Source organism: Microvirga soli, from assembly GCF_016734765.1.
Taxonomy (GTDB): Bacteria; Pseudomonadota; Alphaproteobacteria; order Rhizobiales; family Beijerinckiaceae; genus Microvirga; species Microvirga soli.
In genome coordinates, this window is record NZ_JAERQE010000032.1 from 1 (window position 1) to 55,543 (window position 55,543).

A 55,543-nucleotide genomic window follows, 5' to 3' on the forward strand; every position below is an offset into this window, starting at 1 on the left:
GCCGGACATATGACCGCAAGCGATCCGATCAAACTATATCCAAATCTTCTTGCGAGGCGGGGGCCGTCCACATATGGCACATCCACGGCCTCCCAGCCGTCGCCGTTGCGGCGGGTGCGGCGGATCCAGCCGAGGCGAATGCCGCCCTGTTCTCGCCGCGCCGTCACATGCACGGGGCTCAAAGGCTTCAGCGCCTCGCGACCCACAGTCGCGGCGATTTCGGCAACGGCCGCATCCGCATGATCGCGCCCCGATGGTCCGATCCTATAGCGCCAGCTCTGGCCGAGATCCTGCAAGCCAGCTGTGAGCGGCACGACCGCCTCGTCGAGTTTCACGATCAGGGCGCCTGCCGCCACGATGCGATTGGCTTCCGGCTCGCTGCCCGCAAGGCCGCGCAGGAAGCGCGACAGGCGGTAGGTGCGCTCCCCGATCAGCTCAGCACGCCCGGCCGACAGGATTTCCCAGCGGCCGTCCGCACCGCGCAGGGCGAACAGGTTGCGCCCGGCCAGCGCCGCCTCATCGTCGATGGAGCTCAATGCCCCGGTGGAGATTTCCACGTCCAGCGTCGCACCCATGTCCCAGCGCCAAAGCGGCCCTGGGGCGAACGCGGTCTTCGTGCGCCCGATCAGGGCGGGGAGATCGAGAATGCGATGGGGCGTGAAACTTGCGCTGTTCCCTGAGCGCCACACTGTCATGGCGCCGGGCCAGGGATCGGCCGCCACTGCGATGTATTGCAGCGGCGTGGGTTCACCAAAGGCAGCAGGCAGGTCGAGCACCACGGCCTGCGGCTTGCCTGGCACCGGCGGCGGGCGCTTCACCGGCCGCGGGATCGTGGAGCCCGGCCGCTCGAACACCGCAGGCTCCACCGCGCGTGTCGTAATCTTGCGGGTCGGGCCGTCTGCAATCCGCGTGATGCGATGGAGCTTTTCTCCCGCGTCGGTCGGCACCGCGATCACGTCGCCTGGCTCCAGCTCGATGCGGCGCGGCGACAGCTCGAACTCGGCGCCCTCGCGCCCCGCCCACAGATCCTGCAGCCAGGTATCGGCAAGGCGCTGCGCCTCGGCCCGTCGGGTGACGACGGCGCTGTCCGCCCTCGCCTCCCGACGACTCGAACCGGACAGGCGCCGGGACGCCACGCTGGCGCGCCGGTAATCCGTGTCGCCCTCGGTAAACCCCACCTCCACCTGCTGCGGCAGCTCGGTCTCCTGCGCGCGGGAGAGCTTCAAGGCCGGCTCGTTCTCGTTGAGCACGAGATCGTCCTTCGTGAGATGAAGAACGGCGCGCCCCCCACGCCCCTGCCAGGCGATCGTGCCGCCCCGCGCCACTGCATCGACCCCGAACAGGCGCAGCAGCGGCTCGAGCGCGCCGCGCAGGGACATCGGCCTGTCGATCACGTAGCCGTCCACAAAACCCTCGACGGGAATGGCGCCCGGATCGGGAAGGCCGAAATCGCGTAAGACTCGCGCAATCAGCCGGTCGAGGGTCGCGCCCTCGATGCGGCCGGTGATCCAGTGGCCCGTGTCCCAGTTGGCGCCGTCGGACCACACGAGATCGAAATCGGGAAAGGCCGGATAAGGCCGCGCATCCCAGGCCCAGACGAACACGTTGTCCGGATCCACCATGCGCCCATTGTAGGATGACGATGCGGGATTGTACTCGGGCGCAAAGCCCCTCTGGGCCGGATCGAAGCGCGAGAGAATGGCCTCAAGCGTGCGCGCCTGCACGAGATCGTCGCGCACGCCGCGTGAGAACGGCGGGTAGGCGGATTCCGATGATTTCGGATCAGGAAAGACATTGGGTCCGTTCGGCCCCTTGTCGACGGCAGGCACGCCGATCTCGGTGAGCCAGATCGGCTTCGATTGCGGTTGCCATGCGGTGGCCCCGACCTCGACGCCGCCGACGCGCTCCATGTGTCGGTTCGTCCACCATGACACGAGATCCTTCTGGCGAAAGACTCAGGGCTTGCCGGTGGCGCCATCGGTGATCGGGCGGCGGGTTTGCGCGGCGCGCTCCGCTGCATTGGCGTAGTACCAGTCGAAGGCTTCTCCGCTGCCGAGCCGCGCGCGCAGGTAATCCACGTCGTAGATGCTGCGCCCTGCCGTGAGATCCGCATGAGCCGGACCGTCGCGCCAGTCCGAGATCGGCGGGTAATAATCGATCCCGACCGCATCGATGGCGCTGCTCGTAAACAATGAATCGAGGGGAAAGCGCACCTCGCTCCCATTGTTCAGCACATGGGCACCGTATTCGGTCCAGTCGGCCGCATAGACGATTTTCGTCGAGGCGCGCAGGATCGCACGAACCTGCTGCGCGAGATCCCGCAGCCGCGACACCGCCGGATAGACGCCCGATGCGGAGCGCACGCGGGTGAGGCCGACAAGCTCGCTGCCCAGGATAAACCCGTGGACGCCGCCGGCCTGCTCCGCAAGCTCAGCATAGTGCAGGACCATGCGGTTGAAGCCTGCAGCCCGCGTGAACCAGAGGTTCACCTGGGTGGCGGCAGCACTCGTTCCATCGGGAGAGCCGGATTCTCCAGGCGCAGGATGACAGGTGATGCGCCCGCGCCAGGGATAGGCGGGCTGGCCGGTGCCGCCATAGGGGTCGGGCAGATCGTTGCCCGCCGGCACGTCCATCATCACGAAGGGATAGAGAACCACCTCCAGGCCGCGATCCTTCAAATTGCGGATCAGCCGGATCACGGATTCGTCGGACGGCGTGCCACCATAGGCCGGCGCGCCTTTCACGAGCGAGACCGCCTTCGCGTCCTCGCGTGTCAGCCCGGCCACAGACCAGGTGGCGCCATCCGTGGTCTTGATCTTCACGTCCACGCGCGGCTCAATGAGGCAGGAGCCGGCCCGCAGATCGTCGCCGAACCAGCTCACCACGAGGGACACGCGCTTGAGGTTGGGGCATAGGGCCTCCAGGGCATCCAGCGATGCCGCGACATCGCTTGAACGCTGCAGCTGGTGGCGGTTTTCCGGCCGGGTTTTGCCGAGGTCGAGCACCTGCATGACGGATCGCGTGTCATAGCCGAACTCGCTTGCGCCAGGGATGAGGCACACGGCGCGGACCATGCGGTTGAGCCCGTCGACGGGGCGCACCACCTCGAAGGAGAATTGCGGCACGCGGTTGCCAAAATCGGCGAGCGGCAGGCGCTCGAACACCACATAGGCCAACCCGCGATAGGCGGGCGCATGATCCGCGCCCTCCTTGGCGACGATCAGCGGATCGGCGCTTTGCGTGTCGCTGCCCTTGTGCACCCGCATGGTGAGCGTGCTGAGATCGAGCTCGCGCCCATCGGCCCAGACCCGGCGGATGAAGGCGATGCGGCCTTCGCATAGGCCCACGGCCAGATTGGCGAAGTAGGAATAAGTGGTTGTAACTGTCTTCGGACCACTCATGCCCTTGCCGCCTTGGGCACCCCGGTCGGTGTCGGTGTTCACCACCTCCTCCAGCCGCGTCGCCCAGATGAGCTGGCCGCCGATGCGCGCGCGGCCATAGACCCGCGGGATCGGCGCGCCCTCCGTCGAGGTGAGCCCGTCGATGTCCTTCAGGCGTGGGCCCTCGACATATTTGGTATTGTCTCCGGCAAAGAGCGCGTTGTCGATGGCGGCGCCCGCCAGCGCGCCGAGGGCCCGGCCCGCCATGGCGCCGATCGGCCCGCCGACCATGCCACCCACCACGGAGCCGACGGTTTGAAGAACGATGGTGGCCATCAGGGTGCATCCGGAAAACGAAAGGCATGGGAGAGGTGACGGCGCCACCAGGGACGGAACGCCACCTCGGCTACCGCCGCGCCGTCATGGGCGTGGATCATGGTGTCGACTGATGTCGCGATGGCGCAGTGCTTTGCCGGCATGGTCTCGCGCCAGCGAAAGAGCAGCACGTCGCCGGCAGTGAATTGCGCGGGGTCAATCTCGACAAGATGTTTGCGCGCGGCGGCCACCAGCGTATCCGCCCCGGCCTCGGCCCAATCCGGCGAGTATGGCGGCGGCAGCTCGGGCTCAGCCCCCATGACGCCGCGCCACACGCCGCGCAGCAGCCCGAGGCAATCGCAGCCGACGCCTTTCAGTGACGCCTGATGGCGGTAGGGCGTGCCGATCCAGGCACGGGCTTCCGCGATGATGAGATTTGATGAGGGCATGATTGGCAGCCGTGCGGCAGCACCCTCCCCTTGAGGGGGAGGGTGGCTCGAAGAGCCGGGGTGGGGTGAATGGCGCGGGTGGTTTGATGGGCTGTTTGCTGGATCCGAGTCTGCTCAGGCAAGGTCGCGTTGCCACCCCACCCCGCCGCCCTGACGGGCGTCGACCCTCCCCCTCAAGGGGAGGGTAAGAAGGGCCTCACCTGAAAAAGCTCCCTCCATCGAGCCCCGGCTCACCCTGCTGCGGCATGCGGATGATGAAGTCGTTGCCGGGCATGTGGGGGAAGCCCCGAAAGTTTGCGACGTTGTCGAACTTCCTGCGGCACGTGGCGTGTGTCTTGTCGCAGCCGGCCGTCACGCGGAACGTGTCGCCGGCCTTGATCGCTTGAGGCGCGCGCTGCCACAGGTCGAACTCGTCCGTTCCGCTGATCGCGCGATGCACCTTGATTTGGACGGAGACGCCGGCATTGTCGCTGGTGAACCAGGTGAGCCTGCCCGCATTGCACCAGCCGTCCGCAAAGCCGATGCCGGACGCCGCGATGCTCAATGCCCCGTCCGTGCGGGTGACCGTGCCCGTGTCGGAATAGGCCGACGCGGAGAGATTGACGCCGCATTGCGTGTCGCCGAGGTCGGCCGAGCAGGTGGCGCGAAAGAGCCGACCGCGTTCCTCGTCGAAGCGGTGCATGAGCCCCCTCACCTCCGCGACGAAACCGCCGTCGGCGCGCCGGATCTCGCCGATGGAGCCGATGTCGAGCAGCACGCGCTCGTCCACGTTGCTCCAGTTCACGAGCCAGGTTTCCACGCTCGCGTCGTCGTAGAGGCCGGACGAGATATCATCCTCCGTCAGCCCGGCGGAAACGAGCGCACCGGCCACCTCGCCGCCGCCGACTGCGAAGCCGAGTTCGGCCGTGGCCTCCGCAGCCTCCAGGCCAGAGCGGGCCGCATAGTTGACGCCGCCGAAGCTGATGTCGCGGTCGTGATCGGTGAAGCCGAAAGCGGTGCCGTCGCGCCGGATGAGCCGCCAGCAATGGCAAAGCGTCGTTGCTCCCGCGGTCAGATGAGCGGCGAGGTTTTCAGGAATGGTGCGCATCGGTGGCCTCGAATGGAGTTATGTGTCGGCTGTCCCACCCGCCGCGTCATGGCCGGGCTTGTCCCGGCCATCCACGTCTTGAGAACCGCAGCGTTGCAGAGACGTGGATCCCCGGAACAAGTCCGGGGATGACGCTGTGGAGAACATGGTGGGTGTCATTCCCGGCCGGAGCGTAGCGGAGGGGAAGGGAATCCATCGCGCTGAGCGTGATCGTGGATCCCCTTCCCTCGCCTGCGGCTCGCCGGGGATGACAAAGGTGAACGTCAAGGAATGATCTCGATCAACGGGATCTGCGGGATGCCGCCAGCGTCGAAGGTGGAGAGGTCGATGTCGAGCTCGTCCGTGTCGAAGCGCACCGGCACGTCGAAGGCAAAGCCCGCTGTGATGATCGCACCGGCTGGCGGCGCGGCCGCGAAGGTCACGAGGCCCGTTGCGGGATCGCAGTTGAACCCCGACCCTACTGCCTGCTCGACCCCGTTCACCGCCACCCGCACCGTGCCGCCGACCGGCTTGGCGATGCTCCGGCTATAGGGCGCGAAGCTGGAGCCGTAGGCTTTCACGAGCTGGAAAGTCCGCTCCGCACCGCTGCCGGTGCCGATCCGCTGGTCCAGCGGCGTCGGCTCGCGGGAGGGCGGGCCGGAGCGCCAGTCGGTGCGGTCGCGGAAGCGGAAGCCGAAGAGCCTGCCGCGCCGCTCCTCGAAGAAGGCGATTACCATGTGCAGGGCATCGACGGTCCTGACCCCGAGGCCCGCATCGTAGCGGCGGCGCGACCCGGCCCAGCGGCTGTTGCGGTGTTCGCGGCCGGACGCGAGCGTGACGATATCGGTCCGCCGCACGGGCCCGCCCCGGCTGCCGAGGCTGACGTCGAGCGGAAAGCGGACCTCGTGGAAGTCTGAGGCCATGGGCACATCCTGAAGGTTGAAACGAAAGAACCGGGGTGGCGTTGACGAGGCGCAAGCCATTCAACACGGAGGCGGTCGGCGATGAGCAATGCTCCCAACGACCTGGCGCAGGATTTCCCGGACAAGGTCGACCGGATCCATCAGCTGAAGACGAGCAACGGCCGCTTCGCCCGGCTCTACGACGAATACGACGAGCTGAACCGCACCATCCACCGGATCGAGACCCGGGTGGAGCCCACGTCCGAGGCGGCCGAGGAGGAGCTGAAGCGCCGCCGCCTGCAGATCAAGGACGAGATCATGGCCATGCTCGACGGCACGGACGCCTGATCGAGATTCCGGGAAACGACACTAGCCCTCATCCTGAGGAGGTCGCGCAGCGCCCGTCTCGAAGGACGATCCAGTGATCTATGGACAATCCTTCGAGCCGCCGCTTTCAGCGGCTCCTCAGGATGAGGTGATTTTGGGAGTCTAGGGCTTTACATCCCGCGCTGACCCCGCGCGACGGCGCGGGCGAGCGCGGCGGAAACCTGCGCCTCGGAGCGCCGGAAGCTATCGGCATCCGGGGTCGTGACGTTCACGGTCACCGAGACCGGCCGCCCTCCTCCGCCGCCTCGCACGCCGAGCCGCCCGTCCGGCCCGCGCGCCAGCGGCATCACGGCCTCCGCACCCTGCTCACCCATGAGGCCGAGCCCGCGTCCGAGCGGAAAGTAAGTCGGCGCGCCGACCACCCCGCCCTTGGCGAAGGGCATCACCATGCCGCGTGAGAAGACGCCACCTCGTGCATAAGACCCTCCAGCACCGACCAGGGAGCCGAGGAGAGACGACAGCCCACCGCCCAGACTTTGACCTGCGCCGGACAGATCAGGCCCGATTGGCAATGCGTTGCCGAACAGGCCCACCATCAGTGTTTGCAGACCACGACTGAGTGCCATCTGCAGTGGAGCCATCGCCGAGCGGAGCGCGAATTCTGTGAATGACTTGCGCACGTCTTTCAGAACGTTATCAAATTTCTTGACTTCCGAGATGTTCTTCGCGAAAGCAGTAGACAGGGATTCCCCGAACCGTTCGGAGAGGCCGATGAGTGTGTTGAGCTGGCGCTTGCGATCTTCCTCCAAGCTATTGGTCGGCGATACTGGGCTTTTGGCTGGTTTGTCGCTCAAACATATCTCCTTTGCGTTTTTCTGTTGTTTTTCGATGCTCCCCATGTCGGCCTGCGCACCAAGTCGTGCACCCGATGACGTTTTTGACATCGGGAATATCAGCAAACCCCAATGGCAGAGGATGCAGAATGAGTGCGATTACGAAGCGCAAAAAGCCGTTTCATCACAAAGGCCAGGTCCAGTTCGACACTTGGATTGGCGTAACCTTTACTTGAAATGCTTAGCTCTGAAGGGTGCAAGACATATTGGAACAACTGACGATTTTCCGGACGTATGACAATAAAGAAGTTTTTCGGAGAGGCCGATGGGCGTGTTGAGTTGGCGTTGTCTATCTTCGTTACCCTTATCCCCTGCACCTGGATTCAATCTCAATGGTTCGGCCATCGCTAAATCTCCTAGAGTAAAACTGGGCCTGGCGGCGCTTATCTTGTTTTCACAGGGCGCTTGTGTCAGCGCTCCGGCGACTACGTCCCGAATGATCTACAGGACCCCTGGCACGGTCTCCGCCCAATGGAGCCGAATTCAGGATGAGTGCAATTATGAAGCCGAGAAGGCGACGGCATCGGCAAGCCTCAAGACTCCAACTGAGTACAGGCGGTTCCGGCTGTTCAACATGTGTGCGAAGCTGAATGGCGCAACATTCGTCGGTAAGGTCACAATGCCAGATGCCGAGTGGGAGCGTATTTCGATGCAATGCAAAGCAGAGGCCCGAACAGCCGTTGCCAAGCAAGCCGCCTCACAGAGCCGAGACGAGTTGCAGGAGGACCTCGAGATTGATTGCGCCAAGCGGAATGGTGCGGTGTTTCGCCAAGACTACTATCCTTGAATTTGAACGATCATCGCCAAGATTCAGGCTTACTCGTCCGGAGATACCTCCATCAACCGCCTGAGATCGCCGCTCAGTGCCGGCTCCATTTTTCGCCCGCCATGCAGTCCCTCCCAGGCCGCGAGCAGCTCACGCGGCGTCGCGCGCCAGAATATTTCCGGATTCCACCGCAGGATGCTCAAGCCCAGCGTCAACGCGTCATCCCAGGGGAAGGCGCATGACTCGCGCTCGCCTCCTGGGATGACGGAGGGTTTGGCGATGCCTCGCCTCCGCCGAAGGTCATGACGAGAAGGTCGGCCAGCGCTGAGGCTACGGGCTCGACACCCTCATGCAGCGGCAGGCTCGCCACCTCCGCATCGGTCATTGGATGACCGCCGCCGCGCAACGAGACGGCGAGGAGCGTCAGCAGGTCGCGGCTCGACAGGCGCCCGGTGCCGAAGCGCTCCGTGAGCGCCATGAGATCCTGCACGCCGAAGGCATCCTCCAGCTCTGCAAGCGCGCCGAGCGTGAGGCAGAGGGTATAGCGCGTGTCGCCGAGCTGCAGCGCCACCTCACCCCGTCGTCTGTTGGGCATGTGTTTCTTCTTTCTCTTTGTGAAACCCTCCGCCGTCATGGCCGGACTTGTTCCGGCCATCCACGTCTTCAACCGCGGCAAAGACGCGGATACTCGGAACAAGCCCGAGGATGACAGCGAGAATGCGTTTTCAGAATGAGTGCAGCGAAGGCCCGCTTATATTGCTACGAACACCAATGCGCCGGCGGATTCGAACGCCATCTCGAAGGTCACCTCACCCGCATGGTCGCCGCGATATTCCAGGCTCGTGATCTGGAAAGGGCCCTCGATACGTCCGAAATCCGGAATAACGATCTGGTAGGTGAGGATGTCGCCGTCGAAGAAGACCTGGCGCATGCGCGCGTCCGAGGCCTCGTCCTTGAACACACCGGAGCCGGAGATCGAGGCTCGGCGCACGCCGACGCCGGCGAGCAGCTCGCGCCAGCGTCCGGCGGATTCCGCGTGCGTCACGTCGACGGTCTCGGCATTGAAGGCGATCTGGCGCGTGCGCAGGCCCGCCACGGTCACGAAGGCGCTGCCGCCGTCACCGATCTTGATGAGCAGATCCTTGCCCTTTTGAGCAGGCATGGGTTGTCCTTATGTTGATTGGAGTAAAAGCTGTTTCCACTGTCATTCCGGGGCGCCGGAGGCGAGCCCGGAATCCATAAACATGCCGTGTCAGGGAAGAGCGGACCGCGTCACGCTTCGTTCTGCGCCGTCAGAGTTTATGGATTCCGGGCTCTCGCTAAGGCTCGCCCCGGAATGACAGCGTGGAGCACGACCTCACACCACCTCCGTCACCGCGCGCAGGCTCAATGTCACGCGGGCGAGGCCGGAATCCTTGTCGCGGATGGACGCGAGTTCGGTGACGCGAAGATTCACGAGGCGGTGGCCCTCAACGGTGAGCGACGCATCGTCGAGGATCGCGAAGAAGCGGTCTGCGACCATGAGCGCCGTGCGCGCTCCTCCCTTCTCCGACCAGATCACCAGATCGACGCTCTGCGCGTGGCCACGGTCGGCATCGGTGGACCAGTCCTCGGCCTTCACGTCGCCGAAGAGCGCATAGACCGGCTCCGCTCCGCGCGGCGGCTCGTCGTAGAGGCGAAGCGCGCCGCCCATGAGCGCGCGCAGCTCGGCGTCGCCTGAGGCCGCATCGATGATCGCGCGGCGTAAGGCAAGCACCGGGCTCGTCATGCCCTCACCTCCTCGACGAGGCAGACGAGATCGCGCTTCGATCCGTCGGGATCGGAGGCCGCACGAATGGCGAAGCGGCGCAGGCCCGAGGTGAGCCGCATGGCGCCGGTCACACCCTCGCGATAGCGCAGGGTGATGCGGTGCGTCAGGCTCTGCTCGGGCCGGTCGGCGCGCACGCGCTCGTGGCCCGAGAGCATCTCGATGGCCCCCCATAGTTGAGGCCCCGGCGCATATGAGCGAATGACGCCGCCGAAGCCGTCGGACCGCTCCAGCGGCAGCTCGAGCACGAACCGGCGCGAGCGCGCGCCGATGGAAATGGATTTGGTTTTCATGGCAATGTCTTTGAAAGGGAATGACGATCGACGTGCGAACTCTCGACCTCATCCTGAGGAGGTCGAGCCAAGAAAGACGTGGATGGCCGGAACAAGTCCGGCCATGACGCCGAGGGTCTCATTTCGGGGCTGCGCAGCGGCGTCTGCAATGACAGTGGGAACGTTTTTACAGACGCGCCCTCTGAAACGGCGCCACGAGGGCCAGCGCCTCGGGCGGCAGGATCTGCTCGCCTGCCACATCGCCGCGGTTCTCGAACCAATGCGCCACGAGAATGCGGATGGCGAGCTTCAGGGTCGCGGGCACCGCCTCCGCATGCGTGCCGAAGCCGGCACGCAGCGCGACCGAGATGCCGTTGCGGGGCCTGCCCGGCTCAGGCGCCCCGGAAACGGTGATGTGCGGCGGTTCGCTCAACGCGTCCACCTCGAACGCATTGGCCGGCAACTCGGTGACGGCACCCGTGGCGTCCGTGATCCTGATCGCATCGACCGCAATCAGGGGTGAGAGCGGCAGCAGGATCACGCCATCGCAGGGCCAGCGGTCGAGCACCACGCGCCAGCTTTGCTCGATGAGGATCCTGCGCGAGGCCGCCTCGACCGTGAGCCTGGCTGCCTTGATGAGGCCTGAAATCAGGTCATCCTGCGCGGTCTCGTCCTCGTCGACGCGCAGATAGGCCTTCATCTCGGCGAGCGTGATGGGCTCGACGGCAGGGCCGCTGACGAATATGGGAATCATCGGAAACAAGGATCCTTGTGCTGTCATGAAACGTTCGATCACGCTTTGTCTCGCGCTGGCGCTGCCTGTTGCAGGCGCCCACGCCATTGTCGGCGGCCAGCCCGATGAGGGCCCGCTGTCGCGCCAGAGCGTGATGGTGTTGAGCTCGAACGGCGGCGTCTGCACCGCCGTGGTGCTGGCTCCCGACGTGGTGCTCACCGCCGCCCATTGCGTCACGGGCGCGGCCGAGCACCGGGTGCATTTCCGCGACGAGTCGGGCGAGCCCGTGCTGATCGTGCCGGCCGCGAAGACCGTGCATCCCGGCTACAATGCGAAGGCCGTGGAGACGCGCCAGCGCTCCATCGACCTTGCGCTCGTTCGCACACCCGAGCCCCTGCCCGCGCGCTTCGAGCGGGCGACACTCGGCGCCGCGAAGGTGCCTGAGAACACCTTCGTCACCGTGGGCGGCTATGGCCTTGCGCGCGAAGGCGATGCCAAGAGCACCGGCACCTTCCGCGCCGCGTCTCTGACCGCCGTCGAACCCTATGGCCCGAGCAAGATCCTGCTCTGGGCGGAGGGCTCCGGTTCGGCCAGCGCCTGCCAAGGCGATTCCGGCGGGCCGATGGCATCCGGAGCCACCGTCGCGGCGATCACGAGTTGGGCAGCGCCGGCTAAGGGCCGAAGCTGCGGAGGCCTGACACAGGGCATCCTCGTCGGCCCGCAACGGGACTGGATCGACCGGGTTCTCAAGGGCTGGAACCGCGCGGCGTTGTGGAGCGGCAACGGGTAGAGCATTGTGCGGAAAAGTGGTCCCGGCTTTCCGGCCCACACGATGCTCTCTTTCAAAAAAGCATCGGATTCGATCCCAAAAGCGGGGTCCACTTTTGGGTCCGATGCTCTAGACTTTTAGTAAAGGGCCGGAACTATCCTTGTTGCCCAATTCTTGCCCTATCACACGCTCCTCCCCTCATGGCATGATCCCCGATGCGCGCGCTGCCCCTCCTCGCCCTTGCTGTCTTCACCCTCGTTGCGAGCCCGGCCTGGGCCATCCTGCAGGGCTCCACCTCGAGGGATCCGAACGGGCTGCGCCGCTCGGTGGTGTCCATCGAGAACTCGCTGGGCGAGCTCTGCTCGGGCGTGATCGTCGGGCCCGATCTGGTGCTGACGGCGGCCCATTGCGTGATCGACCGGGCCGCCTACCGTGTGACCGCGCTCACGCGCGCCTTCCGGCCGCAGCGCTTCAACGTCGCCGCGCTGGCCATCCACCCGACCTTCGTGGCCGGCACGACGCCGCGCACGCAGCCCGGCATCGATCTCGCGGTGGTCAAACTCGACCGCCCCCTCGGCTCTGATTTCCTGGCCCTTAACCCGACCCAGGCCGGGCGGATCGACGTAGGCGACGGCGTCACCATCGCCGGCTACGGCGTGCTCTCGGAGCGCGCCCGCGGCACGGCCCGAACCCTGCGTCAGACCAATCTCGTCTCGCTCGGCCCCATCGAGGTCGCGAACCGCGTCCTCATCGTGGCCGACCGCAACCGGCTTGCCGAAACATCGGGCGCCGGAGCCTGCCGGGGCGATTCCGGCGGCCCGATCCTCGCCGCGACCCAGAGCGGCTATCAGCTCTACGGCATCACAAGCTGGTCGAGCGGCGCCCTGCGCTCGCCCCGACCCACCGCCTGCGGCGGCCTCACGGCCGTGACGCCAGTGGTGGAGCACCTTCGCTGGATCGTGGGCAGCATGCAAAGCCTCAACGCCGCGTGGGCGGGGAATTGAATTATTCCTCACCATGTCATTCCCGGCCGGAGCGCAGCGAAGGGGAAGGGAATCCACCCGTACGCTCAGCGCTATGGATCCCCTTCCCTCGCCTTCGGCTCGCCGGGGATGACACTGCGGATTAAGCCGCGAACTTCAGCAGCTTGATCGCCGCGTAATCCTGCACGCCGCCGCCCACGCGCTTGGTGGTGTAGAACAGCACGTAGGGCTTGGCGGAATACGGATCGCGCAGCACGCGCATGCCGGCGCGGTCCACGATGAGGTAACCGCGCTTGAAGCCGCCGAACGCGATGGCGCAGGCGTTCAGCGCAATGTCGGGCATGTCCTCGGCTTCGACGACGGGAAAGCCCATCAGGGTTGCGGCCTGGCCGATGCTCGCGGGCGGTGACCAGAGATACGCGCCGTTGTCGTCCTTGAAGCGGCGGATCGCGCTCTGCGTCTTGCGGTTCATCACGAAGGAGGCGTTCTGGCGGTAGCCGGATTTCAGCGTGTAGATCAGGTCCACCAGCACGTCGGACGGGTTCGACGCCGGGAAACTTGCGCCGCCCGTGTTCACCGTGCCGAGGCGGCCCCATTCCCAGATCTCCTCCTCGACCGTATCGGTGGTGAGAAAGCCCTTGGGCTTGTTCACGCCATCGCCGTTGACGAAGGCGGCGCTCTCCTGCTCGGCGAAGGCGGATTCGACTTCCTCCGCGATCCAGCTCTCGATATCGACCACCGCGTCGTCGAGCAGGGTCTGGGTCGCGGCCGGCATGGCATAGAGCTCCATGGCCGGGAAGCTCATCTCGGACAGCGTGGGGCTCGCCGTCTGCGGTCGCGCCGCCGTCTCGCCGACCCAGCCGGTGGCCGGGCCCGTGGTCGAGAAGGCGCGCTTGTACTGACCGCCCGAAATCACCCGCACCGACGAGATCGCGCGGATCGGCGAGACATTGGCAAGACGACGCAGCACCTCGCGCTCGACATTGTCAGGCACCAGATAGCCGCCGTCAGGCCCGGAGCCTGCAGAGAGCGCCTTTTCCTCCAGCCGCTTGAGACCGGTAGCCTCGCCGCTGCGGACATAAGCATGGAACGCCGCCTTGTGCTCGGCTTGGGCCGGGTCGCGCGGGGCATCGGTGCCGCCGAGAGGCGGGCGGGAGCGGTCGAGGCTCAGACGGTCGAGACGGCGCTTGGCATCGTCGAGGGCGGTGTCGATGCGGGCGAGCTTCTCGTCCGTCACTACGTCGCTCGTGAGCCTGGTCTCGATCTCGGACAGGCGAGTGTCATTGGCGTCCTTGAACGCCTCGAAGGCGCGGGCGAAATCATCGAAGGCCGAGGCGACATCGTCGGACACGGCTTTGGTTTCAACAACGGGAATCATCACAATCCATAGGTTTGAAAGGAACAGCTTAGGAAATGAGCATCGGGTCGATCCGAATAGTGGGATCCACTTTTCGGCCCGATGCCCCAATAAAAAAGGCCCGCCGATTGGCGGGCCCGTTATTTCCCTGTGAGGGGAATGCTTACATGCGGCGGGCTGCGCGGCGGGTTGTTCTTGCGACGGTCGGTCCCGTCACAGCACCAACGGCGCCGCCGGCAACTGCGCCAACCGGACCGGCCACGGCACCGACACCGGCGCCGACGGCCGCACCGCCAACCCGCTCTTCCGTGGTCGTGCAGCCAGCCGCCGCAAGGCCGAGGAGTGCAACGAAAGCAAGCTTCTTCATCAAAACCTCCCGAGACAAGCGGACATCAGACACCTTTCGAGAGGAAAGGGCCCGCAGCTTCCGCGCTCTTGCGGGCTTTCAGCTAACGCGCTCCCACGGACAAGGTTCAGGAAAACAGCCTTACGGCTGCGCTGCGAATATGCGTCGCGAGTTTCGGCGGGGCCTGCTTCACGGTCTCGACCCGGGCGCCGGGCAGCATCGGAAAGGTCACCACCGAGATCTCCCACAGGTCGAGCCGCTCCAGGCGGCGCAACCCGGTGGGCCGCTCGGCCCTTGCGCGCTCGACGCGAAAGCCGATGGACAGACCGTCGACAGCGCCGTCGCGCATGAGCGCATGGATGTCCCGCGCCCGTTCGACCGCAAGGTTGAGCCGGCCCCGCACGCGCAATCCGCGCAGGTCCTCCGCGATGGAGAGCCAGCGCCCAATGGGCTGCGCCGGATCGTGCTGCCACAGAAGGCGCACCTGCGCGGCGGCGCGTTTCTTGAGGCTGTCGCGGAAGGCGCCGGGCATGACCACATCCTTGCCGAGATCGGCCTCGCCGAACAGGCTGGCATAGCCTTCGAACACCCCCTCGGCATCGACCCCGCTCAGGGGCTCGGGCAGGAACTTGCGCTCACGAACGGTTGTTGCGGCCGCCATCATCGCGCGGCCCCGCGCGCCGGTTTGGGCGGCTTGGCATCGAGCTTTTCGAGTTGGCGCACGAAGTCGCGAAAGACGCTCGTGGCGCGGGTCTGGTTCTCCCGCGCCGCCTTCGGCTTGCGGGGCGTACGGGTTGAAAGGCGGGTCACGAGGGATCTCCCGAATGGCGGCGGTTGAACAGGGACAGCTCGCGCACGAACGCATCGAACCGGCGGTTGGCCGCGAACAGGTCGCGCAGGGTCATGGCAAGCAAGGCGGACGCCCCGCTGGCCCAGACGAACAGGGCCAGATGGGCAAGATCCCCGCGCCGGATGACGGCCTCGGTGATCTGGTCAAATGAGTTCATGATTTGTTCTCGTGAAAGGCTCCGTTGGAGTTGCGAAGAAAGCAATGTCTTTCGCGAAATGGTGGGTGGGCATCGTCATCTCGGACGGCGGAGCCGATCAGGGATCGCGTGCAGGATAGAACACGTGTTCCCCCTCCCCCTTGTGGGGAAGGGTGGCCGCGCAGCGGCCGGGGTGGGGGTGCCAGCGCCACGTTCTGAGATGAAGACGCTTACACCCCCACCTCCAACTCCTCCCCACAAGGGGGAGGAGGGCTCCAGCACCATACTCGTCCCACGATCCCGGGTTCTGCGCCGCAGCCCCGGGATGACACCCGACGTGATGGTCGGCTCGTGCTGCCCATCTCCGATCCTGAAAGCACTGCGTTTCACACGTGCGGGATCACCGGCACAACGCCGGTGATCCCGAGGGAGAAGGCTTTGCGTTCGCGATTACCTTCGCCTCCCCTTCCCCTCCTCCACGCGCCCATACCCGACCGCCTCGCGCTTCTCGTCGTCGCTGAGAAACGCCGCAGCCGACACGCGGCGCCAGAGGCTCTCGCGCTCGTCTGCGAGAGCCTCGATAGCATCAAGGTCAGGTTCGAGGGACAACGTCTCGCGATAGGCCGGCGCGAGCCAGTGGGCAAGCGCCTCGAATGTGCGCTTGACCAGCGGGATTACGGTCTGGCGGTAGAACGCGCGGTTCGCCTCCGCATAGTTGGCATGCGTGCTGTCGCCAGGCAGGCCCAGCAGCAGCGGCGGCACGCCGAAGGCGAGCGCGATCTCGCGCGCGGCCGCTGCCTTGGCTTCCACGAAGTCCATGTCCTTGGGCGAGAGCGAGAGCGGCTTCCAGTCGAGGCCGCCTTCCAGCAGCAGCGGGCGGCCTGCGTTGCCGGCGCCCTGGTAATTGGTTTCCAGCTCGCTCTTCAGCCTGTCGAACTGCGCGTCGGTCAGCGTCGCGCCGCCGACCACGAGCGCGCCGGAGGGCCGCGCCGCGTTGTCGAGGAGCGCCTTGTTCCAAGCGCCCGCGGCATTGTGGATGTCGAGCGCGGTGGCGGCGGCTTCCATCGGCGACAATCCGTAATGATCGTCCGCCGGATGAAACAGGGTCAGGTGCAGGATCGGCGCCAACACCTCGTCGCGGATGGGGAAGCGCACGGCCTGCGTGCCGACTGTATATTCGTAAGCGGCGGGCCAGCCGTCCGCATCCGGCACCACGCGCATGCGGTCAGGCCGTAACGCGTGCAACTCGTGCGGTGCGCCGTCGAGGCTCACTGCCTCCACATAGGCGTTGCCGGACACCATCAGGTGCCCGTAAAGGCTCTCGAGGAAGCGCTGCCCGCCCTCCCGTGCGTTGGGCCGCGCCAGCAGCATCAGCAGCGGATGCGAGGGAAGCTCCCTGCCCTCGCTCATGAGCACCAGCGGCAGCGACGCCGCCGCCTCGCTCACAAGACGCACGGCGCGGTGCACGATGGCGTTCTTCTGGAATCCCTCGCGGGCCAGCGCCCCATAATCGCGCGGCGTCCACACGGGGCGACCGGCGACGTAGAGCGCGATCGCGCCCTGCGCACGCGAGGCCTTGGCCTCAGGCGGCGCCTGGAGCCAACGGGTCAATCGGTTCAGCATGAAAAGCTCCTGCCCGTCGGGGCATGAAGGATGAATAATGTCGCGGTGCGTGAGCAGCACGCTCCGTTGTCATGGCCGGCCTTGTGCCGGCCATCCCGGTGCAAAAAAGCGAGACGCTCCACGCAATCGAGATCACCGGCACAAGGCCGGTGATGACGCGAGAGGGTGTCATTCCCGGCCTGCGGCCGCCGGGGATGACACGCGGTGCCTCCTGTGGCTTCAAAATGCCGACAACTTCCGCAGCCGATGACTGCAAAGAATGCAGATCCGGCACACGCGTCATTGGCCCGTCATAGACCCCAGGGTAATCTCAAGATGTTGCGGGGCCATCCGGCGACATTCACGCGCCAGCCGGGCTGATTTCCCCCGGACCGGCTGGCGCGACCATCGGTTTCTCGAGCTCTGTCGTCGACGCCGGCGACATGAGGCAGATGGCGGGGCGGATCGGCACGGATGGACTGCCATCCGCCCCGGCCCTGCAGCATGATCCTCTAAGACTATAATCAAGAACGATGCCGATGGCGCAAGCCGCTATCTCTTCCGAGACAAGCCTGCGCAAAAGGCTCACCCCATCAGAAGTCTTGAGGATTCTTTTGAACGGCTTAGCTTATGGCGAGTGGCTTCACATGTTGCCCCTACGGTAGCCACGGCGCCCCGGCTGGAGATGTGCGTGAACACCACCCTTCGGCTGGGGCGTTCTTTTTCTACAACACCCGCACCCGCGGCTCGCGGCGTTCGCGCAGCATCACCTCGGTGAGCGCCCAGACCAGCGCATCCATGCGGTCGGGCGAGCGGCCGGACGTGAGGCCGCCGGGACCGAAATCGCAGAGCTCATCCTCCAACTCCGGCAGCGCGCCCACGTGGCGCACACGGCCCTGCGCATAGAGAACCGACACGGGTTCCGCGCGCAGATACTTGCCCCGCGTGGCGCGCACGCTCACCACGGGCACGGACGGATCGACCTCGCGGATCACGCTGCCTGCCATCTCGCCGCCCTGGTTCGTCTCGACGACCAGCGCATCGGCCTGCAGCCTTCTGTACAACGCCACCGCCTTGGCGGCCCATTCGGGCGGCTTCAATCCTGACGCTGTCGCATCCTCCAGCACATAGGCCATGCCGCCCTCGTCCATGCCGGCGGCCACGATCCCGCAGGCATCGGCGCGTTTCGACGACGAGGCCGGCGGATCGACCGCCACGACGATGCGCATGAGCGATGGCGCTGCGTCGATGCGATTGCTCTCGATCACGTCACGCGTCCACAGCGCATCGGGACGATCCTCGATGATGTCGCCGTCGAGTTCCTGCCGCCCGAGGCGGGTGCCCGCATAGCGACGCACCACCGTGTCGAGAAAGGAAGGCGCCAGGTTCTCTGCGTTCTCTGCCGTGCGCATTCGCGACACCGCCACAGAAGGGTCGCTGAGGAAGCGTTTCAGGATCGGGATCGGACGCGGCGTCGTCGTCACCATCTGGCGCGGGTGGGCGCCGAGACGCAGGCCGAACTGCAGCATGTCCCAGGTCTCCTCTACGTGCCGCCACTTGGCGAGCTCGTCCGCCCAGGCGGCTTCGAATTGCGGGCCGCGCAACGAGTCCGGATCTTCCGCCGAAAACACCTGCGCGACCGCGCCGTTTGCCCATTCGAGCTTGCGCAAAGACGGCGACCATGTGGGGCGCTCATGCCGCGCATGAGCTGCCAGAATTCCGGCCGGTCCCTCCACCATCACGTTGCGCGCATCCGCAAAGGTCTCGCCCACAAGGGCGATGCGCCGCGAGGCACCTGGTCCGAAATCGGGATCGCCGAGCGCGATGCCGCGCACCCATTCGGCGCCGGTGCGGGTCTTGCCCGCGCCGCGTCCGCCGAGGATGAGCCAGATCGTCCAGGGGTCGTGGTGCCGGGCCAGGCCCGGCAGGCGCTGCTCGGGCCGGCAGCGCATCGGCCAGAAACGGAAAACGGTCTCGAAATCGCGCTCAGACCAGGAGGCCGTCGCGTCCGCGAGACTCCTCCTCCGCGATAACCCGGTCAAGGTGGCGAGCAAGCTCCTCGCGGAGTTCGTGCAGGCTGCGCCGGGGTCTGTTGTCATGGGGCTCGCTGTCATCGAGCGGTGAACTTTCCTGTTCCAGAAGCGCCCGCGCAGCTGCCAGCGTCTTGGCGTAAGACGCGAGCCGGCGGGCCGTCTTGTCGTGATCCTTGGCTTGGCCTCTGCGCTGCTCGTCCATGAGCGTGTCGATCTGCACCCGCGTGGCCTGCGCCAGGGCGCGGGCCGCATCGTTCACCGACGCGGCCGCCGCCTTGGCGATGCCTGCGACGCCGCCTTCGTCCCTGGGGGCTTTGCTGAGGGCATTCTCGTTGAGAGCCGCATGGCGCGGGGGCCAGCCCCAACGCTGTCGCAGCCGTACGAAGGTGCTGGAGCTGACATTGAGAAGCACATGAATGTCTTCGAGAGTGCGCTTCGGCTCGCAGGCATAGACCTCCCAGGCCTGCTGCCTCTGCTCATCGGTGATCTCTTTTCTGGGAAACATGCGACAAGCCAACAAAAAACCGCCCAAGCGGGGACGCTGGGCGGTGGAGGTTGACTGATGCGGTGAATGCGGCGGGGGCGTTTCATTCACACTTCGTCAGTGTTCTTGTTTTGTACTCTAAGAGCGTGACGGTGTCAAGGTGAATCTGCTGACGGTCCGCATATGCTCCCCTGTCGGTTTACCGGGACGAAGCTTGGCAGGCCAACAAGCCTCTTGCTTGCCTGTAAACGCTTTAACATGGCGCCCTATTGAATATTGACCTATACACCGAATGAAATCGAACGCTCTCAGCACCTCGGCCGGCATAGGCATGCCATTGTGATTCGCTGAACGGGCACAACGCTCAAGAGGGGCACCATGGCGGCAACGATCATCCAGCTCGGCAGCGAGCAGCAGGTCAACATCTTCACTCCACAGCTTCAACACCAGCAAAGCGTCACGGGGCTTGCGGATGGCGGCTGGCTCATCACCTGGGTTTCCGACAGCCCGGATAGTTCCATCGTCGACATTTTCCAGCAACGCTACGACAGGGACGGCAAGGCCCTCTGGAATATGGAGCGGCGGGTCAACGTCGAAACGGCAGGAGGCCAATTCGAGCCGAGCGTGACGGCACTGAATGATGGCGGATGGGTCGTCACCTGGACGTCCATGGATCAGGACGGCGAATACGGCGGCATCTACCAGCAACACTTCGACAAGGATGGCATTGCTCGCTGGGAAGAGGACCAGCCGGTGAACACCGAGACGCACCATCATCAAGGCGAATCCAGCATCACGGCGCTGTCCAACGGCGGCTGGGTCGTCACCTGGAGTTCGTTCGGCCAGGATGGCTCTCTCGATGGCATTTTCCTGCAGGCCTACGACCGGGACGGCAACCCCGTCAACAGCGAGCAGCCGGTCAACACATACGTGTCAAACAGCCAATACGAGCCGAGCGTGACGGCCCTGGCTGGCGGCGAGTGGCTCGTCACCTGGACGTCGACCGATCAGGACGGCTCCGGTTATGGCATCTACCAGCAGCGCTACAATGCCGATGGCACCCCCAAGGCCGGTGAGCAGAAGGTCAACGCCCTGGTGGCCGGCAATCAGGTCCAGCCCAGCGTCACGACCCTGGAGGACGGCGGCTGGATCGTCACCTGGGCTTCCAATGATCAGGATGGCTCCGGCTATGGCATTTACCAGCAGCGCTACAACGCGGACGGCACGTCCAGAGGAGGCGAACGGCTGGTCAATACCGAGACGACCGGCCATCAAAGCCGGCCGAGCGTGACGGCTCTGGAGGACGGCGGCTGGGTCGTCACCTGGCAATCGGAGCAGGACGGCTCCGGCACTGGCATCTACCAGCAGCGCTACGACAAGGACGGCAATCCTCTCCGGGGCGAGCAGCAGATCAACGTCTACGAAAGCGACGGGCAGTTCGACCCGAGCGTCGCGGGACTGGCCGGAGGGGGATGGATCACAACCTGGACCTCGCAGGGCCAGGATGGGTCCGATACAGGGGTGTTTCAGCGCCACGCCAAATCCGTCGCGGCATTCGGCGCAGGCAAGGAGTACGGGAGCGGGACGTCGGAGAACGATGTCTTTCAGGTACGCAACGGCGGCTTGACCGCAGGCGACAGCCTCGAGGCCGGACAGGGAATCGACGTCCTGCACATGATCGAGGCCGGCACACTCGACCTCAACGCGGCGACGGTGCTCACCGGCATCGAGATCGTTCGCGGCTCCAGCGGCAACGACATCATCCTCGCCGATGGCGCCCGCCTTGATGCTGTGATCGGCTTCCAGGGCGGCAGCGGAAACGACGCGCTGCATCTGAAGGCAGGAACCTACGACTTCACGACCAAGCTCGTATCCGGCCTCGAGGCCATCACGCTGCTCGGCACCGGCTCCATCACGTTCGCCGATAAGGCTACGGCGCTCGTCGCCAACAGCCGGACGCAAGATGGCGCCGTCACCGTCACCAGCGACAGCTTCACGCTCGCCGAGCGCCAGCAGCTCTACAACCAGGGCATCCGCAAGGTGACGGATGCGGGCGGCGTCCACATTCTGCAGCAGGCGCAGGCCTCCTTGAGCACGCAGGCCGTCACGGAGAATGCCGGCGCAGGCACCCCCGTCGGCACGCTCTCGGCCATCGATCCCAATCCCGGCGACGGGCTGCGCTTCGAGCTCGTCGACAATGCCGGCGGTCGCTTCGCGCTGTCCGGCAACCAGCTCATCGTCGCCGATGGCAGCCTGCTCGATTACGAGAGCGGCACCTCGCACCGCATTGTTGTGCGGGTTGTCGACGAAGGTGGGATCGCCACCGACGCGGCATTCACGATCGCGCTCGGCGACGTGGCCGTGGAGACGATCAATGGCACCACTCGAGCCGACAGCCTCACGGGTGGGACGGGCCAGGACGTTCTCTTCGGCGGATTGGGCAAGGACACGCTGACGGGCAACGCAGGCAGCGACATCTTCGTGTTCGACGCCAAGCCGAACACGAAGACCAACCGCGACAAGATCACCGACTTCAACGTGAAGGATGACACGATCTGGCTCGACAACAAGGTCTTCACCAAACTCGGCAAGGCCGGCTCCGAATCCAATCCGGCGCAGCTGAAGAAGGACTTCTTCGTCAAGGGCTCGAAGGCCAAGGACAAGAACGACTACGTGATCTATGACAGCAAGAAAGGCGTGCTCTCGTACGATGCCGATGGTTCAGGCACGAAATATGCCGCCGTGGAGATCGCTACACTCTCCAAGAAGCTCGGCCTCACCTATAAGGACTTCTTCGTCATCTGACAGGCTTACAGGGTGTTCGGGCCACGATCATCTCGCTGCCCGAACACCTAATCGGCTCGTCCACAGCTCGGATCACCTAGTTCGTTGCTGTATGCATGGCGCAAGCTCGTCCACAGATGTTCCGGAACGCTCAGGAAAGAATGGACAATGTCTCAGTTTCAGGAGGCCAGACATAGAACAATTGGGCGATAAACAGGAAACTTTTCTTGGGTTCCATGACGTGCGCCGGCCGTAGACATTCCTTCGGAGCATGTGCGTGCGGAGTGCCGAACTTCATCGAGCCCTCATCTCGCTGTCACCCGCTACACTCGCTGATGAACGCTTCGATGACTGGAACGCTTCCGGTTAGGGTCTGAGCGGAGAGGCAAGGCTCATGATCCGGGAGACCAGCTCGGCCTGTCGGTTGGTCTGCGTCTTGCGGTAGATCGCGTCGAGATGCGTCTTCACCGTCGAGCGGGCGAGACCGAGAAGATCAGCAATCTCCGCCAGGGCATGTCCCTGCAGAACCTGCCCGAGCACTTGGATCTCGGCCGTCGTGAGCTGATACAGGGTGGCGGCGCTCGCCAGGGGCGTCATGAGCGCGGTTTCAGGCTCGCGCAGCAGCAGCAGGATCGGGCTGCCGATCTCCTCTTCCGCCTGGTCCAACCTGGCCCAGGTGGCATGCAGGGTTCGCCCTGCCGTGTCGCTCAGAAAGGCATCGAATCCTTTCCGCATTCGGTGATCGCCTGAGAGCGATAACCCGGCCAGCAGCTTCGCCGCATCGGGCGTCACCGCCCTGAGAGCGCCATTGTGCTCGCGCAACGCCCGCTGGGAGGCCAGTTCCTCATCGGCGGCCCGGTTGCGGAACCGGATGGCACCGTCGCGATCGATGATCAGGGCGGGCGTCGCCAGCGCTTCGAGAGCCGCGCGCAGGGTGCCGGCCTCCACCCTCTGATGCCGGATGACTCCGGAGATCTGGACCGCACGCTTGATGTGCGGCGAGAGCAGGCGGGCGAGTTCCAGGTCCTGATCCGTGAAGGGCCCTTTGGCTTCGCTGCCCACGACGCCCCAGGAGGAGAAGCTGGTCACGGTTCGCGTCAACGGTGCGAGGACATAGTCGTATAGCCCGCGTTCCGCAAAGCAAATGCGCCAGTAGCGGCTCTGGTGGAGCTCGGGATAATCCCGGGTGGTGCAGAGCGGCTCACACAGAGGAGCCGTCAGGCCAATGGAAAGGGTGGGGTTGATGGGGGCGCTGGCTGCAACACGCTCAACAAGTTCGTCAGGCCAGTTGTATACGGCCGCCACGGCGAATTTCGGCTCAAGCGGGTGAACGACTGTCAGGTCCCCCATGATGCCGCCAAGGGCTCCGGCGATTTCCCCCAGGACCGTCGGCCACAAATGCGTGTCGAGCGCACAGTCGTAGATGCGGCCGATCAGGTCGGAGAAGGCTTCGTCCGGCTTCATGGTTTCCCCGGAGCAGGCCGCGCCAACAGGCGCGCAAGCACTTGATCTGAAGCCTACTCCGAGACCGAATTCGCGTCCCTCCCCCAAATGGAGGAGGACGTGCAGAACCCCACGCAGCATCATGATCGACGAGCGCTCACCGATTGATTCGAAACTTGGCCCAGGATGGGAGCAGCCTTACGGCCGCCCTCCGATCCAACGATGCGGGCTGCCAAGGAGCAAGCTCATGAACCGTGCGCTCATCATCATGTTCGGCATTGCCATGACGGCAACGACAGCGAGTGCCGCCGAGACGACGCTCGACGTCGAGGGCGAATGCAGGTCCATCGCCGACTCCGACCTGTCCGGCTGTCGGTGCCAGGGCTTGTACTACGCGAGCAAGTTCGGCTCCGAAGAAGGCGCCGCCGCACTGCATCTCGTGGGCCGCAGCTATGTGACCGAGCCTCGCATCGCCGCAGCCTCCCTGTATGATCGCTTCGGGGCCGACACGCTCAACAGGGTCGCGCAGAGGATCATGACGAACCAGGACGAGGTCATGTCCTACTGCCCCTTCAGCGCGCATGCCGCGGATTGATCATGCCGGTCACACCTGCCGAGGCGGCCCTGGTCGTGTTTACCGTCTGCAACACGGCCCGGGTCTTCGCCTATCTGCCGCAGATCGTGAAGATCAGCCGAGATACGCAAGGGGCCGTGGCCATCTCCTACGCGACCTGGACTCTGTTCGGCGTGTCACACCTGTCCACGGTCGCCTATGCGATCTTGGTGGTGGATGACTGGCGCATGGCGGCAGTCTTTGTCGCGAACACGTTGTGTTGTGTCGTCATCGTGAGCCTGACGGCCTGGAAGCGTGCGATGTTCGGACAGCACCGCCACAACCCGACGGCGGCGGGTGCGCGCCCGGGGATCGGCGCGCTGCCGGATCATCGTTGAGGCCGATCGCCAATTTGCAGTTGGTCTAAATCGCTTCTGATCCCTACCGCGTCCCTGTTCAAGTGAACCTCAGATCGACCGCAATCATCTCGTGGTCCGACACCGCCCTGCCCTGCTCGTCCACCGCATGGATGACCTGCGGATAGAGGGCTTCGAGCCCGCGCACCACGAGCCAATCGAGCTTGCCGAAGGGCGGCTCGTGCTTGTTCGTAGGGCCGGGCGTCTGCGTCGGCAGTGGGAGGTTCGCGTGCTGCCACGCGAAGCCGGCATCGCGCAGATCGGCAAAGAGCGGCTCGGTGCGTTCGGGAGCATCGAGCAGGAGATGGCGCTCGGCCTCGCCACGCGGCAGGGCCTTGGTGTTGAAGTCGCCACCGATCACGCAGGCCTCGTTAGGGGCAATCTCGTCGAGGGCACGCAGCAACGCCCTGATCTGTGCCTGGCGGTCGGCAGAATCGGTCTTGCTCTCCAGATGCGTGCTTACGATCCAAAGCGGCCGAGGCGCCTGAGCCACCCGGGCCGCGAGCGCCATTCGTCCGCCGATACGCCTTTGAAGCCCGTCGATGCCGGGAAACCACAGGCCGTTCTCCTCGAGCGGGATCAGGCACGAGCGCTCCAGGGCAAGGCCTGTCACGATGGCATTGCCGTGCAGGCCTCGGCTGTTGCTGTGGCCGGCGCATTGCGCAATCTCGTCGGCACCGCCGAGGTCGAGCTCCACGAACTCGACCCCATAGAGATAGCCCTCCCCCGATCCGGCGAGCAGATCACGGATGTTGTGCGTGTTGCCCGATCGCGCCATGCCGAGATCGACCTCGCTGAACAGCGTCACCTGCGCGCCAGCCTGTTCCATGAGACGCCGGGTTGCCCGCCGGTCCTTGAGGCGCTGGGCGTTGAACGCCGCGATCCTGATCGATCCGGGCCACGGCAGCGGATGAGCGGGTGGACGCTGCTCGATGGCGTTCAGGGCTGGCACGCGCTCGACCAAGCTCCCGTGAGCAGCCTGCTGCCCGGATGCCAGCCTCGCCTCCTCCAGCAGGGTGCTGTCCGGTGCCGGCAGATCCGGCACGATGCGGTCGATCAGGGAGCGCATGGGCAGGCCTTCAAAAAACCGTCATGGGCCGTCTTCATGATGAGACAACGCCGAATCCCGGAAAACCGACGGCTGGCAAATTTTTTAGCTTGGCCTTAGGAACTTTTGGGCTAATTGGCCGTTGTGTAGCCGCATCAAGCTAAGCCGGGGAGAGGGCCCATGATGTTTTGGGCTGTCGTTGTCGCGCTCGTTTCGGGCGCCTTCGCCTATGTGGGCGATCTGTCTTCCACGCTTGTCAGCTTCGCCGAGATCGTCGGCGTCGTCGCCCTGTTCACCCTGATCTGCGCCGCGGAGGCCTTCAGCATTCCGAAGGCACCCTCCTTCGACAAGAACTCCGTTCAGACCGAATCCTGATCGTCCTGGACCGTTTCGGCGTGCGGATTCGCACCATGGGCCCGAAAACCTGATCCTGCGCCACGTTGGGCAGATTGCTCAGGCCGTGAAACCGTGATTATGTTTCACATCATGAGCATGCCCAACCTGGCCTCGGCTGCCTCCATCGACATGGAGCAGCTCACTAGCGATCTTGTGGCTTCGATCTCCGCTTCTCCGCGGGGAGCGTTGAACGACGCCCTGCAGCAGGCCCTGGCCCGTACCGTCGAGGCGAAGGTCAATGCCCAGCTCAGCGTGGTCCTTGAAGGCATCGGGGATGCTTTCTACTCCCTCGATGCGCATTGGCGCTTCGCCTACATCAACCGGGCGGCGGAAACCTATTTCGGCCTTCCCCGGCAGGCGATGCTGCACAAGGTCATCTGGGACATGTTCCCCGAATCCGAGGGCACCGACCTGCGTGGCCGCTACGAGGAGGTTTTCCTGTCTGGCGCGCCCATGTCATTCGAGGCCGAAGCGGTCGGGCGTCCCGGGCGCCACCTGGAATTCCACGTCTTCCCCTATAACGGCGGCGTCGGCGTCAGCTTCCGCGACTGGACGGAGCGCCGGCGGGCCGAGGAGGAGCTGCGCGCCAGCGAGGCCCGCCTGAGCGCGCTGGCCAACAACGCGCCCACCTGCATGTTCTACCAGACGAGCCATTCCCCGGCCTACAGCGAGCGGAAGGTGCTCTACGTCTCGCGGACCTGCGAGAGGCTCACGGGGGTTTCCGCCGAGGAGGCGCAGGCCAATCCCGACATGCTCTACAGCCTCGTGCTGCCGCAGCACCGGGAGCGCATGCTCGCGCGGCGCCTGGAAAGCCTTCGCACCCTCACCGAGTGCGAGGAAGAGTTCGAGATGCGCCATGCGAAGACCGGCGAGATCCGCTGGCATCGCATCATCACCACGCCGCGGCGGCTGGAGACCGGCGGCATCGTCTGGGACGGGATCCAGATCGACATCACCGACCACAAGCGGTCGGAAGAGCACCTGCGGCTCCTGCTCAACGAGCTGAACCATCGGGTGAAGAACACGCTCGCCACCGTCCAGTCCCTGGCGTCCCAGAGCTTCCGGGTGCGGGGCGCCGGCGGCGCGCGGGATCTGCCTGCTCTCTACGCCACTTTTGAAGCCCGCCTCCATGCCCTCGCCCGGGGCCACGACATCCTGACCCGCGAGAACTGGGAGGGCGCAGGCCTCGTCGAGATCGTCGCCCAGGCCTTCGCGCCGTACCGGGACCTGTCGGAGGATGGCAGCCGGATCCGGCTCGAGGGGCCGGACCTGCGCGTGAGCCCCTCCATGGCGCTCAGCCTCTCGATGGCCATGCACGAGCTGTGCACCAATGCGGCCAAGTACGGTGCCCTGGGGGCTTCCGAGGGCCGGGTTCGGGTGGGCTGGTCGAGCCAGGAAACCGCATCCGGGCCGCGCCTCACCATGCTCTGGGAGGAGAACGGCGGGCCGCCCGTTTCCCAGCCGTCGCGCAAGGGGTTCGGCTCGCGCCTGATCCAGGACGGGCTGGCGCGCGAGCTCAACGGTGAGGTTCGCCTCGTTTACCGGCCGGAAGGCGTGGTCTGCACGATCGACGTGCCGCTTTCCTGAGGAGATCCGTTTTCAAGAGGCGCCTAGAACATTAGTCGATAAGGCCGTCACGCTTCTTGCGAAGGACAGGCCAGTTGGTGTCAATAGGGCGCAAGTGACAGAAGTCACGATCCAGAGAGGAAGAATACGATGAAACGTCGTCAGTTTTTGCAGGCCACGGCGGTCGGCGCCGCCTCGACAGCGGTCGCCGCTCCGGCGATCGCCCAGTCGATGCCGGAAATTAAGTGGCGCCTGCAATCCGGCTTCCCGAAGTCGCTCGACACCATCTACGGCGCGGCCGAGACCATCGCCAAGTTCGTGTCGGAATCGACCGACGGCAAGTTCCAGATTCAGCCCTTCGCGGCCGGTGAAATCGTCGGCACGCCCCAGATCGCCGATGCGGTGGGCGGCGGCACCGTCGAGTTGGGCCACACCTGCTCCTATTACTACTTCGGCAAGGATCCGACCTTCTCGCTCGGTACTGCCGCCCCCTTCGGCTTCAACGCCCGTCAGCAGAACGCATGGCTCTACCATGGCGGCGGCAACGAGATGCTGAACGAGTTCTATGCCAAGCATAACCTGTACGGCATGCCGGCCGGCAACACCGGCGTGCAGATGGGCGGCTGGTTCCGCAAGGAGATCAAGACCGTTCAGGACCTGCAGGGCCTGAAGATGCGCATCGCCGGCATTGCCGGCCTGGTGATGCAGAAGCTCGGCGCCGTGCCGCAGCAGATCCCCGGCGGCGACATCTACCCGGCTCTCGAGCGCGGCACCATCGACGCGGCCGAGTGGGTCGGCCCCTACGACGACGAGAAGCTCGGCTTCTCGAAGGTCGCGCCGTACTACTACTATCCCGGCTTCTGGGAAGGCGGCCCGTCCATCCACCTGTTCGTCAACCAGGCAAAGTGGAAAGAACTTCCCAAGGCGTATCAGACCATCCTGACCGCAGCCTCCGGCTATGCGAACCAGGACATGCTGGCCAAGTACGACGCCAAGAACCCGGCGGCCCTGCGTCGCCTGCTCGGCGCCGGCACGCAGCTGCGTCCGTTCTCGCAGGAAATCCTCGAAGCGGCCTTCAAGGCGACCAACGAAGTCTATGATGAGACCTCGGCCAAGAATGCCGAGTTCAAGAAGGTCATCGACTCGATCAAGGGCTTCCGCAACGAGGAATATCTCTGGTTCCAAGTGGCAGAATACGCCTACGACACCTTCATGATCCGCGCCCGCGCCCGCGGCTGATCTTCAGTCTAGCCACTATGAAGAAAGGGCGATCATGCGGTCGCCCTTTTTTATTGCCGGAAGCATGATTACCTGAGGTTGCTCACCGGTCGCCGTGCTGGCGATCCTCGTACCCTGTCTGATCCGAGTCACGATGCGCTGGACCCTTCGTATCAGCTTCCTGCTTCTCTTAGGCTGGGCCATCTTCATGGTCTCGCCCTTCGTTGCGCTCTACGACCTCTCCAAGGCGGTCCGGACCAGGGACATTGCGCGCATTACTGAGCGGGTCAACTTCAACGCCCTGCGCTTTTCCCTCGCTCGTCAGGTCCTTGGAGAATACCTGAAGACCCAGGATCTCAGCGAGCGGGACCGGCAGATGGCCGCCCAGGCAGGAGCCGCCGCCCTCAATCCGGTTCTGGAGGAACTCCTCACGCCTCAAGCCGTGATCGATCTCCTCGAAGACGGGCAGTTGCAGCAGATCCAGGCCGAGGGCACAGGCGGTCCCGCGGTCAGCTTCGATCCCAGCTCTCTGAGCCAAGCCTGGCGGATCTTCATCCTGTCGGAATCGCAGGGCTTCAGGGTCGTCACGATCCCGCTTAACCCGGACGTGCCCCGGGATCGGCAATTCAGGATCACCTTGCGCCTGAGCGGCACGACCTGGCGCGTGACAGGGATCGACCTGCCCACGCGACTCCAGGAAGAGCTGACGAAGCGCGCGTCGGCCGCTTCGAAGTAGACGCATAGGTCTCTCCTGTTCATATCAGGAACCTTGAGGCTAAGCTCAACGTTCTTCATCAGATGTATTCTGATGAAGGATCGAGTTATGCGTAAACTTCCTATCGGTCTCTGTGCATCCGCCCTCTTTATCACGCCTCATCTTGCCTTTGCTCAGGATGGTACCGCCGCAGGCGTTGCGACCGGTGCCGTTACTGGGGCAATCGTGGGCGGACCCGTAGGTGCGGTGATCGGCGCGGGCGTCGGCGGCATTGCGGGTGGTGTGGCCGAGCAGAATGCCAGACCCCAGTCAGTGCCTGACGTGGTGGTGGTCACGGATCCTGCGACGACCGGTTCCATCTCCATTCGCCAGCGGACCTGCAGCGTGGATATGCGAGGCAATCAATCCTGCACGGAAGTCATTCGCTAGGTACGATTAGCCAGTCGAGCCATGAAAAACCCGCCTGATCGTTTCAAGCGGGTTTTTCATGCGACATCGATTGGAAATTAGAGCACGGAGTGTTTCCGCGAGAGAAATGGGCCGCCTTTCACCTAGTGAGCGAAAAGCCAGCCTACCGTAGCAAGCGGAAATACCGTTCCGAGAATAAAGCAGATGACGTTTGAGGTCATTCGACTTCCCTCCATGACAGAACAACCATGAATGTCCTATAACGTTCCGTCACATTGGGAATACATTTCGATGTATACAGTCAAGATAACGGGAACTAGTCCGTAATTTCTTGCTTCTTACGATCGATACAGCTCAGGGAACCGAGCTTCGCCGTTTCCATTGTCAATGCGCAAGTCGAGAGGGCGTAAACGATGGATGACCGGGACCGTTCCCGACTGGGGCTCATGGGAGATGCGGAATTCATCCGCAAGTTCCTCATTGCACTCGGCCTGCTGGTGCTCGCCCTGATGCTCTGGAAGCTTTCGGACGTTCTGCTGCTCGCCTTCGGGGCTGTTCTCGTGGCCATCATCCTGCACACCGCCGCCGATGCTCTGGTGCGTTACCTGCGCGTTCCAGACCGGTGGGGCCTGATGGTGGCCGCCCTGGTGATCTTCGTGATCTTCGTCGGCTTGGCCGCATTGTTTGGAACGCAAGTGCGGGCGCAGTTCTCGAACGTGGTCGAGCGCCTGCCCTTCGCCATCGACAATTTCTCCAAGAATCTCGGCCTCGGCTCCGTGAGCGACGACATCTCGGAGATGATGACCAACGCCCCGACAGGCGGGCTTGCCGCGCGGCTCGCCGGGATAGGCGGGGCCATTCTCAATGGGCTGGCCAATTTTCTCCTGGTGGTGATCGCGGGCCTTTACATCGCGGCCGACCCGCGGCTCTACACCCGCGGCCTCGTCAAGCTTTTCCCTAAGCACCAACACGAGCGGGTGGAGTCTTCGCTTGATGCCTCGGGCCAGGTCCTGCGGCTCTGGCTGATGTCGCAGCTGTTCGCCATGACCTGCGTGGCCATCCTCTCGACAACAGCCTACTGGCTGATCGGCCTGCCCTCGCCCATCGGCCTAGGTGTCATCGCCGGAATCATGGATTTCATCCCCTTCCTCGGTCCAATTCTTGGAGCCCTGCCGGCGGTTCTGATCGCCTTCAGCGTGAGCGGAGAAGCGGCGCTCTGGACGATGCTGGCCGTCCTGGTGATCCAGCAGATCGAAGGCAATGTCATCCAGCCCCTCGTAGCGCGCAGCATGATCAGCGTTCCACCGGCGATGGCGCTGTTCGCCATCCTGGTCGGCAGCATCCTGTTCGGAACGCTCGGCCTGATCTTCGGCTTCCCTCTCGCGATCGTCACCTATGTGCTGGTGAAGAAGCTCTATGTGCGGGAGACCCTCGGCGAGAAAACCGAGGTCCCGGGCGAAGACAATGGCGGCCAGCAGCAAGAAGCCAAATCCTAGCCTGGGTCCCAGAGCTGCCCCGCCCAGCAGCGCGTCCTGGAACCCTCGATCCGATTACACATTAGACCGCTGTGCTTTCATGGCCGTCCGATCATGCGCTGCGCCGGTGATCGTCAGAGCGGCTGCGCTCAGGTTCGAGGAGATCCCATGTCCGACATCGTCGTCAAAACGCCCCTGCAATATCTCGATAAGGCAACATCCGCCCTGCGGGAGCTTGGGATCGTCCCTCCGCAGGCAATGGACGCCCCCATCAATGGCCTTCTCGAGAAGATCTCGGATCTGGATCACGACAGGATCGTGATCATCGCCCGCACCTTGGGCCAGACCAGCGTGTTCAACGAGGTGGTGCGCGAGCAGACGCAGGCCATGGAGATCGGCGAGCGCTACCGCGAGATCACCGAGTCCTTCAACTCCATCCGCGACGATACGAAGAAGATGGTCGACCAACTGGACGACCAGAAGATCGACTTCTTCGAGCGCATCAACAACGTCTGGATGAAGGTGTCCCGGGGCGATGTTGCGGATCGCTTCGACAGGATCAAGGAAGTCTATCTCGACGTGACCCGCTCGACGAAAGACCAGATCGAGCGCGAGCAGATCATCCTCGATGCCTACCGCGATTTCCGCGGCGCCCTCAAGCACGCCGAGGTCATGGCTCTCGAGGTGCTGCGAACCGCCGAGCAGAAGCTCGAGGCCGCCAAGACGGATCTGCAACGGGCTTCCGACACGGTGGTCAACTTCAAGGGCACGGAAGTGGCTGAGCGTGCCCGTCTCGAACTCACCCGTGACGAACAGCTCCGCCGCACGCAAGACGAGGAGAAGCGCTACCAGATCGCCAAGGATCTCTCCGACAACCTGACGGTGAGCTACAACACCTCCGAGGTGATCATGGCGCGCCTGATGCAGATGACGAACGCCAAGGAGCGCGTCTATGCCCAGGCCGTCACGTTCTTCTCCACCAACGATTCCGTGTTCACGGCGCTGAAAGCGTCGTTCACCGGCATGTTCGGCTTGAACGAGTCGACTCAGACCTTGAACGAGATGAAGGAGGGCGTCTCCCGAAGCCTAGAGGTGCTGGCCGAGATCGGCGATCAGGTTGGCGAGGCCGCCGTGAAGGCGGGCTATGGGCCGACGATCCGGGCCGATGCGGTGAAGAAGCTCGTGGATTCGGTGATCACGTTCCAGGAACGCTCCCAGGAGATCATCGGCGAGATGCGCCGGCTCGCAACGCAGAACTCGGCCGAGATCCGCGATGCCGTTGAGGACGGCAAGCGGCGCATCGCGCGCCTCGTGGCGGAAGGACAGGCGCTGCCGGCCAATGGCTGAGATGGTCGCCACACCGACCGCGAGCCCTGCTGCCGGCAAGCCCCGTGACCTTGATGAGGTGATGCTCGCGATGGACGTGGTGGACACGCTCCGCCACCAGGAGAACCTCGTCAGCCGCGAGCTCAGTGAGGGGGATCGCGACGCCGAGCTGCTTCAGCGCCTGCGCGAAATCTATCGGGGACAGGGGATCGAGGTCCCCGATAGGATCCTGCAGGAGGGCGTGCAGGCCCTGAAAGAACAGCGCTTCGTCTATACGCCGCCCGGCCCCAGCTTCGCCCGCACGGTAGCGAGGGCATGGGTCAACCGGGGGCGGGTCGGACGGCGCCTGCTGACGCTTTTGGCGCTGCTGGCTTTCGGCTGGGGCGCCTACCATTTCGGTGTGGTCGAGCCGGCCCATCAGCGCACCGCCGAGGTGCAGGCGCAGGCCGAGAGGAACCGCATCGAGTTGGCCGAGCGACTACCGGCCGCCCTGACGCAGGGCCACGAGGACGTGCTGCGGGAAACCCAGGTGCCGGCGGCGAAGGAAAGGGCCGATCGGCTGCTCGCGAATGGGCAAAGTGCCGTTGCTCGCGGAGATGCCGAGGGCGCCCGGCAGGCCCTGAACGACTTGGAGGTGCTGCGTGCGGAGCTGCGGCGCGAATACGTGCTGCGCATCGTCTCCCGCCCCGGCGAACCCACGGGCGTGTGGCGCGTGCCGGAGCGCAATCCGGCCGGCCGGAATTATTATCTGATCGTGGAGCCGGTTGCCCCCGACGGGCGGATCCTCAGTCTACCGGTCACGAGCGAGGAGGATGGACGAACGGTCACCGCATCCAAGTGGGGCGTGCGCGTGAGCGAGGCGACGGCCATGCAGGTGCAGCGGGACAAGAGCGACGACGGCATCGTTCAGCGCAACCGTCTGGGCGAGAAGCGCCGCGGCCAGCTCGACGTGGATTATCAGATGCCGGTTCTCAATGGTGCGATCACACAATGGTAGAACGATGATTTCTGGACGTCAGGCAATCGCGCAGATCGAGCAGGTCATCGAGAAGGCTCGCGAACAGGAGGCCAAATGCGAGCTCGCCTATACCCGTGCCACCGAGGAGGTCGGCCGCCTGCGGATCCAGCGCACCGAAGCCTTCCGCGAGCTGGCGCGGATGAAGCTCGACGCGATCAGACAGGATCAGGTCGTCGGCCAATTGGATGCCGCCGAGCGGCAGGCGCTGAGCGTACTCAACAGCCGCCAGGAGGCCCTGCGCCAACTCACCGAGCGGCGGCGCCAAGCCGAGGAGCGTGTGAGGCAGGCCGAGGCGCGACGGCAGGCTGCCGTGGATGCCCTGGAGCAGGCCGTGGCCCAGGTCGAATCCCTGCGCCGCGACGTGGAGGCCCGAGTCAGCACCAACCCTGAATGGGTCGCGTCCCGCGCCAGAGTGGCCGAGATCACCGGACAGGCCCAGCAGGCCGAGAAGAAGGCCGTGCAGGCCGAGACCGACCGGGACGAGAAGCGCCGCCCCTATGAGGCCGACCCGCTGTTCATGTACCTGTGGAAGCGCAAGTTCGGCACGGCCGCCTACCGGGCCACTTCCTTCACCCGGTACATGGACCGCCTCGTGGCGCGGGTCGTCGGCTACGACAAGGCGCGGGCCAATTATGCCCTACTCAACGAAATCCCGGAGAGACTGCGGGAGCACGCCCGCCGCATCATCGATGACCTCAGAACCGTCAGGAGCCGGCTGACCGCCCTCGAACGTCAGGCGCTGGTGACTGCCGGCATCCCGCCCCTGGAGGACAAGGCCGCGCAGAGCAAGGAAGCCGTCGAAGAAGCCGACCGGGGGCTCGCCGAGGCCCGCTCGGCACTTGCCGATCTGGACCGCACCCACGATGCCTCGGTGCTCGAGGGAGATGCACCATACCGCGAAGCCATCGCGGTGCTGGCGGCAGCCGACGAGCGCGAGGACCTCAACCAGCTCTATGAGGAAGCCCTGCGCACTCCCACGCCGCAGGACGAGGCGCTTGTGCGGCGCATCCAAGCCACCGACGTGATGATCAACCGGTCGCTGCGCCAGGCCGTGGATGCTCACCGCCAGCTCAAGGAGACGGCTCAGCGGCGGGCGATGATCGAACAGGAATGGGAAGAACTGCGCAGCCAGGGATACGACACCCCCTATGGCACCTTCGGCAACGAGGCTGCACTGAGCAACGTGCTTGGGGGCGTTCTCACCGGAGCGATCGGCGGCGCGATCCTGGGACAGGTCCTGCGCGGCGGCTTCCACCATGGCCCGAGCCCGTGGGATTCCGGCTTTGGGGGAGGAATCCCCTTCCCTCAGCCGGGCGGCTTCGGAACGGGCGGGTCGTTCGGAGGAGGCGGTTTCAGAACCGGCGGGTCCTTCTGACCGGGAGAACCGGCCTTACTCCTCGGGATGCTCCATCGGCCAATCGGTGATGCGCTCCAGGAGTTCGGCGATGGTGAAATTCTCTTCAGGGCCCGCCACCCGGTCGCGCACGGAGATGCCTGCTGCATGTACCGTCTCCGGGTCGCCGGAGACGAGCGGGTGCCACCAGTAGAGGTCCTGCCCCTCGGCCAGCAGACGATAGGCACAGGTCTGGGGCAGCCAGGAGAGACTCCGGACCGCATCCGGCGTCAGGCGCACGCAATCGGCTACCTTGGCCTGACGGTTAGGATAGTCGCGGCAGCGGCAGGTCTGATCGTCCAGGAGGGTGCAACCCACATTGGTGTACATCACCTCGGCCGTGTCCTCGTCCTCCAGCTTGACGAGGCAGCAGCGGCCACAGCCGTCGCACAGGCTCTCCCATTCCTCGAGGCTCATGGCTTCGAGGGACTTCAGGCGCCAGAAGGGTTGTTCCTCCGGCTGAGGATGAAAGGCGGGTGCGGCATTTGGCATGTGGGCGCTTTGACGTCTCTTTGAGGCGGTTTGAAGGAAGGTGCTAAACCGCACGTGTCGCAGCCTTTTAGCCCCTAAGAGGTAAATCTCCGTGAACCTACAAACAAGGTTCGGAGTTATATATATCAGCCTCGCCGCGCTTCAGCGTTGCCGCTAGGACACCGAACGACCATAATATATCTGAGGTCAGGACACCTGACCCGCCCCGAAGGACCGCCGTGAGCCAGCCTCCTCCTCTCCCTTTCACGACACGGGTCAAGCGTGCCGCGCTCGCGTTCGACGCCTGGCTCAACTCGGCCCTGTTCCAGGGCCGCAACGGCCTCGGGCGCGTTTGGGAATGGTATTCGGAGAAGATGAAGGGCCTGCGGTTTCGCGGCGCCTCCCGGGTTCTTCTCGACCTGACGAGCGAGGCGACCACCCTCGGCGCCGCTGGCGCCGTGGTCATGCTAGCGCTCGCCCTCCCGGCTTTCCGTGAAACCGAAAGCGATTGGCTGAAAACACAGGACCTCGCCGTCACCTTCCTCGACCGCTACGGCCAGGAGGTCGGACGCCGCGGCTTGAACCTTGACGATTCCTACAAGCTTGAGGATTTCCCGGATCACCTCATCAAGGCGGCGCTCGCGACCGAAGACAGGCGCTTCTACGATCACTGGGGCATCGACCCTTTCGGCACCCTGCGCGCCCTCATAGTCAATGCTCAGGGCGGCGGCGTGGTCCAGGGCGGCTCCTCCATCACCCAGCAGCTGGCCAAGAACCTCTTTTTGACGAACGAGCGCTCGCTTGAGCGAAAGATCAAGGAAGCCTTCCTGGCGATCTGGCTCGAATTCCACCTCACCAAGGATGAGATCCTCAAGCATTATCTCGACAGGGCCTACATGGGCGGTGGCGCTCATGGTGCGGTGGCGGCGGCGGAATACTACTTCGGCAAGCCGGCCAAGGACCTGACCCTGGCGGAATCCGCCATGCTGGCCGGCCTGTTCAAGGCACCGACCAAATATGCCCCGCACATCAACCTGCCGGCCGCCCGCGCCCGGGCGAACGAGGTGCTGCGCAACATGGTCGAGGCCGGCTTCCTCACCGAAGGCCAGATCCAGATCGCCCGGCGCAATCCGGCCACCCCGGTCAACCGCGCACGCGAGACAACGCCGGACTTCTATCTCGACTGGGCTTACGAGCAGGTGAAGCTCCAGGCCTCGCAGAAGAAGTTCGGCAACGAGCGCGTGCTGATCGTGAAGACGCCCCTCGACACGAATCTGCAGCGCCATGCGGAGCAGACCATCGAGAACATGCTTCGTCAGCACGGACGTCAGTATAAGGCGGGCCAGGGTGCCGTCGTGGTCATGGATGTGGACGGTGCCGTGCGCGCCATCGTGGGCGGGCGCGACTACGGCCAGAGCCAGTTCAACCGCGCGACCGGCGGCCTGCGCCAGCCGGGCTCGTCCTTCAAACCGTTCGTCTATGCGGCGGCCCTGACCACCAACCCGAAGCTGCGGCCGACCTCGAACGTGGTCGACCAGCCGATATGCCTGGGCAACTGGTGCCCACAGAACTACAACCGCTCCTTCTCCGGCTCCATGTCGCTGACCTCCGCCCTGGCCCGTTCGATCAATTCGATTCCCGTTCGCATGTCGCTGGAGATCGGCAAGGGCAACGCCAAGGCCGGTCGCGCCGTGATCGTCGATACGGCCAAGCGCATGGGCCTTACCCACCCGCTCACGGATTCCAGCTCCCTGCCCATCGGCGCGGCGGAGGTGACCGTCATCGACATGGCGGCCGCCTATGCGGTCTTTGCCAATGGCGGCAAGCGCGCCGATCCTTATGCAGCCTGGGAGGTGCGCAACTCCTCCGGCGAGGTCATCTTCAGCCGTGACCGGGACATCCAGCCCAAGCAGGTGCTCGACACCCGCGTGGTGCAGGACATGAACTTCATGCTGAACAAGGTGGTCGAGGAAGGCACCGGCAAGCGCGCCATCCTCGAAGGCATCCCGGTCGCCGGCAAGACCGGCACCACGAACGGCTACAAGGACGCCTGGTTCGTGGGCTACACGGGCAACCTCGTGGCCAGCGTCTGGTACGGCAACGACGATTCCACCTCCATGAACGACATGACCGGTGGTACGCTTCCTGCCATGACCTGGCACGATGTGATGAATGTGGCCCACCAGAACCTGGAGATCCGCCCGATCCCCGGAGCGAGCCCGGCCAATGCCAACCGCGTCGCTTCCGCGAACCGTCCGGCAACGGATCAGGCGCAGGCGGCCTCGCAGGCATTCCTCGCCGGCACCCTGTCGCGCAAGTCCTATGAGGTCCTCGGCGGAATCGGCACCCTGTTCCAGTCGGTCGACCGCTCCATCACGACAGGCAAGGCTCCGGAGGCGCCGCGCAACTCGGCGGCTGCGAACACCTCTCGCCAAGTCGCCATGCCCTGACCATGCAGAATGAGGCTCTTTTGACGAACGCCCCTGCGGCCGCTTCGATGCGCGCGCCATCGAGGCCATCCCTGTCCGTATCCATCCGCCGGGTCCCCACGGCCATCCTGGTCGTCTATACGCTTCTCCTGGCGCTGGGGCTCGGCCTCGGCTCGGCCTATTGGGCCATCAATGGGAGCCCTCCATTCGGCAGCCTCCGGCTCGGCCCGTGGCAGGCCTGGCCTACACTCGGTTCTCCTCAGGCCGATCCCTACATGCGCGCCATCATCGCACGCCGGGGCGACGTTCCCCTCGCCACAGGGGAAGGCATGGGCTTTAGGGCGAGCGCGGACAACGATGGCAGGCCCCTCAACTCGGCCTGCTCCTATAGCATCGGCCCGGTCGCTCCCGTCGCCCGTGTCTGGACCCTCACCCTGTATGACCCGGCCGGCCGTCTGCCGACCACGGAACTCGGACGCACGAGCTTCACGTCGGCGGAAGTGCTTCGTGACGCGCAGGACCGTTTCTCCATCGCCCTGTCCCGAACCGTGCAGCCGGGCAACTGGCTTCAACTCCCAGCAGGAGGCCCCTTCACGGTCGCGTTGCGCCTCTACGATCCGCCGGGCGCGGCCGGGGCCAATCTCGAGCTGAGTGAGATGCCCGTCATCCAGCGGCTGGAGTGCGGCGCATGAGAGGATTCGGACGTTTCGTCATCGCCACCCTCTGCGGCCTCGTCATCGCTGTCGGGATCCATATCGCGGCTATCCTGACCAGTCCCTACCTGGCCGATCAGGATGCCTTCTCCAAGGTCCAGGCGACTCTGACCGCCGAAAAGGCCCAGGTCATCAGCGCGCCGGGCGGCGCGGACACATGGCTGCCCAACCCGGATCCTGCCGCGGCTGTCGCCACCTGCGCCTTCGACCTGCGCAACGGCCCTATGCGGGTGACGACCCGCACGGGCTCGCTCCCGCTGTCCTTCTCCTTTCACAAGGAAACGGGCGGCGTGTTCTTCGCCGTGACGGATCGCGCCGCCGTGCGCGGCGAGCTCGAAATTGTCGCCATGACGGCACGCCAGCTCGACGAGGCCAGGGCCGCCGAGGACGAGAACGACCCGTCCCGCGACGTGCGGATCGTCGCCCCCGAGGTGCAGGGCTTCGTGATCGTGCGCGTCATCGCGCCTGCCCCTAGCCTGCGGCCCCAGGCTGAGGAGATGGCGAAAGCGGTTTCCTGCACGGCCGAGCAGGACGTCTGAGATACATGCCCTGGCGACCGATGATTCCGGAGGACTTAGGCCAAGTCCAAGTTCTGGCGGACGCGATCCATGTTGGTCACCCGGAGGATCCTGAGGTCTTGGCCGAGCGGCAGAGCCTCTATCCGCAGGGCTGCTTCATGCTGGTCGAGGACACGCGCGCCATCGGCTATGCGCTCACCCATCCCTGGCGCTTTGCGGAGCCGCCGCGCCTGAACCGGCTTCTCGGCGCGATCCCGTCCCCAGCGGCAACCTATTACATTCACGACGTTGCTCTGCTGCCCGAGGCGCGGGGCAAGGGCTATGCGGCGCAGATCACGAGCCTGCTGGTGGCTCATGCGCGCAAAGCAGGCTTCGACAACCTGTCGCTGGTCGCCGTCAACAAGTCGCAAATCTTCTGGGAGAAGGCAGGCTTTCGCGTAATCGCGGTTCCGGGCCTGGACGCAAAGCTCGCGAGCTATGGACCGGATGCAGCGCTGATGGTGCGCGACGTGGCCAGCCTATGAACGGCGCCTAACGGCGCCACTTCGGCAATGAAAAAATCAATCAGGAACGGCGACGCCCGCGGCCACTTGATGCGACGGGACGGGAAGGCTCGGGATTTGGCGCTGGTCTCTCGTAGCGAACGCCCATGAAGAGAAGGATCTCGCCCTTGGGTTCGCTGGCTGACAGATGCGGACGCGGCGGCCGCTCAGAAATATCCGGGAATGCGATCACCACTCCGGGCGATCTCGTCCAGACGTCTTGCATCTTGTCCTCCTCTGCTATGGTGCCACTGGCTGCCTCGACGACTGACTCACAAAAAGAGACCTATGGTTAACAGATGGTTTCCATGGGGCTGGGGCCTGCAGAAAATTGCCCAGCCTGACATGAAAACAACAGTCACGGCCGCGCTTATGTTCCGGCTTAGGTTGCTCATCTTCAGTGCAGCGGACGCCCGTTAAAGATGCGCTAACATGCACGCCCTAGCCTCCGCCTCATTGCGTTGAAGCGAGTTGCGTATGGCGTCCTCTTCGAACCCGGATCTGTGGTCGGGCCTGTCGGGCTTCGGGTCATCCGAGAGCGCAACGCCGGACATGCGCGCCGCTCTCCTGAAAGTGAACGCGGAGATGTTCGTCGCCGCACCCGCCCGCGACCGGGAGAGTATCGAAACCTTCGAGACGCTCATGCTCGGCTCCCTGCCCCGGGCGGATGCAGCCACCCTGCTTGCCCTCGCCCGCATCCTGGCGCCCTGTGCCGATGCGCCGGCATCCGTTCTCGATTACCTCGTGCAGCACGCGCCCGAGGCACGAGCCATTGTGCTCCAGCACGCCTCGCATCTGCCCGAGACGGTGAACCGCCGCCAGCTCGCAACACCATCGGGGCGCTTGCGGCTCGCAGCAAGACCCGACCTCGATCCCGCAACCACCCACAGGCTGCTGCTCCTCGGCGAGGAGGCAGTCGCGCAGGCGCTTGCGGCCAATCCTGCGATTGCGCCCGACACCGCATCGTTCAAGCTCCTGGTGCAGCGCGCACGCCACCAATCTGCTCTCGCCCGCATCCTGCTCGAACGCGACGATCTCGCCATTGGCGACGAAGCGCCCCTCTATCTCATGGCCGATGCCGGAAGACGCGCGGCGATCCGCCAGCACGTCGCCGCCATGCTGTCCCGGCGGCGCATTACGCTGTCCTGCGCCCTCACCGAGGAGGATGTCGCAGAAATCCTTGCGGTCAGCCACAGGGGCGATGTGGAGCGCCTGGAGTCTCTTCTCTCCACCCTCCTCGACTTTCCCCTGTCGACAGAGTGGCATGTACTCGAACTCGGGCGCCATCGTCTGCTTGCGCTTGCATTGAAATCGCTCGGCATGGACTGGAGGAATGCCACAAGGATCTTCCTCTCCCTGCACCCCGCCCTGTCCTATCCGCTCTCGACAATCAGGGAGCTGGTGCGCGAAGTGCGGGACGTTCCCGGCCCGGTTGCTCTTGCGCTCGTCGAGGCGATCCTGGGCGCGAAGGTGCTATCGCGAGAGCATCAGGAATAGCTCGCGGATCCATTGGCTGCGAAGTCACTGCCTCCATTTGGGGAAGGATGCTCCCCGGTCCGAAATTCTGATAGGATTTCTTGATCTGTCGGATGGATCGGAGGGTCGGATGTTCCTGGAAACGATCGCGGAAGACCAAGCAACGGGTCGGGTCGCAGAGATCTACGAGCGGCAGAGAGAGCAGCTCGGCTTCGTGATGGACGCGGCAAAGTGCTTCACCGCCCGTCCGGACCTGCTGCCTATATACACGGACTTCTCGGACAGGATCCGGGCCGGCTTTTCCCTTGGCCTGCGCGAATGGCGTCTGATCACGTTCATTGCGGCCAAGTACATCCCGTCGACCTATTGCTCCCAGGTCTACAGCAAGCAGCTCATCGCGGATCTGGGATCGAAGGACGCGGTCCTTGTGGTTCAGAAGGACTTTCGATCGGCCGGGTTGTCGGAGAAGGACGTCGCGATGCTGTCCTATGCGGAGAAGATCGCAAAGGACGCATCGCATATCTCGGAAACGGACATCGAAAGCCTGCGGTCAGCTGGCTTTTCGGACCGGCAGATCTGCGACATCGCTCTCTGCGCAGCCTTTCGGTGCTTCGTCAGCCGGTTCTTCGACGCGGTTGGGGCCGACACGGAAGCGGCGTTCATCGACAGCGACGAAGAGTTCCGGTCACAGATGACCGTTGGCAAAGCCCTTTGAAACCGGCCACCGACGAGACTAGTCGCCGGGCGCCAGATCGAGGAGGTGGCGGCCCTGCCGGTCGTCGACCTCGACGAGCCAGAGGTCGGGATCGAAGCGCAGCTCGCGGGTCATGCGTTCCTCCACGTCGAGGGGCATCACGCCTTGCATGATAGGAGCGAAGAGCCTCTCACCGCTGTCGTCGAGGAAGAGCTGCGGCGCCGGACCGTATAGGCTTGCGGTGCCGTCGAGATGATCGACCTTGATGAAGATCGCTCCGGCCTCGGCGGCCCCGCGCTTGCGCAGGGCGGCATCGAGACCTTCCACGGAGCAGCGGCGGAGATAGGCCGAAACCCAGAAGTCGGAGCGTAGGCGCGCCACTATTGAACCGCGATGCCGGATGCGCCGGACAATTCACGCACGGTGCGCGCGTTGAACTCGCCCGTTACCGGCAGGCGCTTGTCCTGCTCGAAGCGCTCGATGGCCTGCCGCGTTCCGGATCCCATCATGCCATCCACCTTCACGCTGTATCCGAGCCGCGCCAGCGCGCGCTGGCCCGCAAGAACGGTGTCGCCGGGATCCGGCCGGCCCACATTGCCGGGCGGCACCGGCACGGGCCCTCCCATGCGGATCATGTCCGCAATCGGATCGCGCGCGGCGGTGCGTGCAGCGGGTGCCCCTGCGGGCGCAGGCTGCTGGACGCGGGCGGGAGGTGTGGCTGCCGGCGCAGGCTGGCCGCCATTGCGGATCATGTCCGTGATCGGGCTGCGAACTACGGGCTTTGTCGCCGCGCCGGCCGCATTGGTTTCAGGTGCGGCCGCCGGCGGAGCGAAAGCATGCGGGTTCGGTCCCGTTGCCGGCTGCTCGGCAAGCTGCGTCCCAGGACGCGCGGGCGGCAGGAGGCGGTCGGTTTCGGCTTCGGGAGCCGGCTCCGGTGCAAGCACGATTTCACGCGTGTTGAAAAGAGGCGCGGGATGGCGGCTGCTCTGCAGCGCCAGCGCGTTCCAGGCAATTGCCCCGCCGCATCCGGTCAGGAACAGCGCAGCGAGAATCTGCCGAGGATGCCCGAACACGAAAGCGGTTGCCCGCTCGGCCACGCCCGGCCTGCGCTGAGGCTTCGCGACGCGCCGCTGCGGCGGTCGGGCCGGCGCCTTGCGCCGCACCACGGCGGGAAGGTCCAGATCGTCATCGGGCTGATCGACAAAAGCTTCGCGCAAGGGATCGTTCCGTTCTCAAGGGATGAGGTCGTTTTGGACCACGCGGCCGAAAGGACAAGCCCGCGGACGAATCCGCCTGCTATCCCCTGGCAAAGAGCCTGACAGAGGGCGCTTAAGCGAAACCTAATTGCCGCAGCCGTTTCGTTGGAGTGATCGGCACAGGCAGCGCCTCGGTCTTTCCCAGGATGCGGAGCAGCGACGACCGCACCGGTTTCCCATTACTGTACAATGACTTGGCTCCACCAGGGAGCGGCAAGGTTTCGTTCATCCTGTTTGCAGGTTTCCGACAACATGCCTACGCCGGATGCGCAGGGTCCGGTATGGTGCTGCATCATTGTTCGCTTCAGGCCATAGCGTCACCACCCATGTTGTCCATTCTCCGTTTCATCCTGATCGTCGGGGCCATTTTCTACTACTCGCCGGTCCGCCATAAAGGCGAAGGCACCGCCGCCATCGAGGCATTTTTCACGCCCAAGGCCAGCGCACCAACCGCCCCCTCCCTGCCGCCCGCGACGGAGGGGCCGGGCCACCTGGAGACCGTCTGGAAGGCCCTTCCCGACAGCGCCAAGCAGGCCGTGGTCGACAAGATCATGACGACGTCAGGCTTTCCCCTGGCGGATGCCTCAAAACCCGCCGACACCCTGCGGCCGGAGGACCGCGCTTTGGCCGCCTCGAAGCCGCGCACGTAAAATCCACTGCACCCGTCGCCAAAGGGCGGCTCGATAGCTATATGTCCGGCAGACATCACAGGTTTTCCATGCTGCCGACAATCGACGAAATCGTTTCCAACTTCGAACTGCTCGACGAGTGGGAGGAGCGCTATCGCTACATTATCGAGCTCGGCCGTCTGATGGAGCCGCTGCCGGACGAGGCGCATAGCGACATCAACAAGGTTCAGGGCTGCGCCAGCCAGGTCTGGCTCCAGATGGATGTGAAATCCTCAGGCGGCAAGCCGGTTCTGCATCTGCTCGGCGACAGCGACGCCCATATCGTGCGCGGCCTCGTGGCGCTCCTGGTCTCCCTCTACGACGGTAAGACCGCGTCCGAGGCGCTTTCCACGGACGCACTGGCTCTGTTCAAGGAACTCGGCCTGTCCGAGCATCTGACGCCGCAGCGATCAAACGGCGTCAGATCCATGGTCGAGCGCATCCGCCGCGATGCGCAGATGGCGCTGGCTGCTTCCTAGATTCGTCCGCCCTCGATCACCACCGCCTGCCAGGCCCGGATGCCGCGTGAGGCGGCCGGTCCGCGCGCTTCCGACTCGATGCCGTAATGCTCCGCGAGGCGCCCCAGCGCGAGGCGCACCACGACCTTGGCAGAACGCGCAGGCCATTGCCGCTCCCGCTCAATCTGCTCCAGCCCTTTGAGGAAGCCGCAGAGATCGAGGAGCAGGTCGCTGAAGTCGCTACCAACTGCATCGAAGGCGTGGCGGAGCCTCTGGCGCGCCGCGACCATCCGGTCGGTGGCCTCGCCCGGAGAGGCAGGGCCGCCGGTCTTCGGCATCGCGTCCCACCGCGCCGTCACGCCGGGCAAAAGGCCTGCGAGCATGATGTCGGTGCGAAGCCGCTCTCCCGCTTGGTAGGATGCTTCATCGATCATCGGTCCGCCGTTGCGATCCCGGCGCCGGCGCAGCCAGTCGAGGGGGCTTTCCTCCGTGTCGATCCGCACGCGCGTCGTGCCCGTGGCGGTCTCGACATTCGCCAACTCCGTCTCGCGATGCTGATGGAAAAAAGTGAGGTCCGCCTCGGGCGAGGAGATGCGGCGCAGATGGGCTTGCCCGGCTGCGGTCAGCTGCAGGGTCCGGCGGCTCGAGTCTCCCTGTTGCCAGCCCGCGAGATCCGCGCGCACGAGGGCATCCGCTGACGCGGTCGCAAAGCGCCCTGCCCCGACCGAGACGCCGCCCCGGCGCCTGTGGATAAGGACGCTCGACGGGTCGGTCGGATCGATGAGCGCCCAGGTTTCCGGCTGGCCGAGCGCTGCAAGCAGGCGCCTCGCCTCCTGGGTCAGGGAATCGGCTTCCGGTTGTCCGGTGGCCGGGACAGCTCTCTTCTGCGCGCGCGCCTTACACTTCTTCGAACCAGCCTTCCTAACCGCTGAAAAGTCTGTCGCGGCAATACTCTGATGAACCGCATCGCCGTCTTCAATGTTCATGTTTTGTTCCCATAAATAAAGTAAGGAAGGGCTGCCCCTTCCTCCTCCGATAGTGGGGGCATATTCCTAGTTGTCAACGCGATTCAAAACTGTTGATAAGACTGAGGATAACTCGGACAGCGCGGGATACGCCCGCACAAAGGCCGCAATGATCCCCCGCCTTTTCAGCAGGGGATCGCACGAGATTTACGCTGCGGACATGACGATCAAGGATCCGGGTTCCGCGCCTTGCGCGAAGGGGAACCCCTCGTCGGCCCAGCCCGTCATGCCGCCGAGCATCAGCTTCACCGGACGTCCGAGTTGCGCCAGCCGCAGCGCGCCCCTGTCGGCCCCGTTGCAATGCGGGCCGGCGCAATAGACCACGAACAATGTCTGCTCGGGCCAGGCCGACATCCGCTCCGCCGTGATCTCCCCGTGCGGAAGGTTGAGGGCACGCGGCACATGGCTGCGGGCATAAGCCTTGGGCCCGCGCACGTCGAGGAGCACGAAGTCGGCATGGCCGCTTGCGAACGCGGCATGCACATCGGCGCAATCGGTCTCCAGCGAGAGGCGGGCGGCGAAATGGGCTTGGGCGATGGCGGATGCGGCAGCGGGAACGGACGCGACGGAACTGGCCAGCATGGGAACCTCCTTGTGGAAAAGCCGTGGCCAGAGTTCCGCATAGGCGCCATGGTGGAAAGTGGCGCTTCCGCCAACAGACGTACATATCATGCCAAACCATCTCGTCGTCGCCCTCGCCTATGACCGCCTGAGCACCTTCGAATTCGGCATCGCCGTCGAGATCTTCGGGCTGCCGCGTCCCGAGATGGGACCGGACTGGTACCGCTTCACCGTCTGCGCCATAGAGCCCGGCCCCTTGCGCGCCACTGGCGGCTTCCAGATCATGGCCGATGGCGGACTCGAACTCCTGGAGCGGGCGGACACCATCGTGATTCCCGGCTGGCGCGGAGCCTCCACTGAGCCGGTCCCGCCAGCCCTCGTCGAGGCTCTGAAGCGTGCGCATGGGCGCGGCGCGCGATTGATGTCGATCTGCTCCGGCGTCTTCGCGCTTGCCGCCACAGGGCTTCTGTCGGGACGCCGCGCGACCACCCACTGGCATTACGCGCAGCAGCTCTCGGACGCCTACCCTGATATCAAGGTCGAGCCGGATGTTCTGTATGTGGATGAGGGCCGGCTGCTCACCTCCGCCGGCAGCGCTGCAGGGATCGACCTCTGCCTGCATGTGGTGCGCAATGACTTCGGCCCCGAGATTGCCAACCGGCTGGCCCGCCGCCTCGTGGTCCCGCCTCATCGCGAGGGCGGGCAGGCGCAATTCATCGAGCGCCCCGTTCCGCCGGCGCGCGAAGGGGCGAGGTTCGCGCCGCTGTTCGACCGGATGCGGCAACAGCTCAGCGAAGACCAACCCATCGAAATGCTGGCCGCGGAGGCGGGCATGAGCACGCGAACGTTCCTGCGCCGTTTCAAAGCCGCAACAGGCTTGCCGCCTGGCGAATGGCTGCTTGGCGAGCGCCTGATCCGTGCTCGCGAATTGCTGGAGACGACCCGCAACTCGATCGAGGACATTGCCGGCGCAACGGGCTTCGGCTCCGCGGCAACCTTGCGCCATCATTTCCGCTCGCGCCTCGGCACCAGTCCGGCGGCCTATCGCGGCCGTTTCGCTCAGGAAGCTAGAGCTTCGGAATGAAAAAAGCCGCCCTGAGGGCGGCTGATTTCAGCGAATGATGGTCGGTTCAGCTAGAGCTGCGCGAAGAACGGCGCTTCCGGCGCTGCTGGCCGAGGCCCATTTCCTTGGCAAGCTCGGAGCGGGCCTTCGCGTAGTTGGGAGCAACCATCGGGTAATCGACGGGCAGGCCCCACTTCTCGCGGTACTGCTCGGGAGTCATGTTGTACTGCGTGCGCAGATGGCGCTTCAGCGACTTGAACTTCTTTCCGTCCTCAAGGCAGACGATGTAATCGGGGGTCACGGACTTCTTGACCGGGATCGCCGGCTTGGGCGCCTCGACCGGAACTTCCACGGTGCCGCCCCCGACACGAAGAAGAGCCGAGTGGACGTCATTGATCAGAGTCCCAAGATCGGACGAAGGAACAGAATTGTTGCTGACATAGGCGGAAACGATGTCGGCAGCCAGCTCAATGTAGTTCGAAGCAGCGATATTGTCGCTCATTTTGATTTTCTTCCTTTCCGGCTCTTTGGAACGGCTCAAAAAAGCTTTTCAACCTATCTTTGAGCATTCTCGTCTGAGGCAATGCTTGCCTCTTTCTAGAACCGCAACGTACTTGCACAGAAATCGTGCTTGTTTGTCCAAGTATGGCAAATTCAGCCCCAATGCAAGATGTTCAAAAGGAAAACTTTGGAAAACTTCGTAACATCTTTCACTGTGCAATAAACTCAGGCACAAAAGTTAATGCCTGCATCCATAGGTTAGGGCTCTGATCACATGAATTTCATCCTTTGGAGCCGAAGAAGTAACTAAAAAGGCACTTGAGGAGAACATTCGGGCGCCTGCCTTATCCGGTTGGGACCTGCCATGGGAAATCAGAGTTGTCTGTGCATAATCCCTGCCGACGTTTCTCACCGGAAGATTTCATGAAAACTGAGCGCCTCCCCTTTCAGCCCTTGCCTGCTGCGCCTTCGATTCCCGCAAGACCTCACGTCTTCGAGATGCACGGAGTTCAAGTCCACGACGACTACGCCTGGCTGAAGGCGGAGAACTGGAAAGACGTTCTCAAGGATCCGGCCGTCCTCGATCCGGAGATCCGGGCTTGCCTGGAACAGGAGAACGCCTACGCGGCCGCAGCTTTCACCGGCACCGAAGAGTTCCAGGCCCGCCTCGTGGCCGAAATGCGCGGCCGTATCAAGGAGGACGATTCCAGCGTTCCCGAGCCGGACGGTCCTTATGCTTACTTCACCCGCTATCGCGAAGGCGGCCAGCATCCCCTCGTCTGCCGCCAGCCCCGTGATGGGGGCCTTGAGACCATCATGCTCGACGGCGACAGGGAGGCCGAGGGCCATCCCTTTTTCGATCTCGGCGGAGCGGATCACTCGCCCGATCACAAGCTCCTGGCCTGGGGTGCGGACATCAAGGGTTCCGAATACTTCACGATCCGCGTGCGTGACTTAGGCAGCGGCACCGATCTGCCCGACGCGGTGCCCCAGACCTCCGGCGGCGCCGTGTGGCTCAACGACTCGTCGAGCTTCTATTATGTGGAACTCGACGAGAACCATCGTCCGGTCCGGGTCAAACTCCACCGCCTCGGCACGAGCCCTGATCAGGATCAGGTCGTCTATGAGGAGAAGGATCCGGGCTTCTTCGTGAAGCTCGGCACCACCCAGTCGGACGCTTTCGTGCTCATCGAGGCGAGCGACCACGAAACCTCCGAAATCTGGCTCCTCGACCGGGCCGATCCGTCGGCCGCGCCACGGGTCGTCGAGCCGCGCACGCCGCAGCTCAAATACGACGTGGAGCATCACGGGGACAATCTCATCATCCTGACCAACGCGGACGGGTCAGAGGACTTCAAGATCGTCGCGGCTCCCGTGGCAAACCCGGGGCGTGATCACTGGCGCGATCTGGTGCCATACCGTGCGGGCACGATGATCCTCTCCCACGTGGCGCTTGCCCGCTATCTCGTGCGCCTCGAGCGCGAGAACGCGAACCCACGCATCGTGCTGCGGGAGTTTGCGACAGGCCGCGAGGAGAGCGTCGCTTTCGCTGAGGAAGCCTATTCGCTGGGCTTCTCGGCGGGCTATGAATTCGACACGGACGTGATCCGCTATCACTACTCGTCGATGACAACCCCGAGCGAGGTGATCGACTACAACCTCCGCACCGGGGAACGCAGCTTGCGCAAGCGGCAGGAGGTGCCGAGCGGGCACAACCCGGCCGATTACGTCACCCGTCGCCTGTTCGCCACGGCTCCCGACGGAGAGCAGGTGCCGGTCTCCATCGTTCATCGGCGCGAGGTCGCCCTCGACGGATCCGCGCCCTGCCTGCTCTACGGCTATGGCTCCTACGGCATGTCCATGCCGGCGGCCTTCCGCACCGGGATCCTGTCCCTGGTCGACCGCGGCCTCGTCTATGCCATCGCGCATATTCGTGGCGGCACCGAAAAGGGCTGGCGCTGGTACATGGACGGCAAGCGCGAGAAGAAGCCCAACAGCTTCACGGATTTCATCGCCTGCGGCGAAGCCTTGGTTCAGGCGGGCTACACCTCACGCGGCCGCATCGTCGCCCATGGCGGCAGCGCCGGCGGCATGCTCATGGGGGCAGTGGCGAACTTGGCGCCGGACCTCTTTGCCGGCATCATCGCCGAGGTGCCTTTCGTCGACGTGCTCAATACGATGCTCGACAGCGAGCTGCCCCTCACCCCGCCCGAATGGCCGGAATGGGGCGCCCCGGCTGCGGATGAGACCGCCTTCAGCACCATCTTGTCCTATTCGCCCTACGACAACGTGAAGCCTCAGGCCTATCCGGCAATTCTGGCCCTGGCAGGCCTCACCGACCCGCGGGTTACCTATTGGGAGCCGGCGAAGTGGGTGGCGCGGCTCCGGGCCACCATGACGGGGGGCGGCCCAATCCTGTTCAAGCTCAACATGGAGGCCGGGCACGCAGGCGCCGCCGGCCGCTTCGACCGCCTCGAGGAGGTCGCCCTCGCCTATACCTTCGCTCTTAAATGCGTCGGGGGCTTTCAGACTTGACGAGAAGCCCTATGTCTCGTTGTACCGTATCTAACCGCATAGGTTGAGATAGCAGCGAGCTACCAGGGACTTCCGAAAGTACGTGTCAATGACTGAAAGGGGCCACTCCAAAACGGCCACCGGCGCCTCTTCCCATAGGGAAAGCGATAAGCAGCGCCTTGCCGAACTGGAGAAGCGTGTTCGCGCGCTGGAAACCGCGCTTCATGTGGCCAACGGCAAGTTGCAGATTGCTCTCGAGATGGGCAAGCTGAGTGCGTGGGAGCGTGATCTCGAAACCGACAAGATGAGTGGCACTCCCACCCTCCTGGCGACTCTCGGTCTGCCCTCGGGGGCTGAGCCGACATTTGAAGATCTTGAGCGGATTTTCCATCCTGCCGACGTGGAGCGGGTCAGGCAGGCCATCTCATATGCCGAGCGGACAAATACCCGGATCAACATCGAGCACCGGATCGTCAAGCCTGACGGGCGCATCACGCGGATCCTGGTGCAGGGCGGGCATGTCTACGAGAATGGAAAGCCCGTTCGCCATTTCGGCATCGTTCAGGACGTTACCGAGCGGGAACAGATCAAGGAAGAGATCCAGCACACACAGCGTCGTCAGGAATTCCTTCTGGACCTCAATGACCAGCTGCGCAGCCTCGATGATCCGGATGCGATCATGGAAACCACGGCTCAAAGCCTGGGACGGCTTCTGAGGGTCGATTGCGCCGGCTACGGTGAGGTTGATGAGAGCCGAGGGGTTATCCTGGTCGAACGGGAATGGTCGAAGGGTGTCATCAGCAACGAGGGTCGGGCCTACCGCCTTTATGACTTTCTCCCCACCCTGATGGCCGAGCTCAAGAATGGGCGCCCCATCTTTGTCGAGGACATCAGAAACGACCCCCGTGCGAGCAACCCGGCCGTCCAGACGGCCTACAGTACCATCAATGCGCGATCTGCCCTGGCTGTGCCCCTGCTCAAGGACCAGAAGCTGACCGCCATTCTCTACATGCATTCAGCCGAACCACGAGCCTGGACCACGGATGATCTCACCCTGGCGGAGGATGTGGCCGAACGCACCTGGACGGCCGTGGAGAAGGCGCGTGCCGAGATGGATCTCACGGAGACGGACGCCAAGCTCCGCCTGATCGCCGAGTCTCTTCCGGCCCTGGTCTGGATTCTCAATCCGCAGACGGAGCTTCTCTACACCAACCAGCGGTGGGTGACCTATTCGGGCCTTCCCCGGGAAGAGGCGCTCGGCCACAGCTGGACGCGGGCCATTCATCCCGACGACATGGCCAGAATGAGTGAGGAACTGGTCCCGGTCGTCACCCTCCACACCCCCTATACGACGGAAGCAAGATACAGATCGCACGAGGGTCACTATCGCTGGCATCTAATCCAGGGCGCTCCCATCCACTCCTCAACCGGAGAGTTCAAGGGTTGGGTCGGCACCAGCGTCGACATCCACGATCTCAAGGTCACGGAAGATGCCCTGCGCAAAAGCGAGGAGCAGCTTCGCATCGCTCTTCAGGCGGCCAAGATGGGGGACTGGAGCTGGGATTCAGCCACGAACCTGGTGAGCCATTCTGATCGTGCGGCCGAGATTATCGGTGCGCCCCTCGGGTCGAGCGTGAGGCCGGAAGAGATCCGTGAGAGAATCCATCCGGCCGATCTGCCTCAGATGATCAAGGCCAAAGAAAAAGCACGCGAGACAGGGCAACCCTACAGCGTCCAATACCGCATGAGGCGCTTCAACGACGGGGCCGAGATCTGGATTGCCATCCAGGCACAGACGACCCTGAACGAGGATGGGACCCTTGTCACCAGCGGCATCATCCAGGACATTACCGAAAGCAAGCACGCTGAGGAACGCCAGCAGTTGCTGATCCGTGAGCTGCACCACCGGGTCAAGAACACGCTCGCCACCGTCCAGGCCATCGTAGGATCCACCGCCCGCACCGCATCCAGCATCGACGAGTTCTACCAGGGCTTCGTCGGCCGCATCGTGTCGCTTGCCCGCACCCACAACCTGCTCACCGAGGACCTGTGGCAGAAGGCTGCCCTCGAGGACCTGATCCAGACCGAACTCGGCCCCTACGAGGACGGCGCCCGCAACCGCATCACCGTCGAAGGCCCGCACGTGGAGCTGCCCTCGGAGGCCGCGGTGCCCATCGGCATGGCCATTCACGAGCTCACCACGAATGCGGCCAAGCACGGGGCGCTCTCCACCTTCGGTGGTCAGGTGGAGGTGCGCTGGCGGGTGGAGCCGGGCGAGGAGCGGCCGGTGCTGCATTTCACCTGGACGGAGCATGGCGGGCCGCGGGTGAGCACGCCCACCCGCCAAGGCTTCGGCTCGCGCCTGCTGCAACGGGTCCTGGCAACCCAGCTCCAAGCCCAGGTGCAGATGAGCTTTCCGCAGGACGGCCTGCGCTTCGCCATGACCATGGAAATTCCCGGCGAACCAGCCATCTTCAACCCGGATCGTCCGGGGAGTTAACCTTTTCCTGGATATACTGCCGTTTCCTGAATTATTGCCACCTTCTCAGCATGAGTTTACGGCATGAGGTGACGTAGCCTCCGGAAATGCTTAGAAAGCAGCAGACGCAGCTCAAGAGCATTCTTTATGATCAACAGGGTCGACGTTCCTCCCTTTCCAAGAGCCGCACCGCAGGGCGAGCGGCAGCCGGATGTCCAGGAAAAAGGCCGAGACATGAGCGGGACGCAGTCGCGCGAAAACAGCGCCATGCTGCGTCTGGCGCTCGAGATCGGCCGCCTGGGTTCATGGGAGCGGGATCTCGTGACGAACGAGATGACGGCTAGTCCGATCTGCAGGACCCACCTCGGACTGCCTGCCGATGAGCCTTTGAGCTTCGAAAAGCTGAAGAAGCTGCAGCATCCGGGCGATGTCGAGCGCATCAACCAGGCCGTCACCTACGCGCTGGCAACGCGCTCCGACTTCAGCATAGAACACCGCATCGTCCGCCCCGACGGCTATATCGGGCGCCTCCTCGTGAGGGGCACACCGATCTTTGAGAACGGCAGCCCTGTTCGTCTGGTGGGCGTCACGCAGGACGTGACTGAGCGGGAGCGAGCCAAGGAAGAGATCAAGGATGCCCAGCGCCGGCAGGAATATCTCCTGAAGCTCAATGAGCAGCTCCGGGACGCCAAGGACCCTTTTGCGATCATGGAGGCGACAGCCCAAAGCATCGGCCAACTCTTGAAGGTAGATTGTGTCGGCTACGGCGAAGTCGACGATAATCGTGACATTGTGCTCGTCGAAAGAGAGTGGTCCAAAGGCGCCATCAGCAACGAAGGCCGCGCCTACCGCCTGCGGGAGTTCCTGCATGGCATGATCGACGATTCTAAAGATGGCAAGGTCCTTGCCATCGCAGACACCGCGACCGATCCGCGGACGAGCGACGCCACGCTCCAAAGCTTCTACAGCACCATCAATGCCAGGGCCGTTCTCACTGTCCCGCTGCTCAAGGACGGCCAGATCACAGCGATTCTCTATGTTACCTCGTCCATGCCCCGGTCCTGGACGAAGGAAGATCTGTCCCTCGTTGAGGACGTCGCCGAGCGCACCTGGATTGCGGTCGAGAAGGTGCGGGCTGAACATGATCTCCGCGAGACCGAAGATCGGATGAGGATGTTCACGGAGGCGCTTCCCGGTTTCGCCTATATCACGACAACGGAACTGGAGCTGCTTTACGTCAATGATCGCAGCTGGTCCGCATTCACCGGTCTGAGCTTAGAGCAAGCTCTTGGTCATGGCTGGCTCTCTGCCGTTCACCCCGACGACGTAGCACGATTGGCGCAGGAAGCCCGCAGCGACGACCGTGACCTCCAAGCCGTGGAATTGCGGTATCGGGCAGCGGATGGCACCTATCGTTGGTATCTGGCCCGTGTTGTTGCCTACTACGATCGGAACGGCGAGTTCAAAGGCCGGATCGGGACGAGCATCGACATCCATAGCCTCAAGGAGACGGAAGCGGCTCTGCGCGAGAGCGAGGAGCGTCTGGCGCTGGCACAGCGCGCCGCGCGGATCGGCGTCTTCGATTGGGATGTATCCAGCGGAGTTATCACCTGGACTCCCGAGCAGGAGCAGATGTTCGGGATCGAAGTCGGCAGTTTCGAAGAAAATTACGAAGGCTGGAGCTCCCGCGTTCACCCGGCCGATGTTGCCGCGTTCGAGAAGAACTTCCGCGAGGCTGTTCCCCGGGGCGATCAGGAGCTGGCCTTCGCTTACCGAATTGTCCTGCCGGATGGCTCCTTCCGCCACATCGAGGGCCGAATGGTGATCTTCTATGCGCCGGACGGCGCTCCGAAGAGGATCATCGGTGTCAACATCGATGTCACCAAGCACAAGCAGGCGGAGCATCGTCAGCAGTTGCTGATCCGTGAGCTGCACCACCGGGTCAAGAACACGCTCGCCACCGTCCAGGCCATCGTAGGATCCACCGCCCGCACCGCATCCAGCATCGACGAGTTCTACCAGGGCTTCGTCGGCCGCATCGTGTCGCTTGCCCGCACCCACAACCTGCTCACCGAGGACCTGTGGCAGAAGGCTGCCCTCGAGGACCTGATCCAGACCGAACTCGGCCCCTACGAGGACGGCGCCCGCAACCGCATCACCGTCGAAGGCCCGCACGTGGAGCTGCCCTCGGAGGCCGCGGTGCCCATCGGCATGGCCATTCACGAGCTCACCACGAATGCGGCCAAGCACGGGGCGCTCTCCACCTTCGGTGGTCAGGTGGAGGTGCGCTGGCGGGTGGAGCCGGGCGAGGAGCGGCCGGTGCTGCATTTCACCTGGACGGAGCATGGCGGGCCGCGGGTGAGCACGCCCACCCGCCAAGGCTTCGGCTCCCGCCTGCTGCAACGGGTCCTGGCAACCCAGCTCCAGGCGGACGTCTCCATGGACTTCCCCGAGGAAGGGCTTCGTTTCGCCATGACCCTGCCGATCCCCGGTGCACCGCCGATCTTCAACCCGGATCAATGATGCCATGCTCATGAACGCAAGCCGCTCGCACCTTGTCGTGGTCGATGTTCAGGCCCGCCTGATGCCCGCGATCCACGAGGGTGAGAGCCTTGTCCGCAACCTGGCGATCCTGCTGGAAGCCGCCACCCGGCTTAAGGTCCCTGTGACGGTTACGGAGCAGTATCCCAAAGGGCTGGGAGCCACCCTGCCCTCAGTGGCGGAGGCGCTCCCCGCCGATGCGGTCACCCTGTCGAAGACCACCTTTTCGGCCGCCCGGGAGCCTTCGATTGCGGAGCGGATTGCGACCCTGCGAGGCAGCGGCCGGGATCACCTCGTGATCTGCGGGGCCGAGGCGCATATCTGCGTGCTGCAGACCGCCCTGGAGTTCAGGACGTCAGGCTACGAGGTCTTCGTGGTGGCCGATGCGGTGTCGAGCCGCTCGCC

Annotated in this window: 55 protein-coding genes and 1 pseudogene (1 of these 56 cut by a window edge); 29 read left to right on the forward strand and 27 right to left on the reverse strand. The window is 64.3% G+C overall.

Annotated features, from left to right (window positions below):
• The 4 genes and pseudogenes from JKL45_RS30850 to JKL45_RS21280 form a co-directional block, all read right to left on the reverse strand.
• Window positions 1-3,716 (reverse strand): annotated as a pseudogene (locus JKL45_RS30850) (baseplate multidomain protein megatron); the annotation flags it as partial.
• Window positions 3,716-4,144: an NlpC/P60 family protein gene (locus JKL45_RS21270; RefSeq protein WP_201863583.1), complete on the reverse strand. Its 429-nt coding sequence runs from the start codon at window positions 4,142-4,144 to the stop codon at window positions 3,716-3,718. The gene JKL45_RS21270 and the pseudogene JKL45_RS30850, both read right to left, overlap by 1 nt.
• A gap of 196 nt (window positions 4,145-4,340) precedes the next feature.
• Window positions 4,341-5,231, reverse strand: coding sequence for a phage/gene transfer agent baseplate hub protein (locus JKL45_RS21275; RefSeq protein ID WP_201863584.1), 891 nt, complete (start codon window positions 5,229-5,231; stop codon window positions 4,341-4,343).
• Window positions 5,232-5,494: 263 nt separating this feature from the next.
• The gene (locus JKL45_RS21280; RefSeq protein WP_201863585.1) at window positions 5,495-6,133 is read right to left on the reverse strand and encodes a DUF2460 domain-containing protein; all 639 of its coding nucleotides are present in this window, start codon (window positions 6,131-6,133) and stop codon (window positions 5,495-5,497) included.
• A gap of 81 nt (window positions 6,134-6,214) precedes the next feature.
• Between JKL45_RS21280 and JKL45_RS21285 the strand changes: the two genes are divergently transcribed.
• Entirely contained in the window at window positions 6,215-6,460 is a 246-nt protein-coding gene (locus JKL45_RS21285; protein WP_201863586.1) for an HP1242/YdcH family protein, read from the forward strand.
• A 149-nt stretch (window positions 6,461-6,609) separates the two neighbouring features.
• Here JKL45_RS21285 and JKL45_RS21290 read toward each other — a convergent pair whose 3' ends face one another.
• Window positions 6,610-7,293, reverse strand: coding sequence for a phage tail tape measure protein (locus JKL45_RS21290; RefSeq protein ID WP_246498756.1), 684 nt, complete (start codon window positions 7,291-7,293; stop codon window positions 6,610-6,612).
• 304 nt (window positions 7,294-7,597) lie between these two features.
• On the opposite strand from JKL45_RS21290, the gene JKL45_RS21295 reads away from it, so the two are divergent.
• Window positions 7,598-8,119, forward strand: a complete 522-nt coding sequence (locus tag JKL45_RS21295; protein ID WP_201863587.1) for a hypothetical protein — start codon at window positions 7,598-7,600, stop codon at window positions 8,117-8,119.
• 29 nt (window positions 8,120-8,148) lie between these two features.
• Here JKL45_RS21295 and JKL45_RS21300 read toward each other — a convergent pair whose 3' ends face one another.
• The 6 genes from JKL45_RS21300 to JKL45_RS21325 all read right to left on the reverse strand — a co-directional run bounded on the left by JKL45_RS21300 (window position 8,149) and on the right by JKL45_RS21325 (window position 10,931).
• On the reverse strand, window positions 8,149-8,313 hold the full coding sequence (locus tag JKL45_RS21300; protein WP_210345859.1) for a phage tail assembly chaperone: 165 nt from the start codon (window positions 8,311-8,313) through the stop codon (window positions 8,149-8,151).
• The gene (locus JKL45_RS21305; protein WP_201863588.1) at window positions 8,310-8,693 is read right to left on the reverse strand and encodes a gene transfer agent family protein; all 384 of its coding nucleotides are present in this window, start codon (window positions 8,691-8,693) and stop codon (window positions 8,310-8,312) included. Before JKL45_RS21305 ends, JKL45_RS21300 begins: the two co-directional genes overlap by 4 nt.
• A 156-nt stretch (window positions 8,694-8,849) precedes the next feature.
• The gene (locus JKL45_RS21310) at window positions 8,850-9,260 is read right to left on the reverse strand and encodes a phage major tail protein, TP901-1 family (RefSeq protein WP_201863589.1); all 411 of its coding nucleotides are present in this window, start codon (window positions 9,258-9,260) and stop codon (window positions 8,850-8,852) included.
• Window positions 9,261-9,455: 195 nt separating this feature from the next.
• Window positions 9,456-9,866, reverse strand: coding sequence for a DUF3168 domain-containing protein (locus JKL45_RS21315; RefSeq protein WP_201863590.1), 411 nt, complete (start codon window positions 9,864-9,866; stop codon window positions 9,456-9,458).
• On the reverse strand, window positions 9,863-10,198 hold the full coding sequence (locus tag JKL45_RS21320) for a phage head closure protein (protein ID WP_201863591.1): 336 nt from the start codon (window positions 10,196-10,198) through the stop codon (window positions 9,863-9,865). Before JKL45_RS21320 ends, JKL45_RS21315 begins: the two co-directional genes overlap by 4 nt.
• A gap of 166 nt (window positions 10,199-10,364) precedes the next feature.
• Window positions 10,365-10,931: a head-tail connector protein gene (locus JKL45_RS21325; protein ID WP_201863592.1), complete on the reverse strand. Its 567-nt coding sequence runs from the start codon at window positions 10,929-10,931 to the stop codon at window positions 10,365-10,367.
• A 25-nt stretch (window positions 10,932-10,956) separates the two neighbouring features.
• Between JKL45_RS21325 and JKL45_RS21330 the strand changes: the two genes are divergently transcribed.
• Together JKL45_RS21330 and JKL45_RS21335 are read left to right on the forward strand one after the other, a co-directional pair.
• Window positions 10,957-11,700, forward strand: a complete 744-nt coding sequence (locus JKL45_RS21330; RefSeq protein ID WP_201863593.1) for a S1 family peptidase — start codon at window positions 10,957-10,959, stop codon at window positions 11,698-11,700.
• 194 nt (window positions 11,701-11,894) lie between these two features.
• Window positions 11,895-12,683: a S1 family peptidase gene (locus tag JKL45_RS21335; RefSeq protein ID WP_201863594.1), complete on the forward strand. Its 789-nt coding sequence runs from the start codon at window positions 11,895-11,897 to the stop codon at window positions 12,681-12,683.
• Between the two features lie 121 nt (window positions 12,684-12,804).
• Here the strand turns inward: JKL45_RS21335 and JKL45_RS21340 are convergent, their stop codons facing one another.
• The 8 genes from JKL45_RS21340 to JKL45_RS21375 all read right to left on the reverse strand — a co-directional run bounded on the left by JKL45_RS21340 (window position 12,805) and on the right by JKL45_RS21375 (window position 19,491).
• Window positions 12,805-14,040 (reverse strand): phage major capsid protein, encoded by a 1,236-nt coding sequence (locus JKL45_RS21340; RefSeq protein ID WP_201863595.1) that lies wholly within the window; start codon window positions 14,038-14,040, stop codon window positions 12,805-12,807.
• Window positions 14,041-14,182: 142 nt separating this feature from the next.
• Entirely contained in the window at window positions 14,183-14,386 is a 204-nt protein-coding gene (locus JKL45_RS21345) for a hypothetical protein (RefSeq protein ID WP_201863596.1), read from the reverse strand.
• 106 nt (window positions 14,387-14,492) lie between these two features.
• The gene (locus JKL45_RS21350; protein ID WP_246498758.1) at window positions 14,493-15,029 is read right to left on the reverse strand and encodes an HK97 family phage prohead protease; all 537 of its coding nucleotides are present in this window, start codon (window positions 15,027-15,029) and stop codon (window positions 14,493-14,495) included.
• A complete protein-coding gene (locus JKL45_RS21355; protein ID WP_201863597.1) occupies window positions 15,026-15,175 on the reverse strand; it encodes a hypothetical protein in 150 nt (49 codons plus the stop codon). The genes JKL45_RS21350 and JKL45_RS21355 overlap by 4 nt, the downstream gene beginning before the upstream one ends.
• Entirely contained in the window at window positions 15,172-15,372 is a 201-nt protein-coding gene (locus JKL45_RS21360; RefSeq protein WP_181053492.1) for a hypothetical protein, read from the reverse strand. Before JKL45_RS21360 ends, JKL45_RS21355 begins: the two co-directional genes overlap by 4 nt.
• A 429-nt stretch (window positions 15,373-15,801) precedes the next feature.
• Window positions 15,802-16,974, reverse strand: a complete 1,173-nt coding sequence (locus JKL45_RS21365; protein WP_201863598.1) for a phage portal protein — start codon at window positions 16,972-16,974, stop codon at window positions 15,802-15,804.
• A 704-nt stretch (window positions 16,975-17,678) separates the two neighbouring features.
• On the reverse strand, window positions 17,679-18,905 hold the full coding sequence (locus JKL45_RS21370) for a DNA-packaging protein (RefSeq protein ID WP_201863634.1): 1,227 nt from the start codon (window positions 18,903-18,905) through the stop codon (window positions 17,679-17,681).
• Window positions 18,906-18,939: 34 nt separating this feature from the next.
• The gene (locus JKL45_RS21375; protein ID WP_201863599.1) at window positions 18,940-19,491 is read right to left on the reverse strand and encodes a hypothetical protein; all 552 of its coding nucleotides are present in this window, start codon (window positions 19,489-19,491) and stop codon (window positions 18,940-18,942) included.
• A gap of 357 nt (window positions 19,492-19,848) precedes the next feature.
• Here JKL45_RS21375 and JKL45_RS21380 point away from each other — a divergent pair, with 357 nt between their 5' ends.
• Entirely contained in the window at window positions 19,849-22,275 is a 2,427-nt protein-coding gene (locus JKL45_RS21380) for a calcium-binding protein (protein ID WP_201863600.1), read from the forward strand.
• 345 nt (window positions 22,276-22,620) lie between these two features.
• Here JKL45_RS21380 and JKL45_RS21385 read toward each other — a convergent pair whose 3' ends face one another.
• Entirely contained in the window at window positions 22,621-23,718 is a 1,098-nt protein-coding gene (locus tag JKL45_RS21385; protein WP_201863601.1) for a helix-turn-helix transcriptional regulator, read from the reverse strand.
• A 226-nt stretch (window positions 23,719-23,944) separates the two neighbouring features.
• Here JKL45_RS21385 and JKL45_RS21390 point away from each other — a divergent pair, with 226 nt between their 5' ends.
• Both JKL45_RS21390 and JKL45_RS21395 read left to right on the forward strand, forming a co-directional pair.
• Window positions 23,945-24,292, forward strand: a complete 348-nt coding sequence (locus tag JKL45_RS21390) for a hypothetical protein (RefSeq protein ID WP_201863602.1) — start codon at window positions 23,945-23,947, stop codon at window positions 24,290-24,292.
• 2 nt (window positions 24,293-24,294) lie between these two features.
• Entirely contained in the window at window positions 24,295-24,648 is a 354-nt protein-coding gene (locus tag JKL45_RS21395) for a hypothetical protein (protein WP_201863603.1), read from the forward strand.
• 58 nt (window positions 24,649-24,706) lie between these two features.
• Here JKL45_RS21395 and JKL45_RS21400 read toward each other — a convergent pair whose 3' ends face one another.
• Window positions 24,707-25,735: an endonuclease/exonuclease/phosphatase family protein gene (locus JKL45_RS21400; protein ID WP_201863604.1), complete on the reverse strand. Its 1,029-nt coding sequence runs from the start codon at window positions 25,733-25,735 to the stop codon at window positions 24,707-24,709.
• A 159-nt stretch (window positions 25,736-25,894) separates the two neighbouring features.
• Here JKL45_RS21400 and JKL45_RS21405 point away from each other — a divergent pair, with 159 nt between their 5' ends.
• The 9 genes from JKL45_RS21405 (at window position 25,895) to JKL45_RS21445 (ending at window position 35,211) form a co-directional block, all read left to right on the forward strand.
• Window positions 25,895-26,089, forward strand: coding sequence for a hypothetical protein (locus JKL45_RS21405; protein ID WP_201863605.1), 195 nt, complete (start codon window positions 25,895-25,897; stop codon window positions 26,087-26,089).
• Between the two features lie 111 nt (window positions 26,090-26,200).
• The gene (locus tag JKL45_RS21410) at window positions 26,201-27,697 is read left to right on the forward strand and encodes a sensor histidine kinase (protein ID WP_201863606.1); all 1,497 of its coding nucleotides are present in this window, start codon (window positions 26,201-26,203) and stop codon (window positions 27,695-27,697) included.
• A gap of 129 nt (window positions 27,698-27,826) precedes the next feature.
• The gene (locus tag JKL45_RS21415) at window positions 27,827-28,915 is read left to right on the forward strand and encodes a TRAP transporter substrate-binding protein (protein WP_201863607.1); all 1,089 of its coding nucleotides are present in this window, start codon (window positions 27,827-27,829) and stop codon (window positions 28,913-28,915) included.
• 133 nt (window positions 28,916-29,048) lie between these two features.
• Window positions 29,049-29,630, forward strand: coding sequence for a DUF2939 domain-containing protein (locus JKL45_RS21420; RefSeq protein WP_201863608.1), 582 nt, complete (start codon window positions 29,049-29,051; stop codon window positions 29,628-29,630).
• Between the two features lie 87 nt (window positions 29,631-29,717).
• Window positions 29,718-30,038 (forward strand): glycine zipper domain-containing protein, encoded by a 321-nt coding sequence (locus JKL45_RS21425; protein WP_201863609.1) that lies wholly within the window; start codon window positions 29,718-29,720, stop codon window positions 30,036-30,038.
• A gap of 392 nt (window positions 30,039-30,430) precedes the next feature.
• A complete protein-coding gene (locus tag JKL45_RS21430; RefSeq protein ID WP_201863610.1) occupies window positions 30,431-31,513 on the forward strand; it encodes an AI-2E family transporter in 1,083 nt (360 codons plus the stop codon).
• A gap of 147 nt (window positions 31,514-31,660) precedes the next feature.
• Window positions 31,661-32,839, forward strand: coding sequence for an RLV_5639 family protein (locus JKL45_RS21435; RefSeq protein ID WP_201863611.1), 1,179 nt, complete (start codon window positions 31,661-31,663; stop codon window positions 32,837-32,839).
• Window positions 32,832-33,815 carry a DUF6384 family protein gene (locus tag JKL45_RS21440; RefSeq protein ID WP_246498760.1) on the forward strand — a complete coding sequence of 328 codons (984 nt, stop codon included), beginning with the start codon at window positions 32,832-32,834 and terminating at the stop codon, window positions 33,813-33,815. Before JKL45_RS21435 ends, JKL45_RS21440 begins: the two co-directional genes overlap by 8 nt.
• 4 nt (window positions 33,816-33,819) lie before the next feature.
• Window positions 33,820-35,211: a coiled-coil domain-containing protein gene (locus tag JKL45_RS21445; protein ID WP_201863612.1), complete on the forward strand. Its 1,392-nt coding sequence runs from the start codon at window positions 33,820-33,822 to the stop codon at window positions 35,209-35,211.
• Window positions 35,212-35,226: 15 nt separating this feature from the next.
• Here the strand turns inward: JKL45_RS21445 and JKL45_RS21450 are convergent, their stop codons facing one another.
• Window positions 35,227-35,721, reverse strand: coding sequence for a YcgN family cysteine cluster protein (locus JKL45_RS21450; protein WP_201863613.1), 495 nt, complete (start codon window positions 35,719-35,721; stop codon window positions 35,227-35,229).
• Between the two features lie 218 nt (window positions 35,722-35,939).
• Between JKL45_RS21450 and JKL45_RS21455 the strand changes: the two genes are divergently transcribed.
• The 6 genes from JKL45_RS21455 to JKL45_RS21480 all read left to right on the forward strand — a co-directional run bounded on the left by JKL45_RS21455 (window position 35,940) and on the right by JKL45_RS21480 (window position 42,093).
• Complete coding sequence (locus JKL45_RS21455) at window positions 35,940-38,150, forward strand: transglycosylase domain-containing protein (protein WP_201863614.1); 2,211 nt, start codon at window positions 35,940-35,942, stop codon at window positions 38,148-38,150.
• A gap of 20 nt (window positions 38,151-38,170) precedes the next feature.
• Window positions 38,171-38,821 carry a DUF1214 domain-containing protein gene (locus JKL45_RS21460; RefSeq protein ID WP_246498762.1) on the forward strand — a complete coding sequence of 217 codons (651 nt, stop codon included), beginning with the start codon at window positions 38,171-38,173 and terminating at the stop codon, window positions 38,819-38,821.
• Window positions 38,818-39,381 carry a DUF1254 domain-containing protein gene (locus tag JKL45_RS21465; RefSeq protein WP_201863616.1) on the forward strand — a complete coding sequence of 188 codons (564 nt, stop codon included), beginning with the start codon at window positions 38,818-38,820 and terminating at the stop codon, window positions 39,379-39,381. Before JKL45_RS21460 ends, JKL45_RS21465 begins: the two co-directional genes overlap by 4 nt.
• Before the next feature lie 5 nt (window positions 39,382-39,386).
• Complete coding sequence (locus JKL45_RS21470) at window positions 39,387-39,884, forward strand: GNAT family N-acetyltransferase (RefSeq protein WP_201863617.1); 498 nt, start codon at window positions 39,387-39,389, stop codon at window positions 39,882-39,884.
• Between the two features lie 495 nt (window positions 39,885-40,379).
• Window positions 40,380-41,399 (forward strand): hypothetical protein, encoded by a 1,020-nt coding sequence (locus JKL45_RS21475; protein WP_201863618.1) that lies wholly within the window; start codon window positions 40,380-40,382, stop codon window positions 41,397-41,399.
• A 109-nt stretch (window positions 41,400-41,508) separates the two neighbouring features.
• Window positions 41,509-42,093, forward strand: a complete 585-nt coding sequence (locus JKL45_RS21480; RefSeq protein WP_201863619.1) for a carboxymuconolactone decarboxylase family protein — start codon at window positions 41,509-41,511, stop codon at window positions 42,091-42,093.
• Between the two features lie 18 nt (window positions 42,094-42,111).
• On the opposite strand, the gene JKL45_RS21485 is transcribed toward JKL45_RS21480, so the two are convergent.
• Window positions 42,112-42,453: a DUF1491 family protein gene (locus JKL45_RS21485; protein ID WP_201863620.1), complete on the reverse strand. Its 342-nt coding sequence runs from the start codon at window positions 42,451-42,453 to the stop codon at window positions 42,112-42,114.
• Complete coding sequence (locus tag JKL45_RS21490; protein ID WP_201863621.1) at window positions 42,453-43,289, reverse strand: peptidoglycan-binding domain-containing protein; 837 nt, start codon at window positions 43,287-43,289, stop codon at window positions 42,453-42,455. The genes JKL45_RS21485 and JKL45_RS21490 overlap by 1 nt, the downstream gene beginning before the upstream one ends.
• Window positions 43,290-43,654: 365 nt before the next feature.
• Here JKL45_RS21490 and JKL45_RS21495 point away from each other — a divergent pair, with 365 nt between their 5' ends.
• The gene (locus tag JKL45_RS21495; RefSeq protein ID WP_201863622.1) at window positions 43,655-43,978 is read left to right on the forward strand and encodes a hypothetical protein; all 324 of its coding nucleotides are present in this window, start codon (window positions 43,655-43,657) and stop codon (window positions 43,976-43,978) included.
• 68 nt (window positions 43,979-44,046) lie between these two features.
• Window positions 44,047-44,475, forward strand: a complete 429-nt coding sequence (locus JKL45_RS21500) for a SufE family protein (RefSeq protein ID WP_201863623.1) — start codon at window positions 44,047-44,049, stop codon at window positions 44,473-44,475.
• Here JKL45_RS21500 and JKL45_RS21505 read toward each other — a convergent pair.
• Together JKL45_RS21505 and JKL45_RS21510 are read right to left on the reverse strand one after the other, a co-directional pair.
• Complete coding sequence (locus JKL45_RS21505; RefSeq protein ID WP_246498764.1) at window positions 44,472-45,440, reverse strand: DUF6456 domain-containing protein; 969 nt, start codon at window positions 45,438-45,440, stop codon at window positions 44,472-44,474. The two genes, JKL45_RS21500 and JKL45_RS21505, sit on opposite strands and share 4 nt — an antisense overlap.
• A gap of 186 nt (window positions 45,441-45,626) precedes the next feature.
• A complete protein-coding gene (locus JKL45_RS21510) occupies window positions 45,627-46,058 on the reverse strand; it encodes a rhodanese-like domain-containing protein (protein ID WP_201863637.1) in 432 nt (143 codons plus the stop codon).
• 91 nt (window positions 46,059-46,149) lie between these two features.
• Between JKL45_RS21510 and ftrA the strand changes: the two genes are divergently transcribed.
• On the forward strand, window positions 46,150-47,124 hold the full coding sequence (gene ftrA, locus JKL45_RS21515; RefSeq protein ID WP_201863624.1) for a transcriptional regulator FtrA: 975 nt from the start codon (window positions 46,150-46,152) through the stop codon (window positions 47,122-47,124).
• Between the two features lie 46 nt (window positions 47,125-47,170).
• Here ftrA and JKL45_RS21520 read toward each other — a convergent pair whose 3' ends face one another.
• Entirely contained in the window at window positions 47,171-47,605 is a 435-nt protein-coding gene (locus JKL45_RS21520; protein WP_201863625.1) for a Ros/MucR family transcriptional regulator, read from the reverse strand.
• A gap of 422 nt (window positions 47,606-48,027) precedes the next feature.
• Between JKL45_RS21520 and JKL45_RS21525 the strand changes: the two genes are divergently transcribed.
• The 4 genes from JKL45_RS21525 to JKL45_RS21540 form a co-directional block, all read left to right on the forward strand.
• A complete protein-coding gene (locus JKL45_RS21525; protein ID WP_201863626.1) occupies window positions 48,028-50,139 on the forward strand; it encodes a S9 family peptidase in 2,112 nt (703 codons plus the stop codon).
• A gap of 88 nt (window positions 50,140-50,227) precedes the next feature.
• A complete protein-coding gene (locus JKL45_RS21530; protein WP_201863627.1) occupies window positions 50,228-52,618 on the forward strand; it encodes a PAS domain-containing protein in 2,391 nt (796 codons plus the stop codon).
• A 126-nt stretch (window positions 52,619-52,744) separates the two neighbouring features.
• The gene (locus tag JKL45_RS21535; protein WP_201863628.1) at window positions 52,745-55,120 is read left to right on the forward strand and encodes a PAS domain-containing protein; all 2,376 of its coding nucleotides are present in this window, start codon (window positions 52,745-52,747) and stop codon (window positions 55,118-55,120) included.
• Window positions 55,121-55,130: 10 nt separating this feature from the next.
• Window positions 55,131-55,543 carry the 5' portion of a hydrolase gene (locus tag JKL45_RS21540; protein ID WP_246498766.1) on the forward strand. It continues 139 nt past the right edge of the window, so 413 of the gene's 552 nt are visible here — the first part of the coding sequence; its start codon is at window positions 55,131-55,133; its stop codon lies beyond the right edge, outside the window.

Coding starts and splice junctions, on each gene's coding strand:
- JKL45_RS21270 (WP_201863583.1), bottom strand. CDS start 4,144: ATGCCCTCATCAAATCTCATCATCGCGGAAGCCCGTGCCTGGATCGGC.
- JKL45_RS21275 (WP_201863584.1), bottom strand. CDS start 5,231: ATGCGCACCATTCCTGAAAACCTCGCCGCTCATCTGACCGCGGGAGCA.
- JKL45_RS21280 (WP_201863585.1), bottom strand. CDS start 6,133: ATGGCCTCAGACTTCCACGAGGTCCGCTTTCCGCTCGACGTCAGCCTC.
- JKL45_RS21285 (WP_201863586.1), top strand. CDS start 6,215: ATGAGCAATGCTCCCAACGACCTGGCGCAGGATTTCCCGGACAAGGTC.
- JKL45_RS21295 (WP_201863587.1), top strand. CDS start 7,598: ATGGGCGTGTTGAGTTGGCGTTGTCTATCTTCGTTACCCTTATCCCCT.
- JKL45_RS21305 (WP_201863588.1), bottom strand. CDS start 8,693: ATGCCCAACAGACGACGGGGTGAGGTGGCGCTGCAGCTCGGCGACACG.
- JKL45_RS21310 (WP_201863589.1), bottom strand. CDS start 9,260: ATGCCTGCTCAAAAGGGCAAGGATCTGCTCATCAAGATCGGTGACGGC.
- JKL45_RS21315 (WP_201863590.1), bottom strand. CDS start 9,866: ATGACGAGCCCGGTGCTTGCCTTACGCCGCGCGATCATCGATGCGGCC.
- JKL45_RS21320 (WP_201863591.1), bottom strand. CDS start 10,198: ATGAAAACCAAATCCATTTCCATCGGCGCGCGCTCGCGCCGGTTCGTG.
- JKL45_RS21325 (WP_201863592.1), bottom strand. CDS start 10,931: ATGATTCCCATATTCGTCAGCGGCCCTGCCGTCGAGCCCATCACGCTC.
- JKL45_RS21330 (WP_201863593.1), top strand. CDS start 10,957: ATGAAACGTTCGATCACGCTTTGTCTCGCGCTGGCGCTGCCTGTTGCA.
- JKL45_RS21335 (WP_201863594.1), top strand. CDS start 11,895: ATGCGCGCGCTGCCCCTCCTCGCCCTTGCTGTCTTCACCCTCGTTGCG.
- JKL45_RS21340 (WP_201863595.1), bottom strand. CDS start 14,040: ATGATTCCCGTTGTTGAAACCAAAGCCGTGTCCGACGATGTCGCCTCG.
- JKL45_RS21345 (WP_201863596.1), bottom strand. CDS start 14,386: ATGAAGAAGCTTGCTTTCGTTGCACTCCTCGGCCTTGCGGCGGCTGGC.
- JKL45_RS21350 (WP_246498758.1), bottom strand. CDS start 15,029: ATGATGGCGGCCGCAACAACCGTTCGTGAGCGCAAGTTCCTGCCCGAG.
- JKL45_RS21360 (WP_181053492.1), bottom strand. CDS start 15,372: ATGAACTCATTTGACCAGATCACCGAGGCCGTCATCCGGCGCGGGGAT.
- JKL45_RS21365 (WP_201863598.1), bottom strand. CDS start 16,974: ATGCTGAACCGATTGACCCGTTGGCTCCAGGCGCCGCCTGAGGCCAAG.
- JKL45_RS21370 (WP_201863634.1), bottom strand. CDS start 18,905: ATGCGCTGCCGGCCCGAGCAGCGCCTGCCGGGCCTGGCCCGGCACCAC.
- JKL45_RS21375 (WP_201863599.1), bottom strand. CDS start 19,491: ATGTTTCCCAGAAAAGAGATCACCGATGAGCAGAGGCAGCAGGCCTGG.
- JKL45_RS21380 (WP_201863600.1), top strand. CDS start 19,849: ATGGCGGCAACGATCATCCAGCTCGGCAGCGAGCAGCAGGTCAACATC.
- JKL45_RS21385 (WP_201863601.1), bottom strand. CDS start 23,718: ATGAAGCCGGACGAAGCCTTCTCCGACCTGATCGGCCGCATCTACGAC.
- JKL45_RS21390 (WP_201863602.1), top strand. CDS start 23,945: ATGAACCGTGCGCTCATCATCATGTTCGGCATTGCCATGACGGCAACG.
- JKL45_RS21395 (WP_201863603.1), top strand. CDS start 24,295: ATGCCGGTCACACCTGCCGAGGCGGCCCTGGTCGTGTTTACCGTCTGC.
- JKL45_RS21400 (WP_201863604.1), bottom strand. CDS start 25,735: ATGCGCTCCCTGATCGACCGCATCGTGCCGGATCTGCCGGCACCGGAC.
- JKL45_RS21405 (WP_201863605.1), top strand. CDS start 25,895: ATGATGTTTTGGGCTGTCGTTGTCGCGCTCGTTTCGGGCGCCTTCGCC.
- JKL45_RS21410 (WP_201863606.1), top strand. CDS start 26,201: ATGAGCATGCCCAACCTGGCCTCGGCTGCCTCCATCGACATGGAGCAG.
- JKL45_RS21415 (WP_201863607.1), top strand. CDS start 27,827: ATGAAACGTCGTCAGTTTTTGCAGGCCACGGCGGTCGGCGCCGCCTCG.
- JKL45_RS21420 (WP_201863608.1), top strand. CDS start 29,049: ATGCGCTGGACCCTTCGTATCAGCTTCCTGCTTCTCTTAGGCTGGGCC.
- JKL45_RS21425 (WP_201863609.1), top strand. CDS start 29,718: ATGCGTAAACTTCCTATCGGTCTCTGTGCATCCGCCCTCTTTATCACG.
- JKL45_RS21430 (WP_201863610.1), top strand. CDS start 30,431: ATGGATGACCGGGACCGTTCCCGACTGGGGCTCATGGGAGATGCGGAA.
- JKL45_RS21435 (WP_201863611.1), top strand. CDS start 31,661: ATGTCCGACATCGTCGTCAAAACGCCCCTGCAATATCTCGATAAGGCA.
- JKL45_RS21440 (WP_246498760.1), top strand. CDS start 32,832: ATGGCTGAGATGGTCGCCACACCGACCGCGAGCCCTGCTGCCGGCAAG.
- JKL45_RS21445 (WP_201863612.1), top strand. CDS start 33,820: ATGATTTCTGGACGTCAGGCAATCGCGCAGATCGAGCAGGTCATCGAG.
- JKL45_RS21450 (WP_201863613.1), bottom strand. CDS start 35,721: ATGCCAAATGCCGCACCCGCCTTTCATCCTCAGCCGGAGGAACAACCC.
- JKL45_RS21465 (WP_201863616.1), top strand. CDS start 38,818: ATGAGAGGATTCGGACGTTTCGTCATCGCCACCCTCTGCGGCCTCGTC.
- JKL45_RS21470 (WP_201863617.1), top strand. CDS start 39,387: ATGCCCTGGCGACCGATGATTCCGGAGGACTTAGGCCAAGTCCAAGTT.
- JKL45_RS21475 (WP_201863618.1), top strand. CDS start 40,380: ATGGCGTCCTCTTCGAACCCGGATCTGTGGTCGGGCCTGTCGGGCTTC.
- JKL45_RS21480 (WP_201863619.1), top strand. CDS start 41,509: ATGTTCCTGGAAACGATCGCGGAAGACCAAGCAACGGGTCGGGTCGCA.
- JKL45_RS21495 (WP_201863622.1), top strand. CDS start 43,655: ATGTTGTCCATTCTCCGTTTCATCCTGATCGTCGGGGCCATTTTCTAC.
- JKL45_RS21500 (WP_201863623.1), top strand. CDS start 44,047: ATGCTGCCGACAATCGACGAAATCGTTTCCAACTTCGAACTGCTCGAC.
- JKL45_RS21505 (WP_246498764.1), bottom strand. CDS start 45,440: ATGAACATTGAAGACGGCGATGCGGTTCATCAGAGTATTGCCGCGACA.
- ftrA (WP_201863624.1), top strand. CDS start 46,150: ATGCCAAACCATCTCGTCGTCGCCCTCGCCTATGACCGCCTGAGCACC.
- JKL45_RS21520 (WP_201863625.1), bottom strand. CDS start 47,605: ATGAGCGACAATATCGCTGCTTCGAACTACATTGAGCTGGCTGCCGAC.
- JKL45_RS21525 (WP_201863626.1), top strand. CDS start 48,028: ATGAAAACTGAGCGCCTCCCCTTTCAGCCCTTGCCTGCTGCGCCTTCG.
- JKL45_RS21530 (WP_201863627.1), top strand. CDS start 50,228: ATGACTGAAAGGGGCCACTCCAAAACGGCCACCGGCGCCTCTTCCCAT.
- JKL45_RS21535 (WP_201863628.1), top strand. CDS start 52,745: ATGATCAACAGGGTCGACGTTCCTCCCTTTCCAAGAGCCGCACCGCAG.